The 57,671-nt window shown below is 54.5% G+C and carries 43 protein-coding genes (2 of these 43 running past the window's edge); 21 read left to right on the top strand and 22 right to left on the bottom strand.

Going from position 1 to position 57,671, the window contains the following annotated elements; translation table 11 throughout:
* Together HY913_22705 and HY913_22700 are read right to left on the bottom strand one after the other, a co-directional pair.
* On the bottom strand, positions 1 to 612 hold the 5' portion of the coding sequence (locus tag HY913_22705) for a serine acetyltransferase (protein ID MBI4966108.1). 396 nt of this gene lie to the left of the window's left edge; only the first 612 of its 1,008 coding nucleotides appear in the window; it begins with the start codon at positions 610 to 612; its stop codon lies off the left edge, out of view.
* 202 nt (positions 613 to 814) lie between these two features.
* Positions 815 to 1,156, bottom strand: a complete 342-nt coding sequence (locus HY913_22700; protein ID MBI4966107.1) for a transcriptional regulator — start codon at positions 1,154 to 1,156, stop codon at positions 815 to 817.
* 209 nt (positions 1,157 to 1,365) lie between these two features.
* Between HY913_22700 and HY913_22695 the strand changes: the two genes are divergently transcribed.
* The 7 genes from HY913_22695 (at position 1,366) to HY913_22665 (ending at position 9,707) form a co-directional block, all read left to right on the top strand.
* A complete protein-coding gene (locus tag HY913_22695; protein MBI4966106.1) occupies positions 1,366 to 1,845 on the top strand; it encodes a single-stranded DNA-binding protein in 480 nt (159 codons plus the stop codon).
* A 104-nt stretch (positions 1,846 to 1,949) separates the two neighbouring features.
* A complete protein-coding gene (locus HY913_22690; protein MBI4966105.1) occupies positions 1,950 to 3,866 on the top strand; it encodes an ABC transporter substrate-binding protein in 1,917 nt (638 codons plus the stop codon).
* Between the two features lie 227 nt (positions 3,867 to 4,093).
* Positions 4,094 to 5,092 (top strand): ABC transporter permease, encoded by a 999-nt coding sequence (locus HY913_22685; GenBank protein ID MBI4966104.1) that lies wholly within the window; start codon positions 4,094 to 4,096, stop codon positions 5,090 to 5,092.
* Positions 5,089 to 6,195 carry an ABC transporter permease gene (locus HY913_22680; protein ID MBI4966103.1) on the top strand — a complete coding sequence of 369 codons (1,107 nt, stop codon included), beginning with the start codon at positions 5,089 to 5,091 and terminating at the stop codon, positions 6,193 to 6,195. Before HY913_22685 ends, HY913_22680 begins: the two co-directional genes overlap by 4 nt.
* 5 nt (positions 6,196 to 6,200) lie before the next feature.
* Positions 6,201 to 7,214 (top strand): ABC transporter ATP-binding protein, encoded by a 1,014-nt coding sequence (locus HY913_22675; GenBank protein ID MBI4966102.1) that lies wholly within the window; start codon positions 6,201 to 6,203, stop codon positions 7,212 to 7,214.
* A 9-nt stretch (positions 7,215 to 7,223) separates the two neighbouring features.
* On the top strand, positions 7,224 to 8,258 hold the full coding sequence (locus HY913_22670) for an ATP-binding cassette domain-containing protein (GenBank protein MBI4966101.1): 1,035 nt from the start codon (positions 7,224 to 7,226) through the stop codon (positions 8,256 to 8,258).
* A 210-nt stretch (positions 8,259 to 8,468) separates the two neighbouring features.
* Positions 8,469 to 9,707: a hypothetical protein gene (locus tag HY913_22665; protein ID MBI4966100.1), complete on the top strand. Its 1,239-nt coding sequence runs from the start codon at positions 8,469 to 8,471 to the stop codon at positions 9,705 to 9,707.
* A 739-nt stretch (positions 9,708 to 10,446) separates the two neighbouring features.
* Here the strand turns inward: HY913_22665 and HY913_22660 are convergent.
* From HY913_22660 to hypF, 6 genes are all read right to left on the bottom strand, one after another.
* Positions 10,447 to 11,397 carry an MBL fold metallo-hydrolase gene (locus HY913_22660; GenBank protein MBI4966099.1) on the bottom strand — a complete coding sequence of 317 codons (951 nt, stop codon included), beginning with the start codon at positions 11,395 to 11,397 and terminating at the stop codon, positions 10,447 to 10,449.
* A 220-nt stretch (positions 11,398 to 11,617) separates the two neighbouring features.
* Positions 11,618 to 12,949: a Glu/Leu/Phe/Val dehydrogenase gene (locus HY913_22655; GenBank protein ID MBI4966098.1), complete on the bottom strand. Its 1,332-nt coding sequence runs from the start codon at positions 12,947 to 12,949 to the stop codon at positions 11,618 to 11,620.
* 305 nt (positions 12,950 to 13,254) lie between these two features.
* Entirely contained in the window at positions 13,255 to 14,274 is a 1,020-nt protein-coding gene (gene hypE / locus HY913_22650; protein ID MBI4966097.1) for a hydrogenase expression/formation protein HypE, read from the bottom strand.
* Between the two features lie 4 nt (positions 14,275 to 14,278).
* Positions 14,279 to 15,358, bottom strand: a complete 1,080-nt coding sequence (gene hypD, locus HY913_22645; GenBank protein MBI4966096.1) for a hydrogenase formation protein HypD — start codon at positions 15,356 to 15,358, stop codon at positions 14,279 to 14,281.
* A complete protein-coding gene (locus tag HY913_22640) occupies positions 15,355 to 15,594 on the bottom strand; it encodes a HypC/HybG/HupF family hydrogenase formation chaperone (protein MBI4966095.1) in 240 nt (79 codons plus the stop codon). Before HY913_22640 ends, hypD begins: the two co-directional genes overlap by 4 nt.
* Positions 15,595 to 15,654: 60 nt before the next feature.
* Positions 15,655 to 18,057, bottom strand: coding sequence for a carbamoyltransferase HypF (gene hypF, locus HY913_22635; GenBank protein MBI4966094.1), 2,403 nt, complete (start codon positions 18,055 to 18,057; stop codon positions 15,655 to 15,657).
* Positions 18,058 to 18,308: 251 nt separating this feature from the next.
* On the opposite strand from hypF, the gene HY913_22630 reads away from it, so the two are divergent.
* Both HY913_22630 and HY913_22625 read left to right on the top strand, forming a co-directional pair.
* Positions 18,309 to 18,755 (top strand): hypothetical protein, encoded by a 447-nt coding sequence (locus HY913_22630; GenBank protein ID MBI4966093.1) that lies wholly within the window; start codon positions 18,309 to 18,311, stop codon positions 18,753 to 18,755.
* Positions 18,756 to 18,889: 134 nt separating this feature from the next.
* Positions 18,890 to 19,435: a cob(I)yrinic acid a,c-diamide adenosyltransferase gene (locus HY913_22625; protein ID MBI4966092.1), complete on the top strand. Its 546-nt coding sequence runs from the start codon at positions 18,890 to 18,892 to the stop codon at positions 19,433 to 19,435.
* Between the two features lie 20 nt (positions 19,436 to 19,455).
* Here the strand turns inward: HY913_22625 and HY913_22620 are convergent, their stop codons facing one another.
* The 5 genes from HY913_22620 to HY913_22600 all read right to left on the bottom strand — a co-directional run bounded on the left by HY913_22620 (position 19,456) and on the right by HY913_22600 (position 27,300).
* Complete coding sequence (locus HY913_22620; GenBank protein ID MBI4966091.1) at positions 19,456 to 20,607, bottom strand: trypsin-like peptidase domain-containing protein; 1,152 nt, start codon at positions 20,605 to 20,607, stop codon at positions 19,456 to 19,458.
* Positions 20,604 to 23,399: a PBP1A family penicillin-binding protein gene (locus tag HY913_22615; GenBank protein MBI4966090.1), complete on the bottom strand. Its 2,796-nt coding sequence runs from the start codon at positions 23,397 to 23,399 to the stop codon at positions 20,604 to 20,606. Before HY913_22615 ends, HY913_22620 begins: the two co-directional genes overlap by 4 nt.
* 593 nt (positions 23,400 to 23,992) lie before the next feature.
* Positions 23,993 to 24,880: a formate dehydrogenase accessory protein FdhE gene (locus HY913_22610; GenBank protein ID MBI4966089.1), complete on the bottom strand. Its 888-nt coding sequence runs from the start codon at positions 24,878 to 24,880 to the stop codon at positions 23,993 to 23,995.
* A 140-nt stretch (positions 24,881 to 25,020) separates the two neighbouring features.
* Complete coding sequence (locus HY913_22605) at positions 25,021 to 26,268, bottom strand: transglycosylase SLT domain-containing protein (GenBank protein ID MBI4966088.1); 1,248 nt, start codon at positions 26,266 to 26,268, stop codon at positions 25,021 to 25,023.
* A gap of 330 nt (positions 26,269 to 26,598) precedes the next feature.
* Positions 26,599 to 27,300: a HAMP domain-containing histidine kinase gene (locus HY913_22600; protein ID MBI4966087.1), complete on the bottom strand. Its 702-nt coding sequence runs from the start codon at positions 27,298 to 27,300 to the stop codon at positions 26,599 to 26,601.
* Positions 27,301 to 27,606: 306 nt separating this feature from the next.
* Between HY913_22600 and HY913_22595 the strand changes: the two genes are divergently transcribed.
* From HY913_22595 to HY913_22585, 3 genes are all read left to right on the top strand, one after another.
* Positions 27,607 to 28,449, top strand: a complete 843-nt coding sequence (locus HY913_22595; GenBank protein MBI4966086.1) for a peptidyl-prolyl cis-trans isomerase — start codon at positions 27,607 to 27,609, stop codon at positions 28,447 to 28,449.
* Between the two features lie 407 nt (positions 28,450 to 28,856).
* Positions 28,857 to 31,916, top strand: a complete 3,060-nt coding sequence (locus tag HY913_22590; protein MBI4966085.1) for an SUMF1/EgtB/PvdO family nonheme iron enzyme — start codon at positions 28,857 to 28,859, stop codon at positions 31,914 to 31,916.
* Positions 31,917 to 32,087: 171 nt separating this feature from the next.
* Positions 32,088 to 32,489, top strand: a complete 402-nt coding sequence (locus tag HY913_22585) for a hypothetical protein (protein ID MBI4966084.1) — start codon at positions 32,088 to 32,090, stop codon at positions 32,487 to 32,489.
* A 395-nt stretch (positions 32,490 to 32,884) separates the two neighbouring features.
* On the opposite strand, the gene topA is transcribed toward HY913_22585, so the two are convergent.
* The 6 genes from topA to HY913_22555 form a co-directional block, all read right to left on the bottom strand.
* Positions 32,885 to 35,164 carry a type I DNA topoisomerase gene (topA, locus tag HY913_22580; protein ID MBI4966083.1) on the bottom strand — a complete coding sequence of 760 codons (2,280 nt, stop codon included), beginning with the start codon at positions 35,162 to 35,164 and terminating at the stop codon, positions 32,885 to 32,887.
* A 251-nt stretch (positions 35,165 to 35,415) separates the two neighbouring features.
* A complete protein-coding gene (dprA, locus tag HY913_22575; GenBank protein ID MBI4966082.1) occupies positions 35,416 to 36,549 on the bottom strand; it encodes a DNA-protecting protein DprA in 1,134 nt (377 codons plus the stop codon).
* Positions 36,550 to 36,939: 390 nt separating this feature from the next.
* Positions 36,940 to 38,034, bottom strand: coding sequence for a LysM peptidoglycan-binding domain-containing protein (locus HY913_22570; protein ID MBI4966081.1), 1,095 nt, complete (start codon positions 38,032 to 38,034; stop codon positions 36,940 to 36,942).
* Positions 38,035 to 38,513: 479 nt separating this feature from the next.
* Positions 38,514 to 41,927 carry an SIS domain-containing protein gene (locus HY913_22565; GenBank protein MBI4966080.1) on the bottom strand — a complete coding sequence of 1,138 codons (3,414 nt, stop codon included), beginning with the start codon at positions 41,925 to 41,927 and terminating at the stop codon, positions 38,514 to 38,516.
* 136 nt (positions 41,928 to 42,063) lie between these two features.
* Positions 42,064 to 43,065 (bottom strand): hypothetical protein, encoded by a 1,002-nt coding sequence (locus HY913_22560; protein ID MBI4966079.1) that lies wholly within the window; start codon positions 43,063 to 43,065, stop codon positions 42,064 to 42,066.
* A 172-nt stretch (positions 43,066 to 43,237) separates the two neighbouring features.
* Positions 43,238 to 44,587, bottom strand: a complete 1,350-nt coding sequence (locus tag HY913_22555) for a DUF4013 domain-containing protein (protein ID MBI4966078.1) — start codon at positions 44,585 to 44,587, stop codon at positions 43,238 to 43,240.
* 383 nt (positions 44,588 to 44,970) lie between these two features.
* On the opposite strand from HY913_22555, the gene HY913_22550 reads away from it, so the two are divergent.
* The 9 genes from HY913_22550 to HY913_22510 all read left to right on the top strand — a co-directional run bounded on the left by HY913_22550 (position 44,971) and on the right by HY913_22510 (position 54,579).
* Entirely contained in the window at positions 44,971 to 45,627 is a 657-nt protein-coding gene (locus HY913_22550; protein ID MBI4966077.1) for a histidinol phosphate phosphatase domain-containing protein, read from the top strand.
* Positions 45,628 to 45,843: 216 nt separating this feature from the next.
* Positions 45,844 to 47,250 (top strand): transglutaminase domain-containing protein, encoded by a 1,407-nt coding sequence (locus HY913_22545; protein MBI4966076.1) that lies wholly within the window; start codon positions 45,844 to 45,846, stop codon positions 47,248 to 47,250.
* 28 nt (positions 47,251 to 47,278) lie between these two features.
* Positions 47,279 to 48,058, top strand: a complete 780-nt coding sequence (locus HY913_22540) for an ABC transporter ATP-binding protein (protein ID MBI4966075.1) — start codon at positions 47,279 to 47,281, stop codon at positions 48,056 to 48,058.
* A gap of 134 nt (positions 48,059 to 48,192) precedes the next feature.
* On the top strand, positions 48,193 to 49,101 hold the full coding sequence (sppA, locus tag HY913_22535) for a signal peptide peptidase SppA (GenBank protein MBI4966074.1): 909 nt from the start codon (positions 48,193 to 48,195) through the stop codon (positions 49,099 to 49,101).
* A gap of 98 nt (positions 49,102 to 49,199) precedes the next feature.
* A complete protein-coding gene (guaB, locus tag HY913_22530) occupies positions 49,200 to 50,657 on the top strand; it encodes an IMP dehydrogenase (GenBank protein MBI4966073.1) in 1,458 nt (485 codons plus the stop codon).
* A 41-nt stretch (positions 50,658 to 50,698) separates the two neighbouring features.
* Positions 50,699 to 51,736, top strand: coding sequence for an N-acetyl-gamma-glutamyl-phosphate reductase (locus HY913_22525; GenBank protein MBI4966072.1), 1,038 nt, complete (start codon positions 50,699 to 50,701; stop codon positions 51,734 to 51,736).
* Between the two features lie 105 nt (positions 51,737 to 51,841).
* A complete protein-coding gene (gene amrA, locus HY913_22520; GenBank protein ID MBI4966071.1) occupies positions 51,842 to 52,411 on the top strand; it encodes an AmmeMemoRadiSam system protein A in 570 nt (189 codons plus the stop codon).
* Between the two features lie 299 nt (positions 52,412 to 52,710).
* Positions 52,711 to 53,751, top strand: a complete 1,041-nt coding sequence (locus tag HY913_22515) for a hypothetical protein (protein ID MBI4966070.1) — start codon at positions 52,711 to 52,713, stop codon at positions 53,749 to 53,751.
* Between the two features lie 33 nt (positions 53,752 to 53,784).
* Positions 53,785 to 54,579, top strand: coding sequence for a YIP1 family protein (locus HY913_22510; protein MBI4966069.1), 795 nt, complete (start codon positions 53,785 to 53,787; stop codon positions 54,577 to 54,579).
* Positions 54,580 to 54,968: 389 nt separating this feature from the next.
* Here the strand turns inward: HY913_22510 and HY913_22505 are convergent, their stop codons facing one another.
* From HY913_22505 to HY913_22495, 3 genes are all read right to left on the bottom strand, one after another.
* A complete protein-coding gene (locus HY913_22505; GenBank protein ID MBI4966068.1) occupies positions 54,969 to 55,310 on the bottom strand; it encodes a hypothetical protein in 342 nt (113 codons plus the stop codon).
* A 55-nt stretch (positions 55,311 to 55,365) separates the two neighbouring features.
* A complete protein-coding gene (locus tag HY913_22500; GenBank protein MBI4966067.1) occupies positions 55,366 to 55,896 on the bottom strand; it encodes a hypothetical protein in 531 nt (176 codons plus the stop codon).
* Between the two features lie 415 nt (positions 55,897 to 56,311).
* Positions 56,312 to 57,671 carry the 3' portion of an alginate lyase family protein gene (locus HY913_22495; protein MBI4966066.1) on the bottom strand. The gene runs 1,040 nt beyond the window's last position, so the window shows 1,360 of its 2,400 coding nt (coding positions 1,041-2,400); its start codon lies off the right edge, out of view; it ends in the stop codon at positions 56,312 to 56,314.

The raw sequence follows: 57,671 nt of genomic DNA, 5'->3' as shown, positions 1-57,671 counted from the left end.
CCTTGAATGAGCGTGTTCAGTCATTATTCTTGGCATAAGCGGGATGTCTCGTCCAAAGAACTCGTGGGCCACCCGGTAAACGAATATGGCGTACAAGCCCGGATAGCAAAAGACTATCTCGTCCAGGCTTTTGGCTGCCGGATCACCGTCGTAATGGGCCTTAACGTCCATGGACAGCATTTCACGCAGCCGCGGCATTTTTTCCAAGAATACCAAAGCTTCTTCTCGGCCCTGCTGTATACACTGGACGCACAAGCTGTCCATGCGACGGCACTCGTGGCGAATGCTTCGAGCTATTTGAGCCGAAAGCAGCTCGAAAAGAATCAACATCTCGTTTCCCAGATGAAACTCCAAAGTGCCATGCGTCAGTTCCTGTCTTCCAAAATAACCCGGGAAGAGCAGGTCCTGAAGAACGTCCATTATTCGGATAATCTCATCTTTAGAGGGAATTAGCGCTGTCCCGACGTGGTCAACCGTTCTCTCATCTCTGCAAGAACGCGCTATTTGAGCCACAGCGGCTTTGAGGCGATCTTCCTGAAGAGGAATCAGCAAATCTTCCTGGAATTCGCAAAATCTTTCCTTTCCGACAGGCCCATCTGTATGATCCGCCATTGTAGTTCACTGCTCCCCTATCAAATTTCACGCAGGCGCAAGCCGAAAACCGATTACTATCACTAAGCTTTTGACTTCCCAAACCGACAGCATGTTCCCCACGAACTGGTCCTTATGCAATATTGTTGTTACGAAATCTCCGAAATGCCGCATCCTCTAAACTGATTGGAAACATTCTCCACTCTCATGCCCGTGCTTGTGGCTAGGAATCGATTCGTTCGATCCTTTTTTCACGGTCAGCGCTCATGCCGTATACCACAGGAGTGATGGCCTCCGAGCGGCAGACCGGGCATCTTCCCGGTGTGGTGAAACGAGTCCGCTTCTTGAACACAAAACCGCAGTCAAGACATCGCGCCGGCTCCATTATGATGGAGGCCTCGTTTCGCAAAGACCTTTCCACGTGAGGGAGATGATGGTACACTTCTTTTTCGGTTATGCCCAGCAAGCGCGAAAGGTCTCGAGCTGTAACTTGGCTATGTTTCAGGATTGCCATGATTCTCTGGCGAACAGTCAGAGCAGTTCCCCTTTTCTCGTGATCCTTCAGTTCATGCGGGAAGGCGCCGCGTTACTTGGGAACCATCAGTGGGACCGGCCTCTTGGCAGGCCATTTGTTCCATTTGTAACTGAACTTGCATCGTTTCAGCCTTTCGTCTTGACAACCTGTTGTCTTTTCGGGGAGGATAACCCTCCTGGCAGAGTCAAAGCAATGTTTTTCCCCTCAACCCGCCTATCATGCCAAGGGAGGAAGGAACCATGGCCCAAAGGTCTTTGAACAAAGTACTGCTACTAGGCAATTTGGGCAGAGACCCGGAGGTCCGGTACACGGCCTCGGGCAAAGCTGTCGCCACGTTCACGATTGCCACGTCGCAGAGATGGAAAGACCAGGACGGCAACGATCAAGAACGAACGGAATGGCATCGCGTGGTAGCGTGGGGACGCCTCGGGGAGGTCTGTGGCGAATACCTGAGCAAAGGGAAACAGGTATTCATTGAGGGACGAATTCAGACCAGAGAATGGGAAGATCAAGACGGCAACAAACGCACCACCGTGGAGATTATCGCCAACGATATGATTATGCTTGGAGGAGGCGGCAACTACTCACAGGACCGCCCGAGCGAGCAGGCGCAGAGAAGGCAGGGTCCCGCCCCCTCACGGGGTACGGGCGAGGGATCCAAACGAATGGATGATAGACAGCTCAATCCTCCTCCCCCGGAGGACGACATCCCGTTCTAGCTCGACGGATCACACTGTCGATTATCATAGCGAAGTTCGAACACTTCTTTTACCGCAAAGTAGGTATTAATCAGCTTTTGCTTCAAGGGACCAAGGAGGAAGTCATGAATAAGCCGGTAGGGAACTCGGCAGTACTCGCGATTGCATGCGCCGTCTTTTCGCTGGTGATTGGGGGATTCTTAAGCGATGTGCTGGCCTTTAACGAGGCGCCGGGCCTTGCCGAGAAGGTCAAAACAGGCTCGCTCCCCCCCGTTGACAAAAGGCTTCCGGCCTCACCGGCAGTCGTCACACCGGTCGAAAAACCCGGTATGTACGGCGGGACATGGCGCCGGGCTTACACCGGGCTTTCCGATCTAGTGGGAGCCCGCCGCTTATTGTACGATCCCCTTGTGCGCTGGAGCCCTGACTACAAGATTCTTCCCAATCTTGCGGCCAAATGGGATGTCAGCCAAGACGGTCGCGCCTTTACCTTCTACTTGGTGCAGGGGGTTCGTTGGTCCGACGGGCAGCCTTTTACCGCTGATGACATCTTGTTTTACATCGAGGATGTCCTTTTGGAAAAAGAACTCACCCCGACTTTGCCAAAATGGATTGCCCCGACCGACGTCCCTCCAAAAGTGACCAAGGTCGATGACTTCACCGTTCGCTTCGAGTTTGAGAAACCCTACGCTCTTTTTCTCGACCAACTTGCCTGTCCGCACGGCATGGCCCTGGTGTGCAAGCCTAAACATTACCTGAAGAAATTCCATAAGAAATATGCCAAGCCCGAGGAGTTGGAGGCTTTAGTAAAAGAGCACAAAGCCAACTCATGGGCCAAGCTGTTCCACGATGCCTCAGATCTGCAAAGGGCGCTGTTCGTGAGCAAAGACCTGCCCTCGATCTGCGCGTGGGTAACCACCGTTCCTGCCCCTGCCAAACGCTTCGTGATGGAACGCAACCCCTATTACTGGAAGGTTGACACCGCGGGCAACCAGCTTCCGTACATCGACACGGTCGTGCACGACCTGCAAGCTGAATCGCAAACTATAGTCCTCAAAGCGATCGCGGGAGAGATCGACATGCAAGGGCGCCGCCTGGGCGGAATGCAGAATTCGGTCCTGCTGATGGCGAGCCAGGGAGAGGGTAAGTACAGGCTTGTGCCGAAGACCTCTACGGCGTCCGTAGGCCTGCTGCTTGCGCCGAATTTGAACCACAAGGACCCGGTGATGAAGGCTATTCTGTCGGATGCGAGATTCCGCAAAGCCCTGTCTCATGCAATTAACCGCAAAGAGATCAACAAAATAGTGTACCGTGGAAAGGGCATACCCAGGCAGGCGGCCCCGTTAAAAGAGTCGCAGTTCTACAGCCCCACCTATGAAAACGCCTACCTGGATTATGACCCGGCCAAGGCCGCTGCTATGCTGGACGAAATGGGACTAAAAACCGGCTCCGACGGCAGGAGACATCGCTCCGACGGCAAGCGTTTGCAGATTTCGCTGGATGTCATGGTGTCCATCCAAAGTTGGGTGGACATGGCTGAAATCGTAGCTTCGAATTTCAAGAGTGTGGGCATCGACACGGAAGTGAAGTCTGAAGCTATGGAGCTTTTCAGACAACGCACCCAGTCGGCAGCCCATGACATTGCGTTATGGTCGGGCGACGGCGGAATAGAAGTCCTGCTGGAACCTCGTTGGTATTTCCCTTACAGTTCGGAGAGTCTCAACGCGCCGCTTTATGCCCAGTGGTTCCAGAGCGGTGGCAAGAAAGGTGAGGAGCCCCCGCCTGCAATTAAAGAATTGATGGATACTTACAATCAGATTATCGGCTCCGTCTCCGAAGAAAAGAAGAAAGAGCTGTTCGGAAAAATAATCAAAGCCAATGAGGAAAACCTGTGGGTAATAGGGCTGGTTCACGACCCGCCTGACTTTTACGTGGTGTCCAAAGACATGTACAATGTGCCCAAGAAAGACTTTCAAAGTTGGATTTATCCTAATCCGGGTCCCATCCATCCTGAGCAGTTTTTCTTCATGAAGGGCAAATGACTCCCGCGGCGGAATTCCGCTGTGCTATACTGTGATGTATTGGAATTGTGACAAGCACGTCGCGGAAATAGTCGGGTAAGAGCACACTATGTCGCGCCCTTACGCGAGCATAAGTCCGTCGGGTGTAGTTCCATTTTCCATCCGTTACAGTACGGATCTTCTAGTTTTCAGCCTCTCCATCGCATCGCCGGCATTGCGCGGCGGCATTGATACCAAGGGAAGTCGTCATGTTGGCCTATATCATCCGCCGTATTCTTACGATGATTCCCACGCTGATAGCGATTTCCATCATTTCATTCATTATTATTCAGTTGCCTCCAGGGGACTTCCTTACCACCTATATGGCCCAACTCCAGGCGAGCGGCGAAGCGATGGATCAGGCCGAGTTCGACGCACTGCGGCAACACTGGGGCCTGGATCAACCGCTTTACATGCAGTACCTGCACTGGGCGTGGAATTTTCTCCACGGGGATTTCGGCCATTCCTTCGAGTGGAACAGACCTGTATCATCGCTGGTTGCGGAGCGCATTCCGTTAACCATATTGATTTCCGCATGTACTATGCTCTTTACCTGGGCGGTTGCACTTCCAATCGGGATCTACTCCGCTGTTCGGCAGTATTCCTGGGTTGACTATCTCTTAACCTTCATCGGCTTTATCGGCCTGGCGACCCCTAATTTTCTCTTTGCTCTGTTATTGCTCTGGTTCTCTTACGCTTATCTCGGAATGAGCGTAGGCGGATTATTTTCGCCTCAGTTTGCTGAAGCTTCCTGGAGCTTCGCAAAGTTCGTGGACCTGCTCAAGCACCTGTGGATTCCGGTGCTCATAGTGGGTACCGGGCACACGGCCAAGTTTATCCGCATCATACGCGGGAATCTCTTGGACGAGCTTAAAAAGCCGTACGTAGTCACGGCCAGAGCCAAAGGACTTTCCGAGACACGGTTGATTTTGAAATATCCTGTGCGGGTCGCCATCAACCCCCTGGTGAGTACCATCGGATGGACTCTCCCGGAACTGGTGTCTGGAATAGCCATCACCGCTGTAGTGCTGAACTTGCCGACGTCGGGTCCACTCCTGTTGGGCGCCCTCTTAAGCCAGGACATGCATCTGGCCGGCGGTTTCATTATGCTACTCAGTGCCCTCACGGTTGTCGGCACGCTTTTGTCAGACCTGCTGCTGGCCTGGGTTGACCCTCGAATTCGTTTCGGCGCTCGTGAGGGCACATGACCCAGGAAATGTCAAAAGAAGAAAAATACCTCAACGCATCCACGAGGCAGTTGGTCTGGTGGCGCTATAAGAAGCACACGCTGGCCATGATCGGTCTTTGGTTTATAGGAGGGCTCTACTTTGTAGCCGCGTTCTGCGAAATCCTGGCGCCGTACGACAAGGACACCCGCCATTTCGAGTGTATTTACCATCCTCCCACAAAGATCAGGATATTTGATAGCGAAGGGCGCATCCACAGACCGTTTGTGTATGGATGTTGTCTGGAACTGGAACTAGAGACTCAGCAAATGTGTTATCTGGAGGATGTTGAACAAATTCACCCTATTCGCTTTTTTACCAGAGGCGACTCGTACGAGTTTTGGGGTCTCTGGAAAAGCGACCTGCACCTTTTTGGGATTGACCGCCCAGGAAGGCTCTTTCTTTTTGGCACCGACAGGATGGGGAGGGACATGTTCTCTCGGTGCCTTTATGGAAGTCGGATATCCCTGTCCATAGGCATGCTGGGCGTATTCATGAGTCTGGTTTTGGGACTGACCTTGGGAGGGATTTCCGGATATATGGGGGGCTGGGCCGACGGGATCATTCAGCGAACCATCGAGGTGATTCGTTGTTTTCCAAGCATCCCTCTTTGGATGGGGCTTGCGGCAGCCATGCCGCCACATTGGCGCGCTTTGACGGTCTACTTTGTCATTACGATTATCCTGTCACTGATCGGATGGACGGACCTGGCCAGAGTGGTTCGAGGAAAACTCATAGCGTTGAGAGAGGAAGAATTCGTCATGGCCGCGAGGTTTGCCGGCGCGGGCCACGCACGAATAATATTTCGGCATTTGCTTCCGTCATTCACCAGTCATATTATTGTTACGGTGACTCTGGCGATTCCGGGGATGGTCCTTGCCGAAACCGCGTTGAGCTTCCTTGGCATCGGCCTGCGTCCCCCTATCACGAGCTTGGGCGTCCTTCTCAAAGAGGCGCAAAACATTACCACTATCGCATTGTACCCGTGGCTCTTGATCCCCGTCTTATTTGTGGTAGCGATTGTTCTCTCTTTCAACTTTGTGGGAGACGGACTGCGAGACGCAGTGGACCCGTATTCAAGGTGAATGGAATGATGCCTGTGCTTAAAGTAGACAATTTGCGAGTCCACTTTTTCCTGGATGAGGGCGTCGTGAGGGCCGTTGACAACGTCAGTTTTTCCCTGGAGCAGGGAAAGACACTTGGCATTGTCGGAGAATCGGGAAGCGGCAAGAGCGTCATCGGGCAGGCGATCCTTCGCATCGTGCCGGCGCCCGGCCGAATCGTCAATGGACAGATCGTCCTGACGATGGAAAACGGGGGTGGCCCACCCGAACATTTGGATCTGGCCAAACTGGACCCTAACGGCCGTGTGGCAAGGGGAATACGGGGCCGCGATGTGGCAATGATCTTTCAGGAGCCCATGAACTCATTCAGTCCCTTGCATACGGTGGGAAGCCAGATAATCGAGGCTTTGCGGCTCCACAGCGACGTTTCCAAGGCCGAAGCAAAGAATCGAGCTATCGAAATGCTGGGGAAGGTGGGGATTCCACAGCCGGAACGCCGATTCGACGCGTATCCTCACGAGCTGTCAGGGGGAATGCGACAGCGTTCCATGATCGCCATGGCCCTGGTCTGCAATCCGAGGATTCTGATAGCGGACGAGCCGACCACGGCCCTGGATGTGACCATACAAGCTCAAATCCTCGACCTGCTGCGGCATCTTCAAGAAGAGTTTGGAATGGCGATCATTTTCATCTCTCACAATCTGGGAGTGATAGCTGAAATCAGCCAGGACGTGCTGGTAATCTACGCGGGTCGGGTAATGGAGCATGCGCCGGTCAAAGTCCTGTTCGAGCAGCCTCTGCATCCGTATACCAAGGCCCTGTTGAAATCGGTGCCAGGGATCGATACTCCGGTAAGAAGTCTGCTCGCGACCATAGAAGGGACCTTACCCGATCCCCTTATCCCCATAGCAGGTTGTCCATTCTTCGAGCGGTGCTTGGAGTGCGGGGGTGAATCAATCTGCCATGACGATCCGTACGAATTGACCAAGGTGGCGCCCCGACACTACGTGGCCTGCCCAAGAATGTGTATCAATATGTGAGGTTAGCCGTTGCCCGATTCAGACGCTCTACTCGAAGTGACCGATCTAAAGAAGCACTTCCCTATTCGCGCAGGGGTATTCAAGAAGACCGTGGCGCATGTCAAGGCGGTTGATGGAGTAAGCTTTTCCGTACGGAGCCGAGAAACCCTCGGCGTGGTAGGTGAATCAGGATGCGGCAAGACTACGGTCGGCAGAATGATAATGGGAGCCTACAGACCGACCTCCGGGCATATTTGGTTCAAGCCCCCGGACGGTGAGCCTAGAGTCGATCTGGCCAACATCAAACCCCGGGACATGAAGCCTTTGCGCCGACACGTGCAGATGGTTTTTCAGGATCCCTTCGCGTCCCTGAACCCTCGGATGACCGTGAGAGAGATCCTTGCCGAGCCTCTTGTCGTAAACAAGGTCGCACGGGGTCGAGAGCTTGAGGACCGAGTCCGCGAACTTATTGACCTGGTAGGGATGCGAGTCCAACATCTGAATCGCTATCCTCACGCATTTTCGGGCGGGCAAAGGCAGCGAATAAGCATTGCCCGCGCTCTGGCCCTTTATCCCAAACTGCTTGTTGCCGATGAGCCGACTTCGGCGCTCGACGTCTCGGTTCAGGCCCAAATTGTCAACCTCGCTCTGGAAATTCAGGATCAACTGGGGCTGGCTTATTTGTTCATTTCGCACGATCTGGGGTTGATACGCCATTTTAGCCAGAGGATAGTCCTGATGTACGTTGGACGCGTGGTCGAATACGCGCCGTCTCAGCCGCTCTTCGCCAGGCCAAGGCACCCTTACACCGAGGCCCTCATGTCCAACGTGCCGACCACCAGGCCTGAATTGGTAGGACGAAAAATCATTTTGCACGGGGAGCCCGCGGACCCTATCAATCCTCCTCCGGGATGCCCTTTTCACCCGCGGTGCCTGTATGCGCAGGAAATATGTTCCAAGGTGGTGCCCCCTCTGGAAGAAGTTGAACCTGGACATCTTGCTGCTTGTCATTTCAAAGATACGCTGAATTTGACCGGCTGCGACGCGCTGGGTTGCGCTATCTGATACGAAAAATTGGCTCTCAGGAAGAGCACGCAGCCTAAGGGCCGCTTTCAAAACGGGCGAAAATGTGATACAGAATAAAGGACAATTAATAGACTGCCGCGCATTGGGGTTTGCGGTTTTCCGTCGGGGCATCCTGCGTTCCGGGGGACCGTGCCCGAGTTGCAGCCGCGGTCATCAATGCCGTTCCATGCTGTTCCGGGATGTTGCGCAATGATAAAAGAAAGCATCAAAAGAGTTCTGGTTTACACGCATAATTCCATAGGACTGGGGCACGCCTTCCGTACCCTGGCGGTAATTACCGGCATAAAGAAATGGCGGCCTGACATAGATTTCCTTGTAATCTCAGGAACCTCCATCCCGGAGATCTTCTTCCGGGAGGGAATCGAGGTAATAAAGCTTCCTTCCATAAAGCTGGACATTGACTGCGTTGATAACAGGATGTGCTCCAGATACCTCTCCGGATTCGACCTTGCGACAATATTTGACTTTCGCCAACGAATAATAATGGCGAGCTATGATTTTTTCCAGCCGGATGCCCTGATCATCGAGCACAACATGACAGGCCAGATGAGCGAACTCATTCCCCTGCTAATGAAGAAATGGATGCGCAAAGGCGGCCCCGCGGATTTTGCTCTGGTCCACATTTGTCGAGGCATCATGAAGTGGGTGCCGTTGCTCAGTATCCCTTACCAAAATCCCAGACACCGCTCCGAATCAATTAACATTGGCGGTCTGTATGACTTCATGTACGTCCTGGAGGACCGTGAAGTTATTGACATAAACAAGGAATTCCTCGGTAATGACCCTGACCTCGAAAAGAAGATCCGGTATCTGGGCAAGATCACGAACCGAACCTACGGTGAACTACCGTCCCGCCAGGCCGCTCTCGACCGCTTCGGCCTGGCCGACAAAAAGACCATCCTCATTTCCCTCGGAAGAAACAACCAGGTGTTGGGGGTCTCAACCAAGCTTCTGAAGATATTTAGAGACTCCGGGATAAACTCGCAGTATCAAGTGGTGATGGTCTTGGATCCATATCTGGAGCGTGAATCGGCGGACATCCTCCGCGAGCATCCACTGAGCGAAGGCGTGCGCTTCATGACGTTCGTACCGGACCTCGTGGAGCTGATACACCATTCGGAGCTGGTAATCTCGAGGGCCGGATACAATGTCGTCAACGAAATCCTGCTCACTGGAACCAAGGCGGTGATAATTCCGGAAAGCCACGGCGGAGGCGAGCAAGAACTGAGAGTCCAAAGCGTCCACGAAGAAAACATCCGCACCGTGACCGAAGAACAAATCTTCACCGATCACAGCGGCCAATTGATCCTCGACTTCCTGAACTCCCCGATCCACCTTATCTCGAACAAGTTCGATAAATACGCTATCGGTAAAACCATCATCGACGACCTGGAAAACTGGAAAGCATCTCGCAAAGAATGCAAATGAGGGCGAAGGGGTGAGCGGGGGTAAGACCGGCAAAGAGGAAAAAGAAAGGCATGCGGGGGGAAACTTTTGTGAACACGGAATTGTTCACTTTGCAAATAATGCCTCACTTTCGCGGAAATCATAGCGCCGACCACATGGTATCCGTGCTTGTTTCTCATCGCCTGCTCCTGTACGGCGCGACCGGTGGTCGCCCTAACACGGGCCCGCGCCATGCGCGCCGTACAGGAATTGGAGATGTAGCTCTGGATGATGACCAGCTAGCAGCCTCTTATTTGCCAAGTGCATGATTCCGTCTCCCCGCCCCCCCTTCAAAACACTTCCTGTCTGCTTGGAAACAGCGACTCCTACGTGTCCGCTTTATAGCAGTTGCCACAATTATTGACCTTTTGCACAGCCCGCACTCTAAGAGAACCGGTAGGGCCCAGAGCCTGCCCCGGACCGCGATCCGGGGTCCCTGCCCTGTCACGCCAGGGGCGTGATTGATCTGTATCCGAGAAGTGTGCCGGCACGGAGAGACTGTCTCAAAAACCTAAAACGGACGTATTTCCGGGTAGGGGCGCTTCGAGAAGCGCCCTGATCTCGGGCGGTTCACGAACCGCCCCTACCGATGAGGTCGCGAAACCGTCAGTTTTGACACAGTTTCCGGAGGCCGGCACCTACCAATTTCCAGGAGGCGCTTTTTGTAATCGGACACCATTTTTGACACTTGATATGAAGTGTCACGACACCACCGGCGCCATCATATCTCCATCAGGTCTCTGCCGACGATAACCTTTCCGTCAAAATGGGCTTTCGCTCCTTCGATCCATATTTCATCGGTTACCGAAGTGTCATCGGCAGGCACTATGTGAGACAGGACCAGGGTTTTAACGCCCGCGGCTTTTGCCACTTTCCCGACGTCGTCGTGAGTGGTGTGGCTTGCCACTATATGCTCAAGGAGCTTATCGGCATTCGGAATCTTGGCGACCAACCTGGCCAAGGATGGCTTGTGGATTACCTCATGGACCATTACATCCGCTCCTTGGGCCAGTTTTATCAGATTGTCCGAGGGGGTGGTGTCTCCTGAGATCACAATGGAGCGTTCGCCCGTGTCAAATCGGTAGGCGAAGGCCGGTACCACAGGCGGGTGATTAACCAGCGTGGCGGTAACCTTGACGTTTTCATCCTGCATCACCAAACCGCCCTTATCGAATTCATGGACCTTGACGAGGGGCGCGAGAGGCACTCTTTTTTCGTCGGCTATTCTGATGTTGATGTCGAAGTCGTTTAACTCCCAAAAGAGCTTCGTCATTTTTTCGATGGGTGGTGGGCCGTAGGTATCCACAGGTGTTTTGAGTCCGGCGGCCCAGGACAACAAAATGAGATTGCCGTAATCCGCATTATGATCCGAATGATGGTGGGTCAGAAAGACGTGTCGAAGCTTGGGGAGTGGCACATCTGCCATGGCCAGTTGTCGTGCCACGCCGTACCCGCAGTCAACCACATAAGGGACCGAATTGACCAGTATTACTTGCGCGGGCGAGGACCTTACTTTATTGGGGCGCGGGCCGCCGGCAGTCCCAAGAAGGATCAAACGCGTCCCGGATGTTTTTGTTTCAGACGCAGGACTGCTCTGGCCGGCCTCGGCCATTCTTGTTTTGGTGCTCAGGAGGGCTGAACCGGCAGCCAGGGACGAAATTCCCACTGCCATAAATCCGCGTCGAGAGATCTTTTTCACGATATCCTCCTCTCCATGAATCGTAGTTGTGGCCGGTTTGGGCGGTTGGCAAAGGTCTTACGCCGTGGTGCCGTCAGGACGTGGAATAAGTGCGGAACAAACCAGACACTGCCGATCCCCGGCGGAGATCCCAAGCAACGAATGACTCCTGCCTCGCGGCCCGGAACCGCGTCCCTGCATTCCTCGGGGCCGTTTACGGGTAGATGCCTCTTATCATTATAGCATTGGCGATACGTTCGATCGCGAGGATTTGCGCGGCTTCACGGTGCGGGACGTTATAGAAGCGGGCGCAGTCCAGTACGCTTTCGAATGCCTTCTTCATAAGTTTTTCGAGCTTAAGGTTTATTTCTTCGACGGGCCAGAAGAAGGATTGCAGGTCCTGTACCCATTCCAGGTAGCTTACCGTAACTCCGCCCGCGTTGCAGAGTATGTCCGGTATTACAAAAACCCCTCGGTCGCCGAGGATTTCATCAGCTTCCGGGGTGGTAGGGCCGTTGGCGCCTTCAGCAACGATTTTCGCCTTGATCTTATCGGCGTTGCGAGAAGTGATCTGATTTTCCACGGCCGCGGCAATCAGGACGTCACAGTCCAGGGTCAGGAGATCTTCATTGGTAATGTTATCCGCGCCGGGAAAGTCGTTAATGCCACCGGCTTCCTCAGCATGCCTGGTTACGGCGACCGGGTCGAGACCGTCTCCTTTGTAAATCGCTCCTCGAGAGCTGCTAACAGCCACCACTTTGAGCCCCAAATCATGAGACAGGCGGGCCGCCACCGAGCCCACGTTGCCGAACCCTTGCACCGCCACGGTAACATTGCCTGTGCCCATGCCCTTGAGTCTCAACGCTTCCAGCATCGTTACAGCCACGCCTCTGCCTGTGGCCTCGGTCCTGCCCAGCGATCCGCCTATTTCGACCGGCTTACCTGTCACAACCGCAGGGACCGAAAACCCTTTGTGCATGGAGTACGTATCCATGATCCACGCCATCACTTGGGCATTGGTACCCACGTCCGGAGCCGGAATGTCGCTTTCGGGGCCCATCAAGATACTAATTTCGGTTGCGTAGCGCCGAGTCAGGCGCTCCAGTTCCCGGAGAGAAAGCGCCTTGGGATCGCATACCACGCCGCCTTTCGCCCCACCGTAAGGGAGGTTCATCAGGGCGCACTTCCAGGTCATCCACATGGCGAGGGCGCGCACTTCATCGAGAGTGACTGTCGGCGCATACCGGATGCCGCCTTTCGTCGGACCCCTCGCGAATGAGTGGTGTACCCGGTAGCCCCGAAACATCTTGATTTCATGGTCGTCCATCACGACCGGGAACGATACGGACAATTCGCGCCTGGGATATCTAAGGGTGTCCGCGACGCCTTTTTTTATCTTCAAGTGAGAAATGGCTCTTTCAAATTGTGCCAGAGCATTTGCATAGGCGTTCTCCTCACCCGTGGGAGGCCTCCGCAGCAGGCTCTCCGAGATGGAGACCGAGCAGGTGTGACCGCCTTTTCTTGATTCCTCGGGTTGATCCGTCATTTGGCGCCCCTTCAATAGATCGGACTGAAACCGAGCCGCTTGCTAACAGGGAGTGTCAAGGTGGATTCAAGGAATGACCTCCCTCAAGCGGCTGCAAGGGGCACGGTATGCCGTGCCCTGGCTACAGCCAATCCGCGAGATTTCCTCTTGGAAGGCGAATTGGTGCAGCGCCCGGTTAGATTTTCATTTGTAATTGTAACCGCGGCGGAGGTCAATTCAATTTCATGGACCGGATGGCTTTTTGGAGTGGAAATAAATGGGAGCGGGGTCGCACGGGACTGCGAAGCGATCGCAGAACCACTGCACTAACAAATCCGCGGTAGAAGCTCCCCCGATGGCTCCGAAACCACCCTGGAGCCGCCGATTCGAGTCGTCATGACTACACGGGACAGATTCGTGGAAGTGATTTCACCGATTATGGAAGCTCCGCGGGCTATGGGGCATTCTTTCAACAGATCCAAAGCTTCTTGACCTTTGTCGCTGGCTATCACCGCGATGATTTTTCCTTCGTTGGCTGCCTGGAGCGGATCTATTCCAAGAATTTCCGAGGCAGACGACACGGATTCGTCGAGCGGTATAGCCGCTTCGTCCACTCTGATCTCTTTACCGGTCATGTGAGCTATTTCGTTGAGAGTCGCTGCAAGGCCTCCGCGGGTGGGATCTCGAAGGAATCGGAGGCCGTCACCGAGTTCCATAAGGCGCTCCACCACCGGCCAGACAGATGCGGAATCCGATTTGAGGTCAAAGTCGAAGGAAAACTCCGCGCGACTCAGCATAACGGCCATGCCGTGATTTCCCACGGGCCCGCTAACCAGAATCAGGTCAGTCTCTGCAATTTTCTCGGGGGATGGCCTTACGGAACCGTTAATCTGTCCAATTCCGGAAGTGTTGATAAATATTCCGTCCGCGCTTCCTTTTGGAACCACCTTGGTGTCGCCGGTCACGATCTCCACGCCTGCCTCGTCCGCGGCTCGGGATATGGAGCGAAGGATGGTCTCCAACTGGTCCATGGGAAAGCCTTCTTCAAGTATTAGCCCCAAAGACAAGAATAGAGGCCGTGCCGCGGAACAGGCCAGATCGTTGCAGGTGCCGTGAACCGCCAGGGAGCCGATGTCACCTCCGGGGAAGAAAATGGGCGAGACCACGAAGGAGTCCGTGGTATAGGCTATAGCCGCTCCCAGTCCGGAAAGGACCACCGAGTCAGGCAATGCTCCGAGTTGCCCGCGATCCAGTTTCGGCAGGATCATCTCGCGGATGAGCCTTCCGGTCATGCGGCCGCCTCCGCCGTGCCCCAGGAGTATTCTCGTGTCGGGTTTTCTGGCCATGCTCTCAGGCCGCTCCATATTTGTAATATGCCGCGCAAGTCCCTTCGGACGAAACCATGCACGGGCCAACAGGGTCCTCGGGGGTGCATTCCTTGCCGAAAAGGCCGCATCGGTCCGGTGTCTTGGCTCCTGTGAGGATTGCAGCACACAGGCAGCGAGGATCGTCCTTCGCCTCGGGAACTTCTACGGGGAAACTCTTCGCCGCGTCGAACCGCGCATAGGGACCTTTCAAAGCAAGGCCGCTGCCTGGAATCAGGCCCAGCCCTCGCCATGAAGCATCGCTAACCTCAAAGACCTCATCCACTACGGCGCGAGCAACGGGGTTGCCTTCGCTCCTGACCACTCGTTTGTAATCATTAATTATTGCCGGCGACTTGTCCACGGCCATTCGAACCAGGTCTCTCAGAGCCAGCAATATATCCAGCGCCTCGAAACCCGCGACCGCGCCGGGCTTGCGAAAATCACGCACCAAATATTCATAGCTGTCCGACCCTATGATCGCTGAAACGTGGCCGGGCAGCAAAAAGCCATGGAGATCTTCCTTAGCGGCCAGGATTCTCAGCGGTGGGTGTATGGTCTTGAAAGCCGGAAGCACAAAGAGGTTCTCGGTTCCGCGTGCCAGAGCGGTCTTGAGCGTTGCCGCGATTGTCGGAATCGTGGTCTCGAAGCCCACTCCAAGGAACACAACAGGACGAGGCGAGACTGCAGCAGCTATGTCAATTGCATCCATGGGCGAGTACACGACCCGCACCGTCCCACCTTCAGATCGGAACGTGGCCAACGAGCCGAACGACCCTGGAACTCTTACTAAGTCTCCGAAGGTTGCCATGCACGCGTCATGTTGCTGCCCAATTAGCATGGCCTCGTCGATGAAGCGCTTTTCAGTAACGCAGACTGGACAACCAGGGCCGGAAACGAGGAACAAGTTGTCCGGGAATAGGCTCTTGAGGCCCGCGGCGTGGACAGCCATGGTGTGAGTGCCGCACACTTCCATAAAGCGCAGAGGCCCCGAAGTCTTGCTACAGATCTCTCCGATTTCTTGGGCCAAGGCCTTTGCCGTACGGCTTTCATCGGCCGGATTCACGTTTCCTCCAGTCTGGCCGTCGCAGCAGCGAGTTCCCTGAAGATGTCGAGCCTGATTTCGGCCTCTTCGGGATTGAGCACCTCTATCCCGAATCCCGCGTGAATGATGATGTAATCACCCACGCGGGCATGCGGTATCATCATCAAGCTGACATCCGTCTTAACGCCGCCGGAGTCCACTTTGCCCGTTCCTTTTCCCGTGATTTCGATGAGTTTCATTGGAACTGCCAAACACATATCGAGTGACCTCTTACATCAAAGTTCGGTAGTTGCGCAAACGAGTTTCCCCAGCAGTCGCTAGCCTTCCTTGCGTCGCCGGCGAGACCTCGCTGCAACCGCCTGACCGAGGGCGATTCCCCCGTCATTGGGCGGCACTGCGTCATGGAGAAGAACCTTATGTCCCATTTTTTCGAGCAAAGTCGCGGTACGCTCAGTCAGGAGCCTATTCTGGAAACAGCCTCCGGTCAGGCCCACGGTATCTACCCCTGTCTGCAAGGCCAGCCTTGAAAGCGTCTCAGCGACCATCCCTGCCACGGTATTATGAAAACGAGCCGAGACTTTTTCGGCCGTGACTCCCTGAAGAATATCCCGCGCTACTTCCAGAATCAAGGTAGCGGGATCGATTATCAATGGTTCCCCTTCCACAAATCTTAAGCTGTACCGACTTGGTTCGTTGATGTCGGCTATCCCTTCCAGCCACATTGCAGCTTCGCCTTCAAAGGTGACCTGGCGGCGAAATCCTATCGCGGCCGCAGCCGCGTCGAACAGTCTGCCCGCGGATGAGGTTAAGGGCGCGTTTATGTTTTTCCTGAATGCCTCGATCCACAGTCTGTAACGGCCACCGGTTTCGTTGAAAAGCGGAATCACGTCCTCGGGAAGGTCCCCGGCCCCTGCCATGGCCAGCAAGCCCGCGAGAATTCGCATTGGTTCGCGTATGGCCGCTTCTCCTCCCGGAAGCGGGAAGAGTCCTATGTGGGCCAACCGGCTAAAACCTTCCTGGTCGGCCAGGAGGAATTCTCCACCCCAGATCGTTCCATCGGTCCCGTAACCGGTCCCGTCGAACACAGCAAACAGGGCGGGTCCTTGCGAGCCGTACTGAAAGAGGAGGCTGACGGCATGCGCGTGATGATGGAAGACCTCTTCCACCTGGGGACCCATTTCCAGCCCTATGTTATGGCTGAAATATTCCGGATGGGGGTCCACGGCGACTATTTCGGGCGCTGCATCGAGATATCCTGTAAGCACCCTTATTGACTGGCTGAAATACTCTTGCGCAACGGGCGTGGCCAGATCCCCCACATGAGGCCCCGGCACGGCGTGATCCCCTTTAATTATGGCCGGCGCGTTTTTCAAATCACCGCCCGCGCCGAGCACCACAGGATCAAGGCCGTGGGTGATGTCGCGGAGACTACCCGATGATCCTCGGCATCCGCCAGGCATGGGGGAGCACCTGGAGAGGTTGAATCCCCCCGGCACAAGGCCCCTGGATCTGCGAAAAACAGTGGGGCGACCTGCAATAACTCGAAAAATGGAATCGTCCGTGCGGAGGACGATCTCCCGGTCGTGGAACAAGAACGCGTCAACAAGGCCCGATAACCTCTCCAGGGCCTCTGTATTATCTCGTACGATCGGCTCTTCCGAGCGGTTGCCGGAAGTCATCACCAGGGCGTTCGGCCGATCGCCCGGAGCCAACGCAGGGTGGCGAAATAACAGATGATGAACAGGAGAGTAGGGCAACATAACCCCCAGGGTCCCCATGAAGGGAGCGACCCCGGATGCAAGATTTTCACCCTTGGCTTTGGCCAACACAATTGGCGCCATAGGTGACTTCAGAAGGTCTTCTTCTTGCCGGTCAAGGGAACAGTAGCGCCGAGCAGTGTCAAGGTCCGGCATCATCACTGCAAAGGGCTTTTCTGCGCGTCCTTTGCGTTCACGCAGGAGTTTCACCGCGTCCTCATCCAGAGCATTGCAGGCCAGATGGAAGCCGCCAATACCTTTGACTCCTACTGTCTTGCCGTTCATCAGCAACCGAATCGCCCCGATCATCGGGTTGCCGTCCATCGAGTTACCCCGGGCGTCCGTAAGGGTCAATCGAGGCCCGCATTCCGGGCAGGAATTGGTTTGCGAATGGAAACGGCGATCTCCTGGGGACTCATATTCCCACCGGCATCGGTCACACATGGTGAAGTCCGCCATGCTGGTGCGCTCGCGATCGTACGGAAACGATCGCACCACAGTGAAGCGGGGACCGCACAGAGTGCAAGTTATGAATGGATACAGAAAGCGCGGGTCGTCAGGGTTGAACAGCTCTTTCACACAGTCAGAGCAGACAGCGACATCCGGAGGGATGGGTGTAATTGAACGTTCGCTGTGGAGACTTTGTTTTATCCGAAACCCCTGTTCGCCGACCGGCCGAACCGTTTGTTCGGAGATACTGTCGATCCTGCCCGGTAGAGGAATTGCAACGGGGAGTTCCTTCATGAAACCCGAGCACTGATCGACTGACCCTTCAATTTCTATTATTACTTTGCTCGTGGTGTTAATTATCCATCCCGCCAGCCCCATCCTTGAAGCTAAACGGAATACGGTCGGCCGACATCCAATGCCTTGGAGAATGCCGGTAAGAACGATGTGCTTACGGATTTTTCCTTCGTCCGCGGGGATTCCTGAGGCCGCTTCAGACTCGGTGAGTTTCACCATTTTGTCCTGGTTAGAGCTTTGTATGCTAGTCAGATTAACGCTTCCAGTCGACAAAAGGAAGGGCTTGTGGAAAAGCATGGCCAAAAAAGGCCAAATCCCATCGGGAGAACCTTCAGTCCTGGGGATTCGCGCCACTTTATCGGTTGCCCTTCCGAACAAAGAGGGTTATGTACTGGCTGAGGGCGAACCGGATTCGATTCCGGGAAACTTATATAATTGGATGCTCACCCCTTTGAATAGCAGGAGATAAAATGAAGAAGCAGGTGGCAATTGCACTCGCTGTAGTCATGGTCCTTACATCTGTAGCTCTGGCCCTGGCAGGTCCCAAGGGTGTTTCCCGTGGTTCTGGCGGATACACCTCAGGAAACAAACTGTACACCCCAAAGCCTGTTCAGCCCGCTGTCCCCCAAGCCAAGCCGGGCGACGTCTCCGGAAAGGCCGGAGGCATACAAGATCTGGGTCTGAATCCATCAGCCAAAACACCGGCCGACATGCTGAAAGGCCAGTCCGCTACCGGTGCCGCCCCTGGCGCGGCCGTTGGGCAGCAAGCTGCGCCTAGATCGGCCTTCGGCGGCTCGGGTGGATTTTTCGGCGGCAGTTGGATGAGTTGGGCGTTTATCGGATACCTGTTCGGAAGGCATCAACAACCTGTCAGCCACAAAGCGGCGGAAGAGATAGAATTGGTGCCGGTGGACTAGGTCTGCTCCCACCCTGTAATATGCAAAGTCAAGCCATGATCGACTACTCTGGCTAAGGGACTCCCGTCACCTTAAATTATGTACACCTATTGGAAACCGGAGGTGGCGGAACTGTGGCAGAATTGGAATTGCAGATGTTGGAGCCGAAGGAGAAGGTCGGCCTCGTGGTGGTAATCACCGGTTACGGCAAAGGCAAGACGACTTCGGCTCTGGGAATGACGTTGCGTGCGGTCGGTCATGGGATGCGGGTTTGCCTGCTCCAATTCATGAAAGGAGACATGTACGCGGGCGAATATGAAGCTCTGAAAAAACTGTCTCCCTATGTGGAACATCACCTGACGGGAAAAGGGTTCTGCGGTATTCAAGGAAATCCGTACCCGCATCGAGAGCATAGAGCCAACGCGCAGGAGGCCATCCAAACGGCCAAAGAGAAAATGCTCTCGGGCGAGTTCGATATCCTAATCTGCGACGAAATTAATAATGCGCTGCACCTGAAGCTTGTGGATCTGCCCCAGGTGCTGGATTTGATCGACTCCAAGCCTCCAAGAATGCACCTCGTGTTGACCGGTCGAGACGCACATCCCGAGGTGATCGAGAGGGCTCACACCGTCTCGGAGGTGAGCGAAATCAAGCACGCGTACCGCGAGGGCATCGAGCCCCAAAAGGGAATCGATTATTGATCGACGTGGAGCAGGATCAGCTACGTCTGGGATCCGGGGTCCGCGATGGTCGTGACATCCACACTGAACTCCTGCTGTCCGCGGAGTAAGCCGAGGCGCAAGATTTCCCCTACGTTTTTCTGTATAAGGACGCTGTTGAATTCGTCAAGTGTGGGAGTGGGCGTCCCGTCAACCGAGAGTATGACATCGCCGCCAAGAACAATGGGTCGGACCATATAGCCCGCACGAAGATAGTCCAAACGATCGCCTCCCTTGATGCCCGCTTTGGCCGCTGGACTTCCCGGCACTACCTCGAACACCAAGATTCCGCGAACCGGTTTCAGGCCCATTTGTTTCGCGAGGTTTGGCTCCAGGTCCATTGACGACTTGATCCCCAGCCAAGGGTAAATAGCGCGGCCCCACTTAATAATTTGGGATGAAACCTTCTTTGCGCGATTGATGGGCACTGCCAGACCAATCCCCGAAAAACTCCCTGTCTGACTGTATAATGCTGCGTTGACCCCGATAACCCCTCCTCTGGAGTCTATCAACGGCCCGCCGCTGTTTCCGGGATTGATCGCCGCGTCGGTCTGTATAAGTCTGGGCAAGGTGCGCTGACCTATCGTGATGTCGCGATTCAAGGCACTTACAAAGCCCGCGGTCACCGTGTTCTGGAGTCCGAAGGGATTGCCGATCGCTATCACGCGTTGGCCCACTTCCAGTTTGTCGGAATCACCCAGCGGCGCCACCTCCATTCCGGCAAAGGGGTCCACCTTGATCACAGCCAGATCGCTGATGGGATCTTTGCCGACCAGCCGGCCCTGGACCTTCTTGCCTCCCATGAAGGTCACTTCCAGCACTTCGGCATTGCCCACGACGTGGCTGTTGGTAAGAATATTGCCTTTGGAATCTAAGACAAAGCCGGTACCTTGCCCGGTCTGAGGTATCACCTGCTGAAAAAAATTCAGAGATAGCGTGGTTGACACTATGTTAACCACTGAAGGACTGATTTCCCTGTAAACTCGCATGACAACGGCTTCACCGGTCTCCAGCGCTTCATAACGCGGTGGAGGGGCCTGGATCACTTGGGGCTTGCCGGAGCTATAACGTTTTAGCCACATTCCAAACACGAGCCCCACGCCGAATATCACGGCGAGCGTTACCGCAATCGACCATTTGCGTGAACCGGTCATCGAAACCAACCTTCTTGCGAAATCGACGGTACAAACTTGCGCAAGTCACGTAGGAAGCGCGCTGCGCGGGACACGAACCATTCCGGCGGGTTGTCCTGTTCCTCCGAATCGTCCTCGTGCTCCCCAGTCGTATAGTTCTCTTTGTAAACAACCAACTTGCCTTTTTGATCCGGCGGATAAAACGCATGCCCAATCGTTTGACCTGTTGGAGAAAGGACCCGGATCATACCCGGATAGACCGCCGTGCCGAAGCCGAGGTGCATGGGTTGGACGAAACCTGCATGCGAGCTTGCAGATGCAGTCACCGCCCTGGTGTCCACAGGGGAAACTTCCTTGAGGTCCGGTCGCGCCAACAGGTCAGGCTCGGCCTCCAGAAGTGCGTTAACGCGGCCACGACTTGATGGGGAGAGGCCTCGTGAGAATACTATCCCCGGCGGGGGCGGGTAGGCCCCTTGAGGCTCGTCCGCGAGGGCCCCTTTCATAAAGTCCATCCATACCGGCAGAGCAGCAGTGCCTCCGTATTCGCGACGCCCCAATGAGACCTTCGCGTCATGCCCTATCCAAACTCCCGTACAATACTTGGGGTTGAATCCTATGAACCAGGCATCGGTGCATTCGTCCGTAGTGCCTGTCTTCCCCGCTAGATCGGCCCGACGGAGCCTTGAAACCGAAGCGGCGGTTCCGGACACGCATACCTGTCTGAGGATGCTGAGCATCAAGTAAGCGCTTTGCGGGCTCAGAACCTTATGGGGCGCGGAACGGCTCAATGACAATTTCGGCGTCTGGGAGCCGCTAAGCAGGCTGTCAATGCCTGTCATGGCACCGGACTTTCGATCCTCATCGCCAAGGGACCGCATTTCTTCCACAAGCCCGGTCTTTCCGCGGGAAATTGGCTCGTGGCTTTCTGAGACGGCGCCAGGACGTTCACTATAACTCGCTGCCGGCCGGGCTTCCGGAGCGTTGGCCACAGCAGCGATGTCCAGCGGCTGCATGGTGTTGTCTTCGAGGACCTTGCCGAAACGGTCCACCACTTTCTTTACTAACACAGACTGGACACGGACCCCCATGTTGGGAAAAACCGTGTAAGCGGACGTAAGCTCAAGAGGGGTGACCTCAGACGCTCCAAGAGCTAGTGAAAGATTTCGACCTAGCGGCGATCTTATCCCCATGGTACGTGCCATCTGTATTGTCGCGTCCATGCCGACGTCCATCAGCAGCTTTACCGCCACGACGTTGCGAGAATGCGCCAGGGCATCACGAAAAGGAATGGGTCCCACAAACGCGCCGTCCGAGTTCATTGGAATCCATTCAGGCTCTCTGGGATCGATCTCCACTGCGATCGGCTCGTCGATTATTAACGTTTGCGGGCTGTATTGAGCCCATTCCAGGCCGGCCGCGTAAACAAACGGTTTAAAGGCGCTGCCGGGCTGGCGCATTGCTTGCGTAGCTCTGTTGAAATTTGATCGCTCAAAATCGAGCCCCCCGACAAGGGCGCGCACGTAACCGGTGTTGTTTTCAATGCACACCAGCGCGCCGCCGGCAGGCGGCAAGGTCCGATGCTCCAGGCTTATGGTGTCACCCTCCACCTTGGTCACCAGGAGTTCCACCATGTCGTTGGGTCGGTAGCGCACAGGGCTTTCAAGCTGCATTCGCAGCCGTGCATCGCCGGCCAGTGCCAAAATGCAGTCTTGAATGTTTGCTTCGGTCTTTTTCTTTCCCTTCTTGGGTTCATTGTTGGCAATTACGACCGCCTGAACCACGTCACCGAGGTTGTAGGAGTCCTTGTCCGGGCTTTTCAGGAACTCTTTCACTTCGGTATTTTTCAGTCTTCGGACGAGGCCCGCGGGTCGTCCCTGTCGTTTTTCCCATGCAAGCGCGCCTCTGAGGAGAGCTTCGGAAGCCCGCTGCTGTAGCGGCAGGTCGCACGTTGTCCAAACTTGCAGTCCCTCGTTGTACAGGCGATGCTCCCCATATTTGGCCGCGATGTATTGCCTGACCGCTTCGGTGAAGTAAGGGACCCGCTCAAAAGGATTAGGCAGGCTTTCTCTGAATCGCGGTGTCTCCGCCATTGCTTCCTGGTATTCCTGGTCGGCAATGAAGCCGTTGTGCAACATTCTTCCCAGAACAAATTCGCGGCGCTTGAGCGCGCCCTCCAGATTTCGCTTGGGGTCGAACCTGGAAGGGTTGGAAACGGACCCAGCCAGCATTGCGGCCTCGGCAATAGTCAGTTCCGCTGCGGTCTTCCCGAAATGAGTTCCCGCGGCGGCTTCAATTCCGTAGGCCCCCCCGCCAAGATAGATTTCGTTGAGGTAAAGCCCCAGGATCTCGTCCTTTGTTAAGGTCTTCTCGATCCTGTGCGCCAGGATGGCTTCTCTTATTTTGCGGGAGATCTTTTTCTCTTTTGTGAGCAAGAAGTTGCGGGTCACTTGTTGGGTTATGGTGCTGCCGCCTTGGGAGAAGTTTCCCAATTCGATGTTTCGCACCAGTGCCCTGAAAACCCCGGGCAAGTCCACACCAGTATGGGAGAAAAACCGCGCATCCTCCGCAGCCAGAAAGGCATTTACGACATGCCTCGGCATGGATGATAGAGGGATGGGGAAACGTTTCTCTTTGTAGAAAACGCCAATCACGGTTCCGTCTTCAGCAAAAAAGTTCGAGACGGTCTTGGGGCGATACGAACGGAGATCGGGAATCCGGGGAAGATCCACGGAATATGTAAGGTAAACGGCCAACCCTGCGCCCAAGGCCCCCCATGTTATGGCGCCCAGGAGCAAGATCGGTATACCCACCATGAGCCAGGCAAGAATCCTGCCCCACGAATGCCTTCGCCTTTTCCTCTCCCCAGAAATCAATTGCCTGACCCCATTGATGCTCCGAGTAATTCCGAGAAGTGTATGTCACAGGCGGCTCCACGTCAAGAAACGTGGGATTTGCCGGGCGGGGCGTAGCTTGCATGTGGCCGGGAGTTTTCGCGAGGGGCTTAACGATCCCGCGTCTTGCGGGACAATCTCCTTTTTCTGACCAACCAAACCGTTGGGATTGCTTGGCTGCGCACACAATGACGTGGCGGGCACGGTTTTTTTCCCGCAGAGCTGCCACCGTATCATATACCGATTCCCAAAAGTAATTTCCGATTGGTTACGGAAAAAAACGGTACCCTACTCAATGCACTAAAATTAGGTGGTTTCTCCGCGACGGGGTGCCACTGCTGGCTTGTCCAGCAGTGCCTGCGAATGAAGCACTGCTGGACAAGCCAGCAGTGGCACCCAAACCATGATCCCTATTTGCTAGATCCTGGTCAAGAAAGGCAGAACTTTTGAGAATCGGGGTGCATTCATTCGCCAAAGGGTCTTTTCCAGAACGCGGCCGTTTTACGGCATTGTCATCAGGTCGGGCCGATTACGTTCCAGCCGAGTATGGCCGCGGGCGAAAAGCCCTTTTCTTGAGCTAGAATGTCGAGGTGAACCATTGCCAGGGGCGCGACTTCCAGCACCATTTCGTCTGCGCGGTCTCTGAGATCAATACTGACAAGATATTTCTTGCACTCGTGACATAATTCGACGCGTTCGAATTCACGGTTTTCGGCAAAATGGATTTCCATTTTGTCCTGGTCGAGCGTCTCACAAAAAGGACACTGCGTCCGCATAAACCCCCAGTTATTGCCGCAGAACGAGCATCGCAATTTGCGATGCCCTTCTTTTCCTTCCAGGAACCCCAGTTCAGGCCATGATCCACATACGGGGCAGTAGCCCTTGAGCCATTCGAGCCCTTCAGGGAACGGCGGGAGCGATTCGGCGAGCTTTTCTGCGAACGGCTTCTCCAGCTGAAAAAGAACGAACCGCAGGGTCGCTGGGTCTACCTTGAGCTTTTCGGCCCAATCTTCAATCCCTGTCTGATAGGCCGATGAAAAACTTTGACCCTCCGGTTCAGAATTGACAATTGCCTCCCTTATTACTCGTAACTGCTCCCCGATCCCTGGAAATCCCTTTTCCATGGCCGGAATCAGCCGATCAGCCGCGTCTTTCAACCATTCCGGCGACAGCGCAAATTCATCTCTGCTGAAAATTGGGACCCCACGTGAAAATTTCACAGGGTCTATGGAAAAATCACTCGGGGCTTCTGCGGGAAGCTCCGCCTTTAACAATGCTCTTTCCACGAAAAGAGCCTCAAACGCGTCCAAGACATTCGCCAATTGGGGAACCTGATTCCGCAAGCGATCGAATGCCTTTTGTATGCGCTCGGATGCTTGTTGGGGCAGCAGAGATGGATTCATCAATCTTCTCCTTTAGAATCACAAAGAACTACCGTTGTGGCTCCATGACAGCCTAGCACACATACGCCTATCCGTCGCTGTCATTGAATCCACAGCGTCGCGTGGCATTGACATCGTTGTAATGTTCACTCAGAGGCCGTCTATTTTAGCAATGAAAGCCGGTCGTTGCGAAGGGACTTTTTGGTCTGGATTTTTGGCGCGGGGACGACGATTTTGGACCCCGGGCGCAGGCGACGTCGAAAATTAATGTCGGGATTGAGTGCTGCCAGTTGCGATTTGTCAGTCTGATAGCGCTTGCACAATTGGAACACATTTTCTTTGGAATGGACTACGTGAACGATATGCGCTTCGCGTGACTCCACAGGGATGCGTTCCAACTGAGCACTCAGGACCTCTTTCTTCCCGAGCGGCACCCGAAGCGGATAGGGCGACCCGTTCGAAGGCGTTTGGCCTCGGATGAGCGCCGGATTCATCTGAACCAGTTTTTCCTGGGTCAGCGCCATAGCTTTTGCCAGACTGTCCAGAGAATAATTTCCTTCGATAGTAGCGAACTCGTGCTTGGCTTCCTGGACTTTTTCAGATCGCGTGGGGAATCCGTATTTTTCAGGATTCTTAGCAATATGAGCCATTGCCTGGAACCGGGGGAAGAACTCTCTGGTCTCCCTCTTCAAACTACGGCTGGTACAAATCTCATCGTACTCATTGGCGTCTTCCTGGCAGAGAACTTTGTTGAGCTTGTTTTCCCCGGAATTGTAGGCACTTAGCGCCAGTCGCCAACAACCGAACATGCCATACAGATCTTTCAGATAAAGCATCGCTGCCTTGGTGGACTTCTCCGGGTCCAGTCGCTCGTCGACCCAACTGTCCACCTTCAAACCGTAGCTGCGCGCCGTGGCCGGCATGAACTGCCACATTCCCAGGGCGTTGGCCGGGGAACGGGCTTCCGGATTTGCGCCGGATTCGAGCATGACCAGGTAAGCTATATCCTCCGGAAGGCCGTGCTCCCTGACCGTAGCTTTCACCACGGGAAGGTATTTTTCGGCCCGTGCCAGGTAGTGCCTCATGGTTTCTCTCTGCCGATATGCATATTCACGGACGAAATGCCGTACCCTATCCGTTCGTTCATCTATGGGCAATGGAGGGAATGAGGTCGGTTTGGTGGGCGATGTCGGAGAATTCTTCTTTTGGTCCGAGCCGAGCGCTAGAGCCCTAGAAAACGCATTGCAGACGATGGGCTTATATTCCAGGTTCTGCTTGACCATCGACGCTGTGGAGCCGCACCCGCTCAGCGCTAGAGCACTGGCCGCCAGCATCAACAGCCCCGCGAAGGCACCTCGTCGCCGGAGAAAGATCGCAGCAACGCCCTCGATTCTCCTCAACGGACTCACTGCAAACCCTCCAGTGCAGAAGCTGAAATCATTGCACAATACCGCATCATGGCGGTCATGATCATAACATAGAAATTGGCACTGTCAACGCGAAAAGGCTGGTACAGGCCGCGCGGTGCGATACTTTATACCGATTCGCTTTCAAAAAAGGACTTAGCTCTCCAGCTTTTTCCGGGACTGATCTGGTTCCCGTGTCAGTGGCACGCAATTATTTCAACTTCACACTGGCGTTGGGTGGTACGGACATGCCCGAGCAGGTCCGTGCTTCTTTGCTGCGATGATGCAAGGTTCACTGCAAATCGGTATTGCACAGAAGCTTAGCTTTGGATTTCACGGAATTCTGGCCACAACCCGATTTATCGAGGTTTCCAGCTCCCCATCTCTGGACCGGAGCACCAGAGCCGCAGTGACTAATCCAACCCGGCTCTTCGGGTCAAGCGGCACCGTGTTGCCCGGAAGTGTCCCGAGGCTCCATTCGATTTCCAGGACTGATCCGCGATGGCTCTCGACCAGTTTTGCCGTGATCTCCTTCCGGTACGGAGCGGCCTGGCTTTCATGCCACCGAGCGATTGTCCCCACTGAGTCTCGGGCGTAGGCCAAACATTGCACCACGACACTTTCAACCAAGTGCAAATCTTTTTTCACAGGCGGCAGATTGCCGGCACACTGTAATGCGACGCCAATCCCGCGCTTGACAAACTGGTTTTGCATAAGGTCGTAAATTCGCTGGAAAATATGACTTATGTTGGTGCCTTGGAGATAAAAATCGGTGGCCGAGTCGCTGAAGGATCGTAAGCTCCCAATCATCTGTGTAGCCCTCTGAACCTGAGAGGAGATTATTTCCAGCCTTTGATTAAAAAAAGTCCTTTCCGCCTCGGGCAACGAACTCCTCTCCACCTTTAATTGGATCACCTGAGCCGCTATCACGATGGCATTCAGGGGTTGGGCCATCTCGTGAGAAAAGCCTCCGAAGACCTCTTCCAAGGAAGCAAAATGAAGCAGGTCTTCTTCGGGCGGTCCATTGTCTGGCATTATTCCTCCTAGGGAATCGTCACGGCCGGCGACGCACGACCGAGACCGGCTCTGTATGGCGGACGGAACCAAGAATTAGTCTCAGTCTAGCATATTCGAAAAGTTTGGTATTGCAAGGTTTTCCGAACCGCAGTAGCGAAATGCCCCCAGGAACTCAAATAAGGCTGGCCGTCCGACTCCTGCTTGCTTTTCCAGTGTGATTATCCTATGGTGCAGCCGTGTTCCGGCAGTGCTCTTTAAGCGGATTGTCTTCGACGGCAGCGGAACAATGATTACTTGTGGCCCACAAGAAGACGAGGTCTAGAAATGAAGTATATTTGGTGGCTTATAATTCTTTTAGGAATCATGACGCTTAATGCTTTTGCCCAACCGGTCACTACTGAAAAAGGTGGAGATGTTCTGGCTAAAGTGGGAAATCAAACAATCACCCGCGAAATGCTGGATAGCATCATCTCTACGATTCCGGAGGAAAATCGAGTCCCTTTCCTGACCCCGGACGGCCGGAAAAAGATACTGGATGAGGTGGTCTCTTTCATGCTCTTTGCCCAAGCAGCCGCGACCGAAGGAATGGACAAGGAACCGGCCATCAAGACGCGCCTCGATTACGCGCAGACCGAATACCTGGCACGGGAATACTTCAGGCGTCACCTGGCCAAAACGCCGCCGGTATCCGAAGAGGAGCTGGCTGCATACTATAAAGAGCATATCGGGGAATTCAAGCCCCCTGAAGAGGTTAAGGTCCGCCACATCCTAGTGAAGACCGAGGCCCAGGCGAATAAGATCCTCGATGAGATCAAGTCCGGCAAAGACTTCGCCGACCTTGCCAAGAAGCACTCAATTGACCCGGCGGCTGCCGCGGGAGGGAAGCTGGAATTGCCTGACGGCAAAGACTGGCTGCCAAAGGGTTCCTTTGAAAAATCATTCGAGCACAGCCTGTTCAAGATTCAGAAAGGCGAGGTTGGTGGGCCGGTAAAAACACAGTTCGGCTGGCACATACTGAAAGTGGAAGATCGCCGCCAGCCGGAAACGCGCGCGTTAGTGCAAGTTCGCGGGCTTATCAAGAATCGCCTTCAGGATCAGAAGAACTCTCAGACCCACAATCAGCTTACTGAAGAGCTTAAGAAAAAAATTCCTGTGGAAATCAAGTAACCGCATTGAAATGACCGGCCGGCACGAATGCCTCCAAAGACAGGAAATCGACGCAAGAGCCCGCGTTCCGCGCGTGTGTATGATAGCGAGGGACGCGGTTTTTCTATAGCAGGTGCCAACTGTAATGCGATTGCCCATGAAGAGGCCTATTGCGTCGAAACGGCAATTTCAGGTGATCTCTTTCTAGCAGTGGCACCCAAACAACAATACTCATCCATACAAGGCCCTATGCAAAAAGACCAAAATTCTGGCAATGCCTATTAATCCGTCGGCCCGGCAAACTCGCTGTCTGAATAGGAAGGCGTTTGGAGATTTCCATGACACCGAATAACCTTTGCCTCTCATTCCAATGCTACACGGCGATGTGTCATCTGCCGAAGGGCAACGTTTTTCAAGAGGAAACATCAATGTCGCGTCCACCGGTTTTATTCGGCAGCTTACGTGCCGAGACCTTGGCGAAAAGATGGCAGACGGTCCGAATCTTCTTGTCTTGGGTCCTAGCTGTGGCCATCTTGCCGGCCTTTTTCTTTTCAAATCCGGCCGCAGCTTCTCAGGATCAATCCAAATCCGGACAGTCTTCCAACGCTTCCTCCAAAGATAGAAACGAAATAGGCCCTGCAAAACTTTTTGAAGCCGTTTCCGGATACATTGACGGTTTCCACCGGAATCCTTCCAAAGATTCAAAAGAAAACCTGCGAGGTCGGAAGGAGCAACGACGAGGGTTTAGCCAGGCCAAGACGGGGGATGGGGAACCTCGAAGGGTCCTTAAGAAGGAGGAAGACCTGGCACGGGCTCGAATGCAAAGACAAGAATGGGAGTTGGCTGTCGACCCATTGGAAAGTGCCTTAAAGGGCGCAACCTACGCTGCGTCCAGCGACGATACCTCAAGACTCAAATTGCTGCTGCAGGCCGCCCAAGGCAATGCGGGTAAAGCATCTCAAGACAAGTCTCCTACGCCGGGAGAAGTCATCAACAGCATCGGGATGCGTCTGGTGTTGATTCCTGCCGGTAGTTTCACTATGGGAAGTTCCGAGGCGGAGATCCGTCGAATTCAGAACGACTGGAACGTCCAGGAGAGCCTGATCCAGCGGGAGGGGCCGGCCCACAAGGTGCGGATCTCGCGACCCTTTTTTCTTGGCAAATACCATGTCACAGCGGGGCAATTCAAACGGTTCGTTCAAGAGACCGGATACAGGACCGTTGCTGAAAAACAGGGGTGGGGCTGGGTTTACGATGATTCGAAGAAGCATTGGGCCAAAAAACCAAGCGCGTCCTGGCGGAATCCAGGCACGGAAGCCCGCGAGGACTATCCTGTCAGCCTGGTGTGTCACGAGGACGCTGAAGCCTTCTGCCAATGGCTGAGTAAAAAGGAGCAGCGACAGTACCATCTGCCGACCGAGGCTCAGTGGGAATACGCTGCGAGGGGAGGAAAGGAAGGCGAAAGATACACATGGGGCGATGAATACCCGGATGGGAAGCGGCTCAACGTAGCGGATAGAAACTCGCCTGTGCCCTGGGCTGATCGAACTCTAGACGACGGCCACGCGCGTCTAGCTCCAGTGGGCAGTTATGAGCCAAACAGCTTCTGGCTATACGACATGCTCGGCAACGCGTGGCAACTCTGCTCCGATCTATATGACCCCAAGGCGTATGAAGAGGCAAAATCAGCCTTGGCTGTGGATCCCACGGGCCCTCGCCGCGGGAAAAAGAAAGTTGCAAGGGGAGGTTGCTGGGCGTTCGGCGCGGGGATTGCCCGAAACGCCTTTCGCTTTGGCATCGACCCTGACACGGGCACGGACATGTCCGGATTCCGTGTCGCAGTGGTTGCCGCTCCGGATGAGACGCCTCAAAGTGGGGCCGATGACCGGAATCAACAGGAGGCGCTGTGGCGCCACGGGCAGGTCACACCTCTGATGGATCGCGTAAAGGACCTGGTGGCAAAAGGTCGCCGCATTGAAGCGCTCAGGGTGATCGAAAAAGCGAGCGCGGCGGGTTCCAAGGAGACAGATCTTGCCGAGGAAACTAACGCTTTTGCCAAGCGGGTGCTGGAAGCCCTGGTGGATGTGACCGGAGATAAGAGCGGTGAAGCATTCACTAATTCGCTTGGCATGAAGATGATACGCATACCCTCGGGAGCATTTGTCATGGGCAGCTCCGAAGCCGACATCTCATGGGCCATGGGGGCACTTTCCCAGGGGCAGCCCGTGAACCTGGAAAACGAATTTCCTTTTCATAAGGTTCGAATCTCCAGGCCTTTTTTCATGTCCTCGACCGAAGTCACCGTGGCCCAGTTTCGAGAGTTCGTGAACGAGACAGGGTACATTACCGACGCGGAGGATGAAAAAGGGGGCCAGGTCTTCAACACTGAAAGCAATCAGTTTGAGCGGAAGGCAGGGACTTCGTGGAAAAACCCGGGCTGGACGATTTCTTCTGACCAGCCGGTGACTATGGTGTCGCACAACGATGCTCAGGCCTTCGTGGAGTGGCTTACAGCCAAAGAAAAGGTGCCGTACAAACTTCCTACCGAGGCCCAGTGGGAATACGCCGCCAGAGGGGGACTGCCCATGGCTCAATTCCCATGGGGTGACGCTCTGCCCGACGGTCGAAGGGCCAACTACGCGGACAAAAACACCGACTTCGCTTGGCGAGATAGGACCGCGGATGACGGCTTCAAATATGTTGCCCCCGTGGGCAGTTATGAACCGAATGGGTTCGGCCTCTATGATATGGGCGGAAACGTCTTGGAGTGGGTAAGGGATTACTACAGAGAGGATTATTACCGGTTCAGCCCTGAAGTGGACCCGGAAGGCCCCGGTCATGGTGAGAACCGGGTGATGAAAGGCGGCGAGTGGACTTTCGGACCTGTTAATCTCAGGTGCGCCTTCCGCGGTTGGGCTAGACCGGACCTTGCTTTCTACAACAGCGGCTTCCGCGTGATTATCGAGATGACCAGTCCGCAGAGGACCTTCCATTTCGCAGACGATTTTCTGACCAAGTCGTGGGTGCCCGGCCCGGACCAGAGGGCTGTGGCCAGCGCCATGGCAAAGGAGAAGGAGCGACAGGCAAAAGTCGTCCCAGCTGACCGGGCCACCGGCTCAAAGACGCTCCCGGCTCCGCATGTAGAACCCGTGAGCGGGGTCGTGGTTCTGGACTTCACGCCCAAGTCGGACGCCAAAAAGGCCGGAATGGCACGAGGGGACGTTATCATCGAATACCATGGGGTGCGGGACCTGACAGCGGAGAAATTCCTGGCCCTCACGGCGAAGACTAAAAGAGACAAAACCCATCCTGTGGCGGTTTTCGTACGGGACGGATACGAGTACTCGTTGCGCTTGCCCTCGGGCTCCATCGGGATTTCGGTCATGGATACTACAGTGAAGGGGCCGTTCAAGAAGCCGGAACCTCGTCCGGACCGCGCACCCACGGGAGACAAAGACCAGAAATCCCAGCCCCAGGACTGGACGTGATTCGCGGTTGCCCGTCCCAAAATGCCGATAGCAGCAGGCTGGAAAGCCTGCCCTACAAAAGCGGTCTACCCGCCCCAGGACTGAATTCCAACAAAATCTTTCAAAAAAGACTGGCTTTTTTAACAACATGTGATAAAGAGGCCCGGAAAATCATTTCCCGAGGTGCTTCTCATGGCAAAGATCCTTCTGATGTTACTTCCAGTCATGCTCTGGGCTGCTTCGGCATGTTTCGGGCAGGCACAGAAGGAAGAAAAGAAACTCATACAGGTGAAACCGAGCTATCACGAAGCGTCTTACGTGCCTCATGCGGGAGATCAGGGGCCCGGCCCCGTGTTTCCCGCGCCGCCCACACCCAGGGAACAGATGTACATTTTTTGGATATTGGGAAAGATGATTAGTTTTCCAATTGATAAAGTGGAATCTTTCATCCGCGAACGTGCGGCCCGACCGGCCAAGGGAGCGGAGGCCGCTCCTGCTGCGGCTGCCTCCGCACCGAACCCGTTCAATTCGGTGAATTGGAAAGAGATCCCCCCCGCGCCCCCTGCAAAAGCCTCCACCGCCGCCAAACCGTGATAACAACCGGTGGTCAAACAATAGATGATGTGCCAGACCAAGTCCGGACCTGACCGTGATCAAGTCCGGACGAATTCTCTCCTAATTGGTTCTCTCTGTTTACACGCGTTGCCAAAAGTTTTGCCCGATTCGAGATAGCCTTTGCCCAATGCGCGTTCACAAAAGCGGCATTAGCAATGGCCGGCAGGGACGCCCGCCAAGTTCACTTGTACGAAAGCGCACTGGTGCTAGACCGTCATACCGGCGATCCCCAAGTTTACCCCGGTGAAAACCGGGGCCGGAATCCAGTCTTTTCAATCCCGCATTCCGGGCGGGACTGGACCTCGGCTTTCGCCGTGGTAACGGATGATCAATAGGTCCCGAGTTTTGGCAATCACTATAAAGTCAAACCCGCATCAGTAATTGACTGCTCCCTTATCCGTCTCCTGGGGATTCAGGACCTTGTGCTTGCACTTGGGACACTGCAAGACCGGCCCCTCTTTCTTACTGACCCGTTGCTCCATGAGCGGGGAATCGCACTCGGGATTGGGGCAGGGTACGCTCACGGGCTTGTACCAGAGGGAATAGTCACATTCGGGATACCGCGTGCACGAGTAGAAGATCTTCCCTTTTTTTGTGCGACGCTGAGCAAGCTCACCTTGATTGCATTTCGGGCACTTGACCCCTGTGGTCAGCGGACGCGCGCTGCGGCATTCAGGATAACGAGAACACGAAAGAAAGGGCCCGCTGCGCCCGCGCCTGACAACCATGGGGGAACCGCACCGGGGGCAAGTCTCGTCCGTGGGCGTGGGCTCGGTTTTAGCTGAGGTATCCGACGCGAGATTTCGCGTGTACCCGCACTCCGGGTAAGCAGCACATCCGATAAATAGTCCATAGCGACCCGAGCGAACCAATAAGGCGCCCCCGCATTCGGGACAGACGGCCGATGTCGGTATTCCTTCCCTCTTGATGCTTTTCATGGCCCTTTTGGCTTCATCCAGGGCTGACTGGAAAGGCGCATAAAAGTCCTGGAGGGTTTCCTTCCATGAGGCTTTTCCCTCCTCAATAAGGTCCAGCGAATTCTCCATTTCCGCTGTGAATCTTGTGTTTACCAATTTGGGAAAACTTTCCACTAGAAGCTTTGCGATAATTCGTCCCAGCAGGGTGGGGTGGAATTTCTTATCTTCCAGCTCAACATACTTCCGCTTCTGAATGGTGGTTACGGTTTCGGCATAGGTCGAAGGACGCCCAATTCCTTGCTCTTCCAGTTCCTTGATGAGAGTCGCTTCGTTAAAGCATGGGGGCGGCTGGGTGAAATGTTGCCGAGGGGAGAGTCTCTCTAACGCAAGGGTGTCGCCGGGTTTGAGAGGCGGCAGCCTTCTTTCTGCATCGTCCCGATCACCATTTTGGCTGTCTGATTCTTCGTCCGCGCCCTGTCCGTAAATTCTCAGAAACCCGTCAAATTTCATGATCGAGCCTGTGACTCGAAACGTCAGATTGCCTGATTTGATGTTTGCCGTGGTCATGTCGAATACCGCCGGAGCAGCCTGACTTGCAACAAAACGATTCCATATCAGCGTGTACAGAGCGAGTTGCGCCTTATCGAGAAAGCGAGCCACCTTCTCCGGCGGAAGGTCCATTGAAGTCGGCCGGATCGCTTCATGAGCCTCCTGCGCGGCTTTTCCGCTCTTGTAAAAGTGAGGCTTCGCCGGCAAATAGCCGGGCCCGTACTTCTTTCCAATGTACTCTCGGACCGCGGTCAAGGCTTCGGGGGCTATGCGTGGGGAATCGGTTCTCATATAGGTTATCAGGCCGACTGGACCCTCGGTACCAAGTTCGATTCCCTCATAGAGTTTCTGGGCTATCCGCATAGTGCGGCTGCTGGTCAGTCTGAGCTTGCGGGAGGCCTCCTGTTGAAGGGTGGATGTAATAAAGGGCGGGGTAGGCTTGCGACTCCTCTCGCGTCGTTTAACCTCCACCACCTCGAATGGTTTTTGTCGCGCGGCGGCAACGAGTCTTTCGGCTGTGGTGACATCGGCGATTTCTATCTTTTCGCCATGCTCTTCGACAAGTTTGACTTCAAAGGCGGGGGGGGAGCCCCCGCGCAAAGTCGCGGTCACACTCCAATACTCTTGCGGGACAAAAGTATCGATCTCATCCTGACGGTCCACGATGAGCCTCAAGGCCACGGATTGAACGCGGCCCGCGCTGAGCCCGTATTGCACTTTGTCCCATAGCAGTGGACTCAACTGGTAGCCAACTATGCGGTCAAGTATTCGCCGAGCTTGTTGAGCGTTGTATTTCTTCTCATCCAATCTTGAAGGAGACTGTATAGCTTCTTTGATGGTCTTTTCCGTCAATTCGTTGAACAGCACACGGAAGATGTCCTTTTTCGGCTTATGAAGCTCTTCACTGAGATGCCAGGCAATGGCCTCTCCCTCGCGGTCCGGGTCTGTGGCCAGAAGCACCCTGTCGGCCTTCTGGGCAGCGGAGCTGAGTTCCTGCACCACCTTTTCTTTTCCGGCAATGACCTTGTATTCCGGAACAAAGCCCTCTTTGACCTTTACACCCAGTTCCTTTTCGGGAAGGTCCTTGATATGGCCCACCGAAGCCTTCACTTCATAGCCCGACCCCAGATATTTTTTTATCGTCTTTGCTTTGGCCGGTGATTCGACCACTACCAAGGTCTTGTTCATTAACCTACTCCTCACTGCAATCGGGACGCCCGGAGCGACACCGGGAACAGAATCCTTTTCGGCAAGCTGCTTCCAAACCGGGAATTTCGGGAAATTCCCTGCCCACAGCCACATCGGCATGAACCGTGCTCATAAAGCAGTCAGTTTTCCGCTAAGCTTGCCACTCAATATTCTTAAAAATTTCGAGCACCGCGCAAGAAAGTCAAGGGGGCCCTGCCGTCTTACCAAACGCGGTTGGCTAATTCAATGAATTAGCGCAGAATTCTCGCGAACATCTTGCCGGGGTACTGTCTGACCAACCCCTTCAATTCGAGTTCCAAGAGGGTCCCCGAAAGCTTCCCGACCTCCATCTTCAAGGTCTCACAGAGTAGGTCGATGGGCACCGGGTCCGGATCGAGAGATCCCAGAACCTGTTCAGCCATGTCCGACAGTTCCTGATCACGGTCCCCTTCCGCGTCGAACAGGTTTGCCTGCGGCTTGACCGGCTGCTGAGTAAACAGCGATGCCAGCACATCGTCAGCCGATTCAACGATGCCTGCCCCCTGCTTGAGCAGGTTATGAGGACCCCATGACCGAGCGTCCATCACGTTTCCCGGTACCGCGAACACGTCCCTGTTCTGATCCAGAGCGTGGCCCGCTGTAATAAGTGAACCGCTGTTGCGCGTTGCCTGCACCACGACAACGCCTTTAACAAGACCCGAGACTATCCTGTTCCTGCGATAGAAGTTGGTGGCCAAAGGAGGAATTCCGGGTCTAAATTCACTGACGACCGCTCCAGAGCCTATCATTTCGTCAACCAGAGGCTTGTTTTCCCGAGGATAAAGCACGTCTATTCCGCAGCCCAAGACCCCGATTGTTCTTCCACCCTCATTCAACGCGGCCCTGTGGCACGCGGTATCAATTCCTCTGGCCAGGCCGCTGACAGCGGTAACGCCTGCTCTGGCGAGCCCTCGGGTAATCTGTTCGGTCATCTCCAGCCCATAACGGGTGGGATTCCTGCTCCCCACTAGCGCCACTGCCCTGGAATCCTCCAATATGATTCGACCTCTCACAAACAAGAGGGCCGGTGGATCATAAATCTCTTTCAGATTCGGGGGATAGTCCGAATCCCAACGGGTGACGACTCGAACCTCAAGTCTTTCGAGGACCTCGATGTCTTTTCTAATTTCGTCTTCCGGTGGACGGAAACCGGCGATTGTCTCGGCAAGCTTTTCTCCTAATCCGGCTCGATGACTGATCTCTTTGGCAGTGGCCTGCATTGCCCTGCCGGGGCTCCCAAAAGCGTCGTACAAACGGGCCATGGTCAACGGACCGACCCTGGGAATCCGATCAAGGGCCAGCCAATCGTACAAAGTGGCATCAGTGGGCCGAGAATCATCCGCCATCAGAGTTCACTCTTCAGCTTCGGTATCAGCAGAATGGCCATGCGACTCCCCCGCTGACCGAGTTGCCAGGTCAGCGGCACTCAATAAGGTCTATATTCCGCAGGCTTGGGTGCCACAGACCGCGCCGGCCGGAGCGCGATTCTTCATTCCAATATTCCACGTTTGATAGCGAATTGATATGAAAAGTGTCAATCGCGCAAGCCCGCGGTCCGCGAAACTGACCGTCGGCCCGAATTGCAACAACAATTTTGCCTGGAACGGAACGGCAGGTACCGTAGAGGAGCCGGGCTTAGTTGTCAAGGCTCGTGCAATGACAAGCGGCAGGGAGATCTAGTAAATCTCGGAGTGGGCGAGCATCAAAGTGCTTCGCTGTTAATTTGTTTTCGGCCTCTAATCCGAAACACTCTTGATTATGTCACCGGGCAAGATTTCTTCCCGCGACCTGGTAATGAGTAGAGTTGAATTCTTTTCAAAGGCTTTCAATACCATTCCCTCACCCAAGTACGAGTCCGGCGTCACCAGTCGGCGGTTGGAGAAATAGGGATCAGCGATCGGTAATGCCGGGCGATAAATGTTGACCAGAATCCCCTCCTTCATGCCGTCGCACTCCCCTCGATCGATAAAAACAATGTCGTTCTCAAGGTTGTGAACATCTTTGTAAAAGGTGTCCACATCCCTGGTCGCCGAACGCAGAATGGTGCCGGTCAACATCCGATGAGTTTTGGTAGGGACTATTTCACGATTCTTGGGTGCAAACAAAGATATCCTGTCACCCTTTTTAATCTCCTCGTAGGAGTCAAGCACTATGGCCGTGATCAGATCGTGACCGGTGCTCGTTATTTCCACCTCTCCGATGACTTCGCTGAAAAAGCCAATCTGCCTATTCGGATTGAGCGGATGGGTTACAGGACCGCGATCTCGATAGACTCCGAACCGGTCACCGACAAGAATGGCCTGCTTTTTTGACGGACGAAAGCGAATGTAAAGAAGGTCCCTCTCAAGAAAATGGACCTTGGTGCCTTCAGGAGAGGCTACTATGTATCCCCAGACCTGATTGGGCCGCAAAGTCAGCTTGTACCGGAAATATTTCTTGTCGTACGGTATGCCCTTGAAAGGCACCCTGGTAATCACGAACTGGGCTTCAAATGGAATTCCCGTGGGCGGCGAATAGAACTGATTCACGACCGGCGCGGAGTATCTCTGGTGATAAAGGTCCACGGTAGTTCCCGGTATCAAGGGCTGTTTTTCCGCGGCGGTGCCGGTCCCTTTTAACCTGACCGCGGGGTTCTGGTTCCAAAGGAAAGGCCATAAAGCCGGGTTGGTATAGTAGTGGCCGGCAATGCCGTAAAGGGTATCGCCTCGTTGCACCGTATATTGGCCCTCCGGCCTGGGGAAGAGTTCGAAGGCGCCTGCGGGCGTTGTGAGGCATGGGATCAGCGCGGTGACCACAGCCGGCAGGATGGCTAACAAGTATTTTCTGAGCATCAGGAGCCTCCGGGAGTCATTTCCAATAAATTGATTTAACTATATCGTATAACACTCTATTTTTTTATATATTTTTTGTGGTAATTTGTCAAGGATTTTGCGCGACAGACCGGACAAAATCAAAAAGGCCGGTCCGAAAGAACCCCATGTGGCGTGATGTGGGAGGGTCCAGATGGAAATGGCGCGACCGGGCATGTAACAGTTGCCGAAACAAATGTTCGATAACGTGGTCCGGTCGAGTCTGTTGCCGGCAACAATCGGCGGGCATAGCCCGCCGCAATGTGGTGATTGGCAAAGGTGGTGGGGGAAACCGATGGCTTTTAAGAATACCCCCGGATTTGATTCGGACAAGAATTCCGGCAACCGGCATATCTGCCATACAAAGGAGTGGCCGAAAAGGAGGTTCTTTCGCAATCGATGCAACGCGCCAGCCTAATCATGGCGTTCGCGCACAAAAATGTCGGACGTCAAGAAATTCCTTAGGCCAGCAGGCGATCCACCGGCATGAGCATCAAGTCTCGTGGCGAAATGTTTTCGAGGAGGTCCTCGAGGCTGGCGCCCTGAGAAACTTCTTCAATTCGCTCGATGATATCGTGGTATCGGTTTCCCAGGCCGCGCAGGACTGCCAATTTCTGCTGGATGGAACACTCAGGGACAAAGGTCACATGCAACAGTAATATACCCTCGCCGTCTCCTTTTTCGTCGTCGAAAAGAGGGACCAACACAAGGTTTTCCTCCCCGCTGGCGCCTGAAGCCCATATGGCCCGCTCGACTCTCAGCACTGTGCGTTTGCTGCCACCCGCCACTCTGGGTTCGTCGTATCGAGAAGCTTTCCCCTCGCACCAACCGAATCTCGCAGCCACCTGAACCCAGGGCGCTTCGGCAGTCAGGTCGGCACGCTGCCCGTCAACCGTTCGCAGCTTTCTGTAAAGCATGCCGCCGGTCACCTCTGAAACGATCGGTGCAATCGCTCGAAGCATCCGGCGATCCTGCTCTCTGATTTGGGAAGGAAAGACCGGGAGGTACTCCAGTGCAGTCATGATCAGCGTGGGCAGCATCTCCTGAGGCCTGGAAATTCCCACTGTCACGGTTTTCGCCTGATGGCGAATGGTATCGACGGGTCTGGTCATCTCTTCCGCTGCTTTGCTGAGGACGATGATCCCTTCTTCGATTGTTTCCCTGGCGAATTCCGCGGGCGCGAGTTCGGGTTCCAGGCTGGCCGCATAGGTTGACAGGGCCGCGACTGTGGAAGCCGGCAGCGAGGCGTTCATTTCCCCGGTTGCGACCAGTTTCATCAGGTCGTTTAACCGCGCTCGGACGATGCCAGGGTTCCAGGATTCGGGGTCTTCCAGCATCTGGGTCAACAGGGTGCGGGCCTTCCTGAATTCTTCCGCGCCGGCGTCGATTGCTTTTGCAGCATAGAATCCCCACATGTGCCCGGCAACGGTGGCCAGCACAAATCCCAGGCCACCGCCTATGACCGGCAACTCGATGAGTTTCTCCGCAGGCTCTCTGAAGCGTTTCTCTCCCCGGGCACAGAAAACGATAGGTTTCCCGTTATGGGCCTTGAAAATGGCCACTTCCTTCGCCGTGTCCTGAACTATCTGTTCCGGCAGGTCATTAGCCACCACCAGCGTCAGGGGTTCTGTGGAGAGGTCGATATGCTTTTTGTCTTCCGTGAAGTCGCATGGGATAGACTTATAGCAAAGCTCACTCAGCTTGATTCTGATTTCGTCGGCCGCAATCTTGTTTGGGCCGTTTCCCACGACTGCCCAGTTTCGACTGCTGGGTCCGTATTTTTCAGCGCAGTCTTTCAAAACCTGGTCCTGGTTCAGCACCCACTCGATGTCGGCAGGAAGTCTCTCCAGTTCATGAATTTCTTGATATATCTCTTCGTCTTCGAGGGTCCCGAACTCTTGAGCCAGCAGCAAAGCGGTCAGTTTGCCAGCGGCAATTTGTGAGTAAAAGGCCTTGGTTGACGCCACGGCCATTTCCACGTCCCTACCGTCGCCCGTATAAAAGTGCGAGTTGGATTTGGCCACAAGCGGCGAGTTGCGCCGATTGACGATGGCGTGAATCCAGGCCCCCTGTGCTCCTGCCACGTCCACCGTGCGGTTGGTATCCGTAGTTGTTCCGCTCTGAGAGATTGCGATGAGCAGCGTGTCCGACAAAGGATCGTCCGTTAGAAAGCCGGACATTTCAGAGGCTTTGCACCAACCCACGCTAATACGTGCTTTCGCCAGGCCCCTTTCCACCAGGTGGGCAACCCCCATCGCGGCTATTGAAGCCGTCCCTTGGCCTATGACCATTACTCGCTTTATGGAGGGCAAATTTGGATCTCGAAGGCGAGCCACCAGGCCGGAAAGAGTGCCGTGGCCATCTCTGATGAAGTCTATCTTGCCTCCCACCTTGCGGTATTTTCCTTTAATGGTTTTGCGCACGCTGGATGGAGCTTCGTGGATCTCTTTTTCGAAGTAGTAGCTGTAAGAACCTCTATAAATGTCTCTGGAGTGAATGTATATCGGGTCTGCCTTCATTTCGAACGGCCCGGCATCGTCAAGGTACCTCCCGGGGAGCAGCACGTTCCCAGAATTCCCCACCGTCACGGTCACCTGAGTACCTCCCCCCTCGGTGCCGCTCAGCGCGTATGAACGTCGAGTTCGTGAGGCAAGACCGTAGACCTCGGATGCCATTATCACCCCATCCTTGATCAGGCCCACAAAAAGACTTTGCCCGCTACCCTTCTGGCCCAAGAACAGGCAAGAAGGATAATCCGGATGCTGCATAACGACCGCAAGCGACCCTTCACAACTCTTCATGAGGGCTGCAAATCTGGTTTCAGGCGAGGCCGAAGGATCGGTGCCAAGACGGTAAAAGACCGGCAGAATCTTGGCATCGGTGGTGACCAACGGGTCAATCGCGAACCCTTGCCCGTGGACCACCGTTTCCATCAGCGTGTGATAGTTGTCCACATCCCCGTTGAGTACGAATTGCGCTTCGCTATCATTGACCGTGGCCTGGTGCTCCCTCCCGCACAGGATACCGTCCGCCGGATGGCAGTTTGACAAGCTTATGATTCCGTTTGAGGCCCACCTGGTGTGCGCAATGATATTGACTTGGCCGGTAAGGCCGGCCACTGTCCATAGGACTTCGTCTTTTTGGATCGCGCTTCTCAGCGCCGCGGTATTTTCGCCCAGTCGGCCCACCAGGTTGGCCACTTTGTATACAAACGTGTACACTTCTCGCCCATCGCCTAATTTCGTGACCGAGCCGCTGCTTTTGACACCGCCTTCGGTCTTCTCCGGTATCTCAAGGGGTAGGGTCATGGAGCAGCCCGCCGGTACAGAGGCAGGAGCGGACGGCAAGCCACACTGTATTGCGATCCCGGCAGAGTCGCGGCCTCGGACCTCAAGACGGTCCAAATTCTCCATAACGCCTTCCACTGCCCAGGCCACAAAACGCAGGGAGCGGGTTAAAGTCTCGGAGGTGAACCTCTCAGGTATAAGTCCGGTGGTTCGTGCAACGCTGCCCAAAACCTCTTCTCTAATCTGCCAGAGACAGTCGCGGGTATCTTCACTGACCTGCTCCAGCTCATCCGTGCGTCCTTTTTCGGCCATATACTCAACGATTCGGCTCTCGGCCTGTTCCAGGAGTGCTGCTATCTTTTCCACTTGGCCGAGAACTGCCGGGTCTTCGACGAGCGCAAGGTGCAAGGCGAAAGACATGAGGTCATCAAATCTGTCAACAAGTTCTTTGAGAGGATGCGCAAGGCTTTCCAGCGGCTCCGCGGAAGACGGCCATTTTTCCAGGTCGCGTAAGATTCCGTCGAGCCACGATAAATCGGTTTGTTTAAGCCAAACCTGATTGCTCAAGAATCCTGCTATTCCGCACATTCAATTTCCTTTCTCATTGGTTTAGCCTTATGCACAACAATTGCCGGTTACTCACCCGCGTCTCGCAACTCACATGGCGATCAGCCTTTGGGAGGCTCCCACAACGTCTTTGCGCTATAACCAACGGCCACGGTCCTCATTGCTTTGTAGTGGGGGTGATCTTTTGAGGTAAGGGAGCGGGTCTGGCTTCTCGAGGTGAGGCCAGGGGCATAGGACGAAAGATCGCTCTGAGGTCCGAAGACGTAGAGGCCGAAATCAGGCCGTCTGCCTTTAATTTCAAAATCCTGTCCTTTTTCACCGAAGCATCGGCTTTCAGGAACGACTGGTCATCTACAAGAATCCTCCAGACCGAAAGCTTTTCGAATTCTTTCTTGGTTAAAGAAGAAATAATGCCCTTCCGCTCCAAATCTCTCAACTTCACTAGCCGATCATAATGAGAGGCCTGTTGATATTCTTTATCCATGGCCAGAGCTTCGGCGACGAGGACCCCTTCGGTCGGAATTCTATAATGCTCGCCCACCAGGTCCTCATCCTTCAGCTTCTTGAGCGCGATCAAGGCCTCCAAGGGGGCCATGTTCTGATAGGATTTGGCGCCGGTTATGATGCCGCCCGCATAAATGCGCGCGTACGTCAAGGAGACAGACCAGTCCACGAGGTTCTTTTTCGCCAGCGAACCGAGGAGTTCCAGTTTCTTATGCGGTGAGGCCTTCAAATAGGGTGTCTTATCAACCAGGTATTCGGCCAACAGGACGCGATTGAGGAAATCCCTTTGAATCGGGAGATTCTTGAGCTTTCCGTCGTTCGTCAACTCGGCCCATCGTTTCAACCTTTCCAGGGGATCAGAAGGCTCTCTGAGATACCTGTCCCCCCAATCCAGAAGGATAAACCTCATGTCCGAGTCTCTCAGCCTTTTGGTACGGAGCAATTCCGACGCCAATCGGAGCTGTTGTAGAGGATCTTTACCCTTGAATTGAGAGGACTCTATGACGCCGGAGACCAGGTCAAAGCCTTCAAACGCGTTGACACCGCCTGCAAACAGGAGCACTCCTATTGCAACGGCACCAACAAAGGCTGCACGCCATAGGTCTTTGACATGGAGACTCTGACTTCCGGTTCGAGAACGCCGAGAACTGGTCATGGGTGGCTTCTGAATGCCTCGACTTTCGTCGGGCAATTACCAAATCGGCCCTTTGCCATGTTGGTTTGAAGACTCTTTCCTGGATAATCCATAAGATCTGTTCTTGTCACAAGAGTACGTACTTAAAAATGTGGCTCCCGCTGGGCATTTTCACCACGGCTCCACAAGGTTATCAAGTTGCCGGCTCGGAGGCAACCTGTTTCATCAGCATCGGGTTCTCCGCAGCAAAACGGCCCAGGACGTGGAACCATACAAAATGGCCGTACGACAGAACCAGCGCCATAAACAGCCCCGCCGCCACGAAGCCCACGTCGGTTGCGTCCACCAAAAAGACGGCCGCCACAGCCGCCAACATGCAAGCCAACCCCGCGGCGATTGAAACAGCGGCCAACATGAGGTAGGGCCTGCCGCCATTACCCATTATGTTCCTAATGTTAGACGGCTTCAGAGCTGATCCTAGCTTCCCCGTAGCCCCCAGCGCGGCGAGGCTTCCAGGCAGGACATATAGAGATCCAACATAAATCAGGATCGTCAAAGCGAAAAAGGTGTAGCCCAATGCGGGCATGGAGTTCAAGAAGAAGAAAATCATGAACAAAAGACATATTCCCACGGGAATCAAAGAGTAGACGCACACCAAAACCATTACATTCAGCCCGGAGTAGGCCAAATCTTTTACGCGCGAAAAATCCCAGGCAGGGGGAGGACTGTGTGGCGACTCGGTGCTGGTTCTCATCAAGTTCGCCAAATAACCATAAAGCAGTATCCACCCCAGCAGGTTCAAAGGCAGGCCAAGCAAGAAATCAAGAGAAAGCACCGTGGCAAACAGGAAAGCTATTCCCGCAAAAATGAGCAACGATGTGCCTTTACCTCCCGCTAACGGATAAGAGATCAGCGCTGGGAACTCTGCAAAAAAAGGGAGACCGGTCGCTCCTTCGCCCTCAATGGCGCCCAGACCTTCTCTCTCGAGCATTGACATGGAAGCGAATGCTCCCGCCTTTGTTCCCTGATGCCGCCCCGGGAAAAAACTCCTGAAGTCAGGGATCTCCGAGGCCTTTATCCAAGGACGCTCGCCCAGTCTGAGAGATGTATCCGCCGTTACCTCTCCGCTCTCAATCATAGTCATAATGTCCTGATCCGTTAACGGACCTTTGATCACATCATCGGCCAGGACGATCCAACTCCGGCTCTTTTCGGCTTGAGCCGCCACGGGAGCATCTTCCGGATGGTCCAAGAACAGGTGCTCTACAACGCTGGCGCGCTGGAGTTTAGGTGGTAGGGGCGCATCTTGGAAAGACCCCATGTCGGGAAGTTGAGTAGTTTCAAGCTCAGGCATTTGTGTAACAGCCGGTGCGGCTGAAGGCTGCGGGGTGGTTTCCAGGGGCATGGTAGGTTTAATCTTGAGTTTCAGCACCTTACCACACTTTTTACACTTGAAACTCACCGGTTTATCGGTTACGGGCACTTTTACTTTGTACGACGTGCCACAACCACTACACTTTATGCGTGCCTCTTTTTTTTCCATTGATTTTTCGCCGGGCCCTATAATGAATTAGCGGCCAACGCCGTTGAGTCAGCCACTGGTGCTGTGTAAAGAATCTTAGAATAAAATCTTAAGGGTGCAAAGCAAATTCTAGGGGATTCCTTGTACCCATATCGCATAATACCAGTTCTTCCTGAAGGGGTGAAGATCTGGCGACGTTGATGAGCGAAGCAGAGAGTTGCCCTTGAGTTTTCTGACATACGCGGTATTTTATTCGTACTGTTCCACACGTGGAGCTAGGTGGGGACGGGTTTTCCGTTTTGGTTTCGCGGTCCGCAGCCCGGAACAGCCGGTGCGGAAGCGCAGTTAATGCAGGTCTTAGCTCCCTTTGATTCACAGTCCACGGGATTGAACAGGAGGCGCCATTGATTGATTTTCACACCCACACTTTCTTGAGTGACGGAGTGCTAATTCCCAGTGAACTTGTCCGCCGGGCCAGTAATGTCGGTTATCGGGCCATCGGCCTCACCGACCATGTGGACGGTTCGAATCTGGACCTGGTGCTTCCCAGGATTCTTAAGGTTACAACTGAACTGAACCGATTCCAGGAGACTTTTGTGATTCCGGGCGTCGAAATAACCCACGTTCCTCCGGGACTGATTCCCGAGATGGTAGCTGAGGCAAGGCGGATGGGTGCGGTTTTGGTGGTGTGCCACGGCGAATCTCCTGTCGAGCCCGTGGCCCCTGGTACCAACAAGGCTGCACTGGAGTCCAATGTCGACATCCTGGCGCACCCCGGCTTTATCACGCCTGAGGAGGCTCGTCTGGCAGCGGCCAACGGCATATACCTGGAAATTACGTCAAGAGGCGGCCACTGCCTGACGAACGGACATGTGGCCAGAATGGCACTGGAAGTAGGCGCGCGATTGGTAGTCAATACCGATGCTCATTCGCCTGAGAACCTCATAACTCGCGAACGGGCCTTTGAAGTGTTGATCGGAGCCGGACTCACCGCGGACCAGGCGGAAGAGACGCTTACGAACAATCAGGAGCTTCTTTCGGTCTTAAAAAAGCGTTTCTAATGCCCGATATCAGCCCGAGTTCAAACAATGACAACTCGTTAGGCAAACAGGGACCTGGTGCCCGGGTCCGTGCAGATTTGCTTCCTAACTGATTGTAACTGTTTGAAACCCAGCCGGTATCACAAAGCGTGAAAGATGTCCTTATTTTCCCGCGGTTCAAAATCAGGTTTCCGGCCTTTAGTAACCGCCACTATTGTGGTCGTATGGGCGGCTCTGATGGTCCTGCTCCTCAAGGACCAATACCTGCCGGCTGATACGAGGCCGGATGAGAGCCTAAACATAGCCGCGACCGAAGCCGACGACTGGTTCCTCATTCGAATCCGCGGCGCTTACTCGGGAGTGGGCCGTTCTCGGCAAATACGAACGGGTAGCGGTTGGAACCTGCGAGATGACCTCAACATCTCCTTGAATCTCCAAGGTAGGATAAAGCCGATTCGGATAACCTCCTCGGCCGAAGTTGATGCAGACTTCCGGCTGATTGCGTTCCAGTTGAAGGTGGACTCGGGCATTGTTTCGTTTGAACAGAAGGGGCGCATGGAAGGACGGGACCTGGTGCTTGAACTGCCCGGTCCTGATCGAAGTGGCGTCAAGAGGATCAAGCTGGCGGAAACCCCTAGAATTTCCCGTTCGCTGGGTCTTCCCGCTCCCCTGAAGGATCTGGAAGTTGGCGACCAGATTCGGATGCCGATTTTCGACCCAATGGATGGCAACAAGTCGGACGCGGTCATAAGCGTATTAGAAAAAGCAGCCCTGGAAATATCCGACAGGAAGGTGGAGGCATGGCGCGTGCGCGCTTTGTTCAGGTCCGCTGACATGACCTTGTGGGTGGACAGAGAGGGACGATTACTCAAGGGCCTGATGCCGCTCGGCATAACGGTGATCCGCTCGGACCGCGCTGAAATCGCCAAAGAAATGAAAGGGGTTCGAAACCTACCGGATTTTGTGTCCTTGGCTGCTGTTCAGGTGGAAGGCTCAATTCCTGATGACGACAATCTGAAAATCCTCCGCCTAAACGTCCAGGGCGAAGGGAATTGGAGCATCCCCAACGACGGCTTTCGTCAGACTTTGAACGGGACGGAATTAACCATAACCCGAGAAGATCCTCCCAAAGCCGATTACCTGCTTCCATCGACTGATCCGAAGATGGAGGAATACCTTGCATCAACCCGGTTCCTCCGCGCTGATCACCCCGAGGTTATCAAGAAGGCCAAAGCAATAGTGGGGGATGAAAAAGACCCTGTCAAAGCAGCTCAACTGATCAACAATTGGGTCTTCCGCAATCTGAAAAAGGTCCCTACGCCGTCCGTTCCGGACGCATACTCGGTCTTGCAAACATTGCAAGGAGACTGCAACGAGCACGCGGTCCTCGCCGTCTCCCTGGCACGTGCCGTGGGGCTGCCGGCTCGCATTGCCGTAGGGCTGGTGCGTTTAGGCGATGGATTCTATTATCATGCGTGGGTGAACTACTGGGGCGGCCGGAACTGGTTCACCGGCGATCCCATGATGGATATTATCCCGGTGAAGCCTACGCACATCACTCTGCTGTATGGCGACGTAGACAAACACCTGAACGTAATTTCGTTCCTGGGTCGATTAAAACTGAAGGTCCTGGAGGCGGGTTAGACCCACCGCCGGGGATCTCGGACAAAGCATGATTCGAATCGAGAACCTTTCAAAGCGATTTGGCAAAGTGTTGGCCGTCGATCAAATTAACCTCGACGTGCCCGCAGGTGAGGTAATGGGCTTTATCGGCCCCAACGGAGCAGGAAAGACCACCACAATTCGCATGCTCGCGGGGCTCATGAAACCGGACACGGGCACGATCATCCTGGACGGGCACGACCTCGCTAAGGAACCCCAGCGGGCCAAGGCAGTCACCGGCTTCGTTCCGGATCGTCCTTACCTGTACGAAAAGCTGACCGGATGGGAATTTCTCGAATTCAGCGCGGGTCTTTACAAGGTAGAACCGGCCGAACTGCAAAGTCGAGGAATGCATTATCTGGAATTGTTCGAGTTACTTGATTGGAAGGACGAGCTTATCGAAGGGTACTCCCATGGCATGAAACAGAGGCTGATCATCGGCGCAGCGCTGCTCCACAAGCCAAAGATTTTCATCATAGACGAACCCATGGTGGGACTCGACCCCCGCGGAGTCCGCCTGGTGAAGGATTTGTTCACACAGATGGCGCGAGACCGAGGCATGGCGGTTTTTCTATCAACCCATACACTGGCGGTGGCCGAAGAAATCTGCACCATTGTCACCATCATTCATAAAGGAAGGGTCATCGCGTCGGACACCCCCTTCAATATTAAGAGCACCATTGCGCGCACCGAGGGGAACCTCGAAAAGGCATTTCTGAAACTGACCGGCCACGAGGACATGGACGGCCTCAAGGGCAGCCTCGGAGTCGGCCGAATTACGCCGGATTAGAGGTGCTGGCACGAGCTTGGCGTACGCTGAAAGGTTGCGGGTCTGAAGGAATTCTGTTAATGTTGGTCAACTTCACTGAATTAATGGGGCAACATGCTGATATTACGGCATAATGATGACGCAGGGGACATCTGATGAAGAAATCCAGGACAGGCCTGGCAATACTATTTATAGCTTTTATTGTGGCGGGCTTCATAATTATCGCAGCCGGGGTGGCTGTCATTCTTAACGCGGATGAGGAAACAGCCGGCCTGTCTGAAGTGTTTGAGGCAGGGAACAAAGTCGGCGTGGTGCAGTTGGAGGGGACCATAATTTCGGCGGACACTGTTCTCAAGCAACTGAGGAAATTCCGGAAGAAATCGTCCATAAAAGCTATAGTCATCAGAATCAATTCGCCCGGTGGAACCGTAGCTCCGGCTCAAGAGATTTACCGGGAAATAGAAAAGACAAAAAAGAAGAAACCGGTAGTTGTATCGATGGAGACCGTGAGCGCTTCGGCTGCCTACTATATAGCGAGCAACGCGAACACCATTGTATGTTCGCAAGGCACTATCACAGGTAGTATCGGCGTCATAATGATGTTGCCGCAAATCCAGAAGGTAATCGAAAAAATAGGTGTTGACGTAAATGTAATCAAGGCGGGAAAGTATAAAGATATAGGTTCGGCTGTCAGGCCGCTTACAGAGGACGAGCGCAACATACTGGAGACCTTTGCAAAGGAAATACACGAGCAGTTCATTTCAGACGTGGCTGCCGGCCGTAAGGGGAAAATCGATAAAGAAAAGCTCGTGTCCATAGCGGACGGCCGGTTTTTTACCGGTGAAAAGGCCAAAGAACTGGGTCTGGTGGACAAGATCGGCAACTTTTATGATGCGGTCAGAATCGCCGGACAACTGGGGGGCATAAAAGGCGAACCCGAACTCGTGTACCCCAAGAAGAAGTGGGACAGCTACCTTGATGTCTTCTTGGAGTCTTGTGTCCAAGCGGTTAACAACATCGGGGATCGGGCGCGATTGGCGCCCCTCGCTCCCTCGATCCAATAAGTGGAAAGAGTCGAGTCCGCATTTCTCAGTGCGAATATTTAGTGACTTCGTTGCGAGCAAGCACACAAACCAGCAATTCGTCGAATGGAGACCGTCGAATGGTGATCAAGGAATCTCTAACCTTTGATGATGTAATTCTGACCCCATGTTATTCAGAAATCTTACCCTCGGAATCGGACGTTCAGACCAGGCTGACGCGTGAAATCGTCCTGAATATACCGCTCGTAAGCGCGGCCATGGACACTGTCACCGAGTCCGAGATGGCTATAAGTCTGGCTCGGCAAGGTGGAATAGGCATTGTTCACCGCAACCTTAGTATCGAGGAACAAGCGAGAGAGGTTGATCGAGTCAAGCGCTCGGAATCAGGAATGATTGTAGACCCTATCACTATCAATCCTGATCAGAAGATCGCGGATGCCCTTCAAATTATGAGGAAGTACCATATTTCGGGTGTTCCGGTCACTGTAAACGGCTACCTGAGAGGTATCCTCACGAATCGGGACCTGCGCTTCGTCGAAGACCTGGATCTGAAGGTCGAAGAAGTTATGACGTGCGAGGACCTCATCACGGTTGACGAGAAGATAGGGATTGAGGAATCGAAGGCTTTGCTGCACAAGCACCGCATTGAAAAGCTCCTGGTGGTTGACAAAAAGAATCGCCTGAAAGGGCTGATCACCATAAAAGATATACAGAAAGCCATTATGTTTCCCAATTCCTCGAAAGATTCATTGGGACGCCTCCGAGTGGGAGCCGGCGTGGGCGTGGGCCCTGACAAGGAAGAGCGCGTCGAGGCGCTTATAAAGAGGGGCGTTGACGTGATCGTCGTCGACACGTCACATGGGCACTCCAAGAATGTCCTGGAGACGGTCCGCGATCTGAAGAAGAATTTTGGCAATATTCAAGTTATCGGCGGAAATGTGGCCACGAAAGAAGCGGTGGTGGATTTGGCAAAAGCAGGGGCTGACGGCGTCAAGGTCGGCGTGGGACCGGGATCCATTTGCACCACCAGGATAGTGGCCGGGGTGGGCGTCCCTCAAATCAGCGCTATTGTGGATTGCGCAAAGGCCTCTGCTCGCCTCGGAGTACCGCTCATATCCGACGGAGGCATCAAGTATTCGGGCGACATTACCAAGGCCCTTGCTGCCGGCGCTCACACGGTGATGATTGGGAGTCTCCTGGCCGGAACGGATGAAAGCCCCGGAGAAACGGTTTTGTATCAAGGCCGCTCATACAAGTCATACAGGGGAATGGGGTCGCTGGAGGCCATGCGGGAAGGGTCCCGTGACAGATACGGCCAGCATGAAGGGGTGACGGAGAATAAGCTCGTTCCCGAAGGGATAGTGGGAATGGTTCCGGCAAGAGGCCCTGTGGCGGATTCTGTCAATCAGCTCATCGGTGGTCTCAAAGCGGGCATGGGATACCTGGGGGCGCGCAATCTGGACGACCTTAGGGCAAAGGCAAATTTCATCCGGATCACGGCCGCGGGGCTAAAAGAATCCCATGTGCACGACGTTGTGATCACCAAAGAGGCCCCGAATTATCGGCTGGAACCCTGATCTGCGGGCTGTGCTCGCGTTTTGACTCCAGGAAAGATTGAATGATACGAGCGCTTGTTTTCGGTGCAACTGGTTACACGGGCATAGAACTGATGCGCATCCTCGCATCTCACCCGGATGTAGCGGTAACGGGCGGGAGTTCTCGCAACTGGGAAGGGAAAAGAGTTTCCGAGCTTTTCCCATCCGTTGATGCGCAACGGGATTTCGTCTTGCGCTCGGCGGATGAACTGAAGAAGGACCCTGAAGGCGATGTGGCGTTCCTGGCTCTTCCCCACGGCCAAGCCGCGGGAGTAATTAGGCCTGTGCTGGAAGCCGGTCTTAAGGTGATTGACCTTTCAGCGGATTGCCGATTGCGCGACCCGAGCATGTATGCGGAGTGGTACGGCCCTCATTGCGATCCGGAACTCATGCAACATGCGGTTTACGGTCTCCCGGAGATTCACCGCGAGGAAATTCGGCAAACCGATCTGGTTGCCAATCCGGGGTGCTATCCTACATCTGTCATTTTGGGGTTGGCCCCTCTTGTAAACTTGACAGAGGTTGATACTACGAGACCGGTAGTGGATTCAAAATCCGGGATTTCAGGGGCTGGACGCGGAGCCAAGCTGAACACCAGTTTCTGTGAAGCCGGCGAGGGCTTCAAGCCTTACGCTGTGACAGGTCACAGGCACATATCCGAGATGGAGCAGGAGCTTAGCGGTTTAGCGGGGGAGCGTGTCCTCGTGCGCTTTACTCCGCATCTTTTACCGATCAGTCGCGGGATCGTTTCGACCATGTATCTTCCTTTGAAGGCAAGCATAACAGTCGAGAAACTGCGGCAGGCCTATAACGATTACTATGCCTCAGAGCCGTTTATTCGGGTCCTGTCCCCCGGTGTTTTTCCGGACACGGCGCAGGTTCGCGGTTCCAACCAGTGTCATATTGCCGTGGAACTGGATGAGCGCACCGGCCTGGTGATTGCCATGGCGGCAATTGACAATCTGGTCAAGGGCGCTTCCGGCGCGGCCGTGCAGAATATGAACATAGTGCTCGGTCTAGCAGAGACAGCCGGCCTTGCAGGGTTACCGCTCTTTCCCTGAGGCTCGACAGCAATTGCCCGAATGCTGAGACCAAATAGGCGGCGGTTCTTGTGAAACCGTACCAATCCGCGCGCAGTGGGACGTGATGCCGGGAGGGAGAGCCAGATGTCACCCAACAAGAAGCAGGTGGGCGTGGACCTCGGATTGACCGACAGGGAAAAACAGGAGCTTCATCGTATAGCCCGGACAGTCATTGAGTCCCGCTGCCAAGGCAAATCACTGCCTGATACTTCGCCATTAACGGAAAAGCTGGCTGAAGGAAGGGGGGCCTTTGTCTGCATCTATAAACAGGGCATGCTCCGAGGTTGCATCGGTTCCCTTGACGCGAGCGATCCGTTGTACAAAACCGTTGAAGAGATGGCTCAAGCTGCGGCCTTCCGAGATCCGCGATTCCGGGCCGTGACGGAAGAGGAACTTCCTTATTTGAATCTGGAGATCTCGGTGCTGACTCCTATGGAAGAGATCAGCAACCCCGAAGAGGTACAAGTGGGGCGCCACGGGCTTATGATTCGGAAAGGATTTTTCTCGGGCCTTCTTCTTCCCCAGGTTGCCACGGAGAGGAATTGGGACAGGATGACCTTTCTCGAGGAAACCTGCCGAAAGGCGGGGCTGCCAAGGGACGCATGGAAGGACAGAGACGCGAAGATATATGTGTTCTCGGCGGACGTTTTCTAGAATTCAGCTTTTTATGCAGAGTTACGGCAGTCCCTGTCGCCTAGCCTAATAGTACTCGATGTCACCTGCGTGAAAGCAGGCCCGCCGTAACATTTGCCAAGACTTCTGCTAATTGCCGGTTCGGGACACATGTGAGTCCGACCGGACAATGATGGGACGGGCCTTCCGCGTGTCTGCATAGTACGAGCAATCCCGCGTTCCGCGCTGGACAGTCTCCAGCGAGGGCCTCTTCATTTCAGACATTATTTTTGGCGGTCTTCAACACCTTGAGAGAGCGTACCAGCAACTTGAAACATAACTTGCCAATTCCACAGCCGGTCTGTGCTGTCAGTGAGACACCCCTCCTGAATAGTAAGGCTGTAGGACTGCTCTCCGGAGGGCTCGATTCGGCCCTCGCTATTTACCTCATGAAACGGCAGGGGATAGATGTCACTGCCCTGCACTTTCCTTCCTTTTTTTCGCCTTTGGACCCGACGAGCGAGGATTCACCGGTAAAGGTCCTGTCGCGACAACTCGGCGTCCCGCTCGTGGTCATCCCAAAAGGAAAAGACTTTATTGATTTAATCCGGAATCCTCGTTACGGACACGGAAAGAACCTGAACCCCTGTATTGACTGCCGCATTTACACCTTCATAAAAGCGCGAGAATTTATGAAAGAAATTGGGGCAACCTTCATGGTTACCGGCGAAGTTGTCGGGCAACGGCCGATGTCCCAGCGCAGAGACGCCATGCGGCTCATCGACAAGCAATCCGCATGTCTTGGAATAGTACTCCGGCCGCTCTCAGCGAAGGTATTGCCCCCAACACAGCCGGAAATGAACGGAATAGTTGATCGAGAACAACTGCTGGAAGTGGCCGGAAGGGGACGAAAAGTTCAGCTTCGAATGGCTTCCGAACTGGGACTTGTCGGTTACTCTCCTCCGGCGGGCGGCTGCCTGCTAACGGAAAAGGTCTTCTCTCGACGCTTGCGCGACCTCCTGGACGAGAAAGAAGAGGTCACCCCTGAGGATTTGGAATTGCTGCGCGTGGGTCGCCACATCAAGCTCAGATCCGGCTTGAAAATAGTGGTCGGACGGAACGATGCGGAAAACAAGCGTCTGCAGAACCTCGAGCGGGCAGGGGTGATGTTCGCCCCGCTCGATTTCCCGGGTCCCCTTGTGCTGGCTGTGGGACGGCCTGAACTCTCGGAAGCGACTGTCATCGGATCCATAATTCGGCGCTATGCCAAAGAATTGTCCCGCGGAGAATGGATTGTAATGCGCGACCCCGCCGGTGAGGAGCACCGAATACGAGTGACCCAAGTGGCGTCGGAGGACTGGATTGCAGCCAACATACTGTAAAGTATTGCTGGATTTTGCCCCATAAGGTCGGCATTGAGAAAGGAGATGGCTGTGGAGTGCCCTAATTGCGGCCGAGAGATTGCCCCCGTTTACGGCCAGAAATTTTGCTCCTTTTGCGGAGGGAGTCTCGAAAAGTCTGATTCCGGTACGGAGCACTTTGCTCCATCCTCCGGTCCCGGAGACGAACCCCCTAAACTTGAATCGGAACAGGAGCTTCCTGTCCGCGAGACATATTGTCCGTGGGAAGATTATGAAAGGCTCGGTTTTCTCAACGGGCTTCGATTGACTCTAAAGCAAAGTCTGTTTTCACCGCGGCTCTTTTTCTCGAAACTGCCGCGTTCCGGAGGGCTGTTGGTTCCGCTGCTTTACGGGATGCTTGTAGAAACGGTGGGCACGTACGGCGGCTACCTTTGGAGTTTCGCGTTTGGGAATCAGTGGTTTTCGCAGGTAAAGCCCAGCGGATCCGCAGCCATACTGCTGGGAGGCCTGGTCCCCCTGCTGGTCTTCTTCTCATTGGTTGCGGGCGCGCTGATCCTTCATGTTTGCATAGTGTTGGTGGGGGCTGCAAAGGAGGATTTTGAGGCCACGTTCCGAATCGCGTGTTATAGTTCCGGCCCCAGTCTTCTCAACGTGATTCCCGTCATAGGAACCTGGATCGCCGCGTTTTGGAGAATCTATCTCACCATAGTGGCTGTGCGCGAGATCCATGAGACGAGCACGGGAAAGGCCATTGTGGCTGTCTTGCTTCCGGTGATAGCCTGCTGCGGCCTTCTGTTGGGAGGCCTCGCTCTGCTTGTGATGGGCATGGCAATGCCGGCCGGGAGCTGATGACACAAGGGGAAGGAGTTGTGGCGGATAATCTCTCCGGTTCCCATGCGCCACTCCGGGACGCGAGAGACTATCTTGTGCCACTTACCGGGCGATAAATTACCCGGCTACTATCAGGGTGTCCTTGCGGGACACCGGCTTCGTGGCAACCGGTAAACCTTATTCTATAGTGGTTCTCGAAAGTTCTCGCCGGAATGAAGCCACAGTGGTGCATGGGTCAACGGAGGCCAATAGGCCGCCCTACGGGAGATGACGCCAAGCCTGGGACTACAAATGTAGGGCGGCCTATTGGCCTCCGCAATTTACGGGGCGAGTCAAGATGAAGCTGGCAGAGGCATCCGCTAGCCAATTAGTGATAACTTTCGAGAACCGGTATATAAAGCCAATGCTCATCGAACCCGTATTGTCCCGACATCAATATCCGTGTTTATGAGGACTCTCTGGGTGTGCAGGCGCTTGGCACCCCAGTACACCTGAAGCTCGTACGGCTGGTCCCCTCTTCTTTCCACCACAGGAAAAAGGAAGAAGCCCTCGGATGTGGTCACCACCGGACCTAAGGTACCAATATGAGGAATCGGACTTACCAGCGAAATCATCAGTCCTCGCATCGGCCTATTCTGAGAGTCCACGATTTGGCCCCTGAGCGATGCGGCATGGACGTACGACACCCCTAATGTGAAGAAAGCTACAAAGACAAGTCCGGACACGACAATACGAAGCGTTCTTTTCATAGTTACCCCTCCGGCAGTAGGGTGGATATGCACAGACCGGCGCGGTTGACTATTCCTACCGGCTTGGCGCCGCTTCCTCGGGGGGGCTGGCTTTCGGCAGTGACAGGGCCTCAAATCTTATGACCCCTTTCTTCAGATCGCTGACGCCTATGGTCCTGTAGCAAGACTCTCGTTCGTTGGAGCTGAACATGATCCTCAGCGGTGTGGCAAACGGAGACATCTTGGCAGTGAACTCCCCGTTCTTCGGATTCACAAATTCTGTCCAGTTTTGATGGGGGATTACGACTAATGCAATGTCCGGTGGGCTATCGCCCGTAACCTTTCCTTCTATTGTCACTGGAAATGTAGCATCACGACTGCCTGCATAGAGGGCCAGCCCTATGAACGCAAGGCCTATGAGGAAGAGCCCCAGCGCCGGATATTGGGTGGTCATTTTGAACATGTTACGGAACTCCAAGGTCATGGCCTTCGCCTGCGAACGCTCCTTCAAGGATATCGCTCCCTTGTACAAAAGGATGATTCCGCCCAATACCATGATTATTCCGCAAATCCCGCCCAAAATCAGGAGGACATCGTAGGTATTCATTGCGTTTCTCCTACAAAGAGCCGCTGTCTCTCCACACGCTAACATTGCAAGTTGATTATTCGCTCTCCCGTGGCCAACTATCTTCGGGGCTTCCTGAAATCCAAAAATGGTTTGTCGGCGACCCGTAAGTCCTCAGGAAGCGCGGCATCCCTTGATTGACAGACAAAAACTGAAGCAATTCCCCCGACTCGTAATTTATTTCAGTATACTGGACCCTGTTGGCCTGGTCAATCAGGATCCTCCGTAGTGTGGCTTCCTGCGTTGCCCGAGCGGGAGGTGAGGTCAGCGACGCCCACCAAGTTATCTAAATCGGCCCACGATGCCGCGCGAAATTGCCGCTGCGACGGGTAGCCAGGCCATGACAGGTTTATGGTATCCGGTGAGTTCGAGCGGTCCCAAGAGCATAACGCAATTCCTAATAGTCGCGGCCTTGCAAGGCTATCCCCGCGTGCATCTGTTCAGCCGTAATTCCCGCACAATCTGCCGGTGGGGACGGAAAGGCTAAAGAACCTGTTTCGCGACCTTGAAGGGTTATTTCGACGAGAATGTCTCCTCCTCCGCTGTCTATCCTGTTCACTGTCACTCCTGAACGAGGCGTACCGGAAAACGGGAGCAAAAGCCAGATCATAGTCCTGGGAAGCGGCGCTCGAACGGTATGTCGGAACGCTGTAGCCGGCACGTCGGCCCCATTCAAGGAGACCCACCCGCCTGGGGGGTGTAGAGATCCCGCAACAATTTCGGTCCGGAACTCTTCCTGTTCAGGCACAGGAATCAATTCAAATCCCTGGCCTTGCGGGCCCAAGCAAACGGCAACGTGAGTCTTGCTGTCCACCTCCACCGGTCCCGGAAAGAACTGCCAGCATGCGGTAATCTCATGGGAGCCCTCTCCAAAGGCCACGTCCCGGACTACCCAGTATTCGCGGCGGACGAAAACCACCGTGCGAGCAAGAAGACCCGACCGCTGAGCTTGGCCACCGTCCGAACCCCATCCTCTGCAAATGCCTGTGGCTACTTCGAGATCATCCAGGCATTTCCAATGAAAATCTTCTCCCGCGGGCTTTATCTTCTCGTGGAACCCAAACCCTGATCGGTCAAACTCCTTCCCGTCGATAAGAAACATATTGTGTGCCCAAGCAGAACGGTAGTAATCCGTCATCGGGCCGGGCGCGTAAGATGTAATGCCGGGGTCCGCAAGTCTCGGAACACCCAGTGCGGTCACATCCAGCGAGAGCGAGTCGTTGTGAACATGAGATGCACCTGGAGGGCCTGCTCTGAACATGAGTAGGTTCGCATCCTCGGAATGATCGGAACGCATGGCCGCTATGCCCGCGTGGGGAAAAAACCGAGAGGCCTTCTCAGCCGCGGCGCCACAGGCTCCGCGGGAGCCGACCCAAACAAAATCGGGACGATGAAACACTTGGCCCGCAAGACCCAGCAAAGCAGTGTAGTCACTCGTCACCCCACCGGAATCGTTAATGGAAGGCCAGGTAAAGTCCGGTCTGCGAAGGCCTACTAGATATTCAAAACATTTCTCCAGCGGAGAATAAAACTCCTCCGGGAGTTCCACTCCTTTTGCCTCAGCCGCTTGTTTGACCTCCAGCAGCGCATGCACGCAGATTGCGTGGTACAAGGGAGAAATCTCGAAGTGGACTCCGTCTGAGAAAAACTGCCTGCGAAACTCATCCCGAAGCCTTTCAAGACCGATTTTTAACCATTGGCTCGCTTCCTTAAACTCCGGAAAACAAAGGCCTGCCAGCGCCAAAGCGGCTGACTCC

Origin of the sequence: Desulfomonile tiedjei (genome assembly GCA_016212925.1) — a bacterium.
Lineage (GTDB): Bacteria > Desulfobacterota > Desulfomonilia > Desulfomonilales > Desulfomonilaceae > JACRDF01.
This window is presented reverse-complemented; position numbering and strand designations above follow the sequence as displayed.

What these genes read in the sequence shown, in the direction of transcription:
- HY913_22695 (MBI4966106.1), top strand. Translation starts at nt 1,366, where the DNA reads ATGGCCCAAAGGTCTTTGAACAAAGTACTGCTACTAGGCAATTTGGGC.
- HY913_22690 (MBI4966105.1), top strand. Translation starts at nt 1,950, where the DNA reads ATGAATAAGCCGGTAGGGAACTCGGCAGTACTCGCGATTGCATGCGCC.
- HY913_22685 (MBI4966104.1), top strand. Translation starts at nt 4,094, where the DNA reads ATGTTGGCCTATATCATCCGCCGTATTCTTACGATGATTCCCACGCTG.
- HY913_22680 (MBI4966103.1), top strand. Translation starts at nt 5,089, where the DNA reads ATGACCCAGGAAATGTCAAAAGAAGAAAAATACCTCAACGCATCCACG.
- HY913_22675 (MBI4966102.1), top strand. Translation starts at nt 6,201, where the DNA reads ATGATGCCTGTGCTTAAAGTAGACAATTTGCGAGTCCACTTTTTCCTG.
- HY913_22665 (MBI4966100.1), top strand. Translation starts at nt 8,469, where the DNA reads ATGATAAAAGAAAGCATCAAAAGAGTTCTGGTTTACACGCATAATTCC.
- HY913_22660 (MBI4966099.1), bottom strand. Translation starts at nt 11,397, where the DNA reads ATGGCAGTGGGAATTTCGTCCCTGGCTGCCGGTTCAGCCCTCCTGAGC.
- HY913_22655 (MBI4966098.1), bottom strand. Translation starts at nt 12,949, where the DNA reads ATGACGGATCAACCCGAGGAATCAAGAAAAGGCGGTCACACCTGCTCG.
- hypE (MBI4966097.1), bottom strand. Translation starts at nt 14,274, where the DNA reads ATGGCCAGAAAACCCGACACGAGAATACTCCTGGGGCACGGCGGAGGC.
- HY913_22640 (MBI4966095.1), bottom strand. Translation starts at nt 15,594, where the DNA reads ATGTGTTTGGCAGTTCCAATGAAACTCATCGAAATCACGGGAAAAGGA.
- hypF (MBI4966094.1), bottom strand. Translation starts at nt 18,057, where the DNA reads ATGGTGAAACTCACCGAGTCTGAAGCGGCCTCAGGAATCCCCGCGGAC.
- HY913_22630 (MBI4966093.1), top strand. Translation starts at nt 18,309, where the DNA reads ATGAAGAAGCAGGTGGCAATTGCACTCGCTGTAGTCATGGTCCTTACA.
- HY913_22625 (MBI4966092.1), top strand. Translation starts at nt 18,890, where the DNA reads ATGTTGGAGCCGAAGGAGAAGGTCGGCCTCGTGGTGGTAATCACCGGT.
- HY913_22620 (MBI4966091.1), bottom strand. Translation starts at nt 20,607, where the DNA reads ATGACCGGTTCACGCAAATGGTCGATTGCGGTAACGCTCGCCGTGATA.
- HY913_22615 (MBI4966090.1), bottom strand. Translation starts at nt 23,399, where the DNA reads ATGGTGGGTATACCGATCTTGCTCCTGGGCGCCATAACATGGGGGGCC.
- HY913_22610 (MBI4966089.1), bottom strand. Translation starts at nt 24,880, where the DNA reads ATGAATCCATCTCTGCTGCCCCAACAAGCATCCGAGCGCATACAAAAG.
- HY913_22600 (MBI4966087.1), bottom strand. Translation starts at nt 27,300, where the DNA reads ATGCCAGACAATGGACCGCCCGAAGAAGACCTGCTTCATTTTGCTTCC.
- HY913_22595 (MBI4966086.1), top strand. Translation starts at nt 27,607, where the DNA reads ATGAAGTATATTTGGTGGCTTATAATTCTTTTAGGAATCATGACGCTT.
- HY913_22590 (MBI4966085.1), top strand. Translation starts at nt 28,857, where the DNA reads ATGTCGCGTCCACCGGTTTTATTCGGCAGCTTACGTGCCGAGACCTTG.
- HY913_22585 (MBI4966084.1), top strand. Translation starts at nt 32,088, where the DNA reads ATGGCAAAGATCCTTCTGATGTTACTTCCAGTCATGCTCTGGGCTGCT.
- topA (MBI4966083.1), bottom strand. Translation starts at nt 35,164, where the DNA reads ATGAACAAGACCTTGGTAGTGGTCGAATCACCGGCCAAAGCAAAGACG.
- dprA (MBI4966082.1), bottom strand. Translation starts at nt 36,549, where the DNA reads ATGGCGGATGATTCTCGGCCCACTGATGCCACTTTGTACGATTGGCTG.
- HY913_22570 (MBI4966081.1), bottom strand. Translation starts at nt 38,034, where the DNA reads ATGCTCAGAAAATACTTGTTAGCCATCCTGCCGGCTGTGGTCACCGCG.
- HY913_22565 (MBI4966080.1), bottom strand. Translation starts at nt 41,927, where the DNA reads ATGTGCGGAATAGCAGGATTCTTGAGCAATCAGGTTTGGCTTAAACAA.
- HY913_22560 (MBI4966079.1), bottom strand. Translation starts at nt 43,065, where the DNA reads ATGACCAGTTCTCGGCGTTCTCGAACCGGAAGTCAGAGTCTCCATGTC.
- HY913_22555 (MBI4966078.1), bottom strand. Translation starts at nt 44,587, where the DNA reads ATGGAAAAAAAAGAGGCACGCATAAAGTGTAGTGGTTGTGGCACGTCG.
- HY913_22545 (MBI4966076.1), top strand. Translation starts at nt 45,844, where the DNA reads ATGGTCCTGCTCCTCAAGGACCAATACCTGCCGGCTGATACGAGGCCG.
- HY913_22540 (MBI4966075.1), top strand. Translation starts at nt 47,279, where the DNA reads ATGATTCGAATCGAGAACCTTTCAAAGCGATTTGGCAAAGTGTTGGCC.
- sppA (MBI4966074.1), top strand. Translation starts at nt 48,193, where the DNA reads ATGAAGAAATCCAGGACAGGCCTGGCAATACTATTTATAGCTTTTATT.
- guaB (MBI4966073.1), top strand. Translation starts at nt 49,200, where the DNA reads ATGGTGATCAAGGAATCTCTAACCTTTGATGATGTAATTCTGACCCCA.
- HY913_22525 (MBI4966072.1), top strand. Translation starts at nt 50,699, where the DNA reads ATGATACGAGCGCTTGTTTTCGGTGCAACTGGTTACACGGGCATAGAA.
- amrA (MBI4966071.1), top strand. Translation starts at nt 51,842, where the DNA reads ATGTCACCCAACAAGAAGCAGGTGGGCGTGGACCTCGGATTGACCGAC.
- HY913_22505 (MBI4966068.1), bottom strand. Translation starts at nt 55,310, where the DNA reads ATGAAAAGAACGCTTCGTATTGTCGTGTCCGGACTTGTCTTTGTAGCT.
- HY913_22500 (MBI4966067.1), bottom strand. Translation starts at nt 55,896, where the DNA reads ATGAATACCTACGATGTCCTCCTGATTTTGGGCGGGATTTGCGGAATA.